The sequence below is a fragment of the Photorhabdus heterorhabditis genome (assembly GCF_018448905.1).
Classification (GTDB): Bacteria; Pseudomonadota; Gammaproteobacteria; order Enterobacterales; family Enterobacteriaceae; genus Photorhabdus; species Photorhabdus heterorhabditis.
The window spans coordinates 1-57,671 of sequence record NZ_RCWA01000012.1 but is presented as its reverse complement, the minus strand read 5'-3'; the positions used below and the strand labels follow the sequence as shown (position 1 = coordinate 57,671).

General features: G+C 42.2%; 54 protein-coding genes, 1 tRNA gene and 2 pseudogenes. 30 read left to right on the top strand and 27 right to left on the bottom strand.

Annotated features, from left to right (window positions below):
• Positions 1 to 9 precede the first annotated feature (9 nt).
• A complete protein-coding gene (locus EAE89_RS09845; RefSeq protein ID WP_054481395.1) occupies positions 10 to 630 on the bottom strand; it encodes a DUF3156 family protein in 621 nt (206 codons plus the stop codon).
• Positions 605 to 2,098 (bottom strand): APC family permease, encoded by a 1,494-nt coding sequence (locus EAE89_RS09840; protein WP_214085735.1) that lies wholly within the window; start codon positions 2,096 to 2,098, stop codon positions 605 to 607. The genes EAE89_RS09845 and EAE89_RS09840 overlap by 26 nt, the downstream gene beginning before the upstream one ends.
• A gap of 577 nt (positions 2,099 to 2,675) precedes the next feature.
• On the opposite strand from EAE89_RS09840, the gene EAE89_RS09835 reads away from it, so the two are divergent.
• Entirely contained in the window at positions 2,676 to 3,335 is a 660-nt protein-coding gene (locus tag EAE89_RS09835) for a response regulator transcription factor (protein WP_054478867.1), read from the top strand.
• Between the two features lie 102 nt (positions 3,336 to 3,437).
• Here EAE89_RS09835 and EAE89_RS09830 read toward each other — a convergent pair.
• Positions 3,438 to 4,007 (bottom strand): annotated as a pseudogene (locus EAE89_RS09830) (AraC family transcriptional regulator); the annotation flags it as partial.
• Between the two features lie 10 nt (positions 4,008 to 4,017).
• Between EAE89_RS09830 and EAE89_RS09825 the strand changes: the two are divergent.
• Positions 4,018 to 4,179, top strand: coding sequence for a hypothetical protein (locus EAE89_RS09825; RefSeq protein WP_214085733.1), 162 nt, complete (start codon positions 4,018 to 4,020; stop codon positions 4,177 to 4,179).
• Between the two features lie 150 nt (positions 4,180 to 4,329).
• Positions 4,330 to 5,427 carry a Fic family protein gene (locus EAE89_RS09820; RefSeq protein WP_214085732.1) on the top strand — a complete coding sequence of 366 codons (1,098 nt, stop codon included), beginning with the start codon at positions 4,330 to 4,332 and terminating at the stop codon, positions 5,425 to 5,427.
• Positions 5,428 to 5,541: 114 nt separating this feature from the next.
• On the opposite strand, the gene EAE89_RS09815 is transcribed toward EAE89_RS09820, so the two are convergent.
• The 4 genes from EAE89_RS09815 to EAE89_RS09800 all read right to left on the bottom strand — a co-directional run bounded on the left by EAE89_RS09815 (position 5,542) and on the right by EAE89_RS09800 (position 9,665).
• The gene (locus EAE89_RS09815; RefSeq protein ID WP_214085731.1) at positions 5,542 to 7,035 is read right to left on the bottom strand and encodes an aldehyde dehydrogenase family protein; all 1,494 of its coding nucleotides are present in this window, start codon (positions 7,033 to 7,035) and stop codon (positions 5,542 to 5,544) included.
• Between the two features lie 28 nt (positions 7,036 to 7,063).
• Positions 7,064 to 7,432 carry a cupin domain-containing protein gene (locus tag EAE89_RS09810; protein ID WP_149616700.1) on the bottom strand — a complete coding sequence of 123 codons (369 nt, stop codon included), beginning with the start codon at positions 7,430 to 7,432 and terminating at the stop codon, positions 7,064 to 7,066.
• 64 nt (positions 7,433 to 7,496) lie between these two features.
• Entirely contained in the window at positions 7,497 to 8,801 is a 1,305-nt protein-coding gene (locus tag EAE89_RS09805; RefSeq protein ID WP_054478859.1) for an NAD(P)/FAD-dependent oxidoreductase, read from the bottom strand.
• A 108-nt stretch (positions 8,802 to 8,909) separates the two neighbouring features.
• On the bottom strand, positions 8,910 to 9,665 hold the full coding sequence (locus EAE89_RS09800; RefSeq protein ID WP_054478857.1) for a response regulator transcription factor: 756 nt from the start codon (positions 9,663 to 9,665) through the stop codon (positions 8,910 to 8,912).
• A gap of 397 nt (positions 9,666 to 10,062) precedes the next feature.
• On the opposite strand from EAE89_RS09800, the gene uriH reads away from it, so the two are divergent.
• Positions 10,063 to 11,013 carry a uridine-preferring nucleoside hydrolase UriH gene (uriH, locus tag EAE89_RS09795; protein WP_054478854.1) on the top strand — a complete coding sequence of 317 codons (951 nt, stop codon included), beginning with the start codon at positions 10,063 to 10,065 and terminating at the stop codon, positions 11,011 to 11,013.
• Between the two features lie 38 nt (positions 11,014 to 11,051).
• Here the strand turns inward: uriH and EAE89_RS09790 are convergent, their stop codons facing one another.
• Positions 11,052 to 12,041: a glycosyltransferase gene (locus tag EAE89_RS09790; RefSeq protein WP_214085730.1), complete on the bottom strand. Its 990-nt coding sequence runs from the start codon at positions 12,039 to 12,041 to the stop codon at positions 11,052 to 11,054.
• Positions 12,042 to 12,590: 549 nt separating this feature from the next.
• Between EAE89_RS09790 and EAE89_RS09785 the strand changes: the two genes are divergently transcribed.
• Complete coding sequence (locus EAE89_RS09785; RefSeq protein ID WP_054478849.1) at positions 12,591 to 13,784, top strand: aspartyl protease family protein; 1,194 nt, start codon at positions 12,591 to 12,593, stop codon at positions 13,782 to 13,784.
• A 93-nt stretch (positions 13,785 to 13,877) separates the two neighbouring features.
• Here the strand turns inward: EAE89_RS09785 and EAE89_RS09780 are convergent, their stop codons facing one another.
• The 5 genes from EAE89_RS09780 to EAE89_RS09760 form a co-directional block, all read right to left on the bottom strand.
• Positions 13,878 to 14,363: a hypothetical protein gene (locus EAE89_RS09780; protein ID WP_244866331.1), complete on the bottom strand. Its 486-nt coding sequence runs from the start codon at positions 14,361 to 14,363 to the stop codon at positions 13,878 to 13,880.
• Positions 14,360 to 14,644: a hypothetical protein gene (locus EAE89_RS09775; protein WP_214085747.1), complete on the bottom strand. Its 285-nt coding sequence runs from the start codon at positions 14,642 to 14,644 to the stop codon at positions 14,360 to 14,362. The genes EAE89_RS09780 and EAE89_RS09775 overlap by 4 nt, the downstream gene beginning before the upstream one ends.
• Positions 14,645 to 14,679: 35 nt before the next feature.
• The gene (locus EAE89_RS09770) at positions 14,680 to 15,705 is read right to left on the bottom strand and encodes a cupin domain-containing protein (protein WP_054478844.1); all 1,026 of its coding nucleotides are present in this window, start codon (positions 15,703 to 15,705) and stop codon (positions 14,680 to 14,682) included.
• Between the two features lie 10 nt (positions 15,706 to 15,715).
• Entirely contained in the window at positions 15,716 to 15,949 is a 234-nt protein-coding gene (locus EAE89_RS09765; protein WP_054478843.1) for a hypothetical protein, read from the bottom strand.
• Positions 15,950 to 16,256: 307 nt separating this feature from the next.
• Entirely contained in the window at positions 16,257 to 16,493 is a 237-nt protein-coding gene (locus EAE89_RS09760) for a helix-turn-helix domain-containing protein (RefSeq protein WP_072161872.1), read from the bottom strand.
• Positions 16,494 to 16,640: 147 nt separating this feature from the next.
• Here EAE89_RS09760 and xreR2 point away from each other — a divergent pair, with 147 nt between their 5' ends.
• On the top strand, positions 16,641 to 16,850 hold the full coding sequence (gene xreR2, locus EAE89_RS09755; protein WP_054478839.1) for a cell morphology transcriptional regulator XreR2: 210 nt from the start codon (positions 16,641 to 16,643) through the stop codon (positions 16,848 to 16,850).
• 92 nt (positions 16,851 to 16,942) lie between these two features.
• Here the strand turns inward: xreR2 and xreR1 are convergent, their stop codons facing one another.
• The 5 genes from xreR1 to EAE89_RS09730 form a co-directional block, all read right to left on the bottom strand.
• On the bottom strand, positions 16,943 to 17,179 hold the full coding sequence (gene xreR1, locus EAE89_RS09750) for a cell morphology transcriptional regulator XreR1 (RefSeq protein ID WP_072161871.1): 237 nt from the start codon (positions 17,177 to 17,179) through the stop codon (positions 16,943 to 16,945).
• Positions 17,180 to 17,412: 233 nt separating this feature from the next.
• Entirely contained in the window at positions 17,413 to 17,919 is a 507-nt protein-coding gene (def, locus tag EAE89_RS09745; protein WP_054478836.1) for a peptide deformylase, read from the bottom strand.
• A gap of 375 nt (positions 17,920 to 18,294) precedes the next feature.
• Positions 18,295 to 18,513: a hypothetical protein gene (locus EAE89_RS09740; RefSeq protein WP_214085729.1), complete on the bottom strand. Its 219-nt coding sequence runs from the start codon at positions 18,511 to 18,513 to the stop codon at positions 18,295 to 18,297.
• A 310-nt stretch (positions 18,514 to 18,823) separates the two neighbouring features.
• Positions 18,824 to 19,993 carry a tyrosine-type recombinase/integrase gene (locus tag EAE89_RS09735; protein WP_214085728.1) on the bottom strand — a complete coding sequence of 390 codons (1,170 nt, stop codon included), beginning with the start codon at positions 19,991 to 19,993 and terminating at the stop codon, positions 18,824 to 18,826.
• A 164-nt stretch (positions 19,994 to 20,157) separates the two neighbouring features.
• Positions 20,158 to 20,242: transfer RNA gene (locus EAE89_RS09730), tRNA-Leu, on the bottom strand.
• A gap of 495 nt (positions 20,243 to 20,737) precedes the next feature.
• On the opposite strand from EAE89_RS09730, the gene ampH reads away from it, so the two are divergent.
• Positions 20,738 to 21,955: a D-alanyl-D-alanine-carboxypeptidase/endopeptidase AmpH gene (gene ampH / locus EAE89_RS09725; protein WP_214085727.1), complete on the top strand. Its 1,218-nt coding sequence runs from the start codon at positions 20,738 to 20,740 to the stop codon at positions 21,953 to 21,955.
• Positions 21,956 to 22,065: 110 nt separating this feature from the next.
• On the opposite strand, the gene lptG is transcribed toward ampH, so the two are convergent.
• Together lptG and lptF are read right to left on the bottom strand one after the other, a co-directional pair.
• The gene (gene lptG, locus EAE89_RS09720; RefSeq protein ID WP_054478830.1) at positions 22,066 to 23,142 is read right to left on the bottom strand and encodes an LPS export ABC transporter permease LptG; all 1,077 of its coding nucleotides are present in this window, start codon (positions 23,140 to 23,142) and stop codon (positions 22,066 to 22,068) included.
• The gene (gene lptF / locus EAE89_RS09715) at positions 23,142 to 24,242 is read right to left on the bottom strand and encodes an LPS export ABC transporter permease LptF (RefSeq protein ID WP_054478829.1); all 1,101 of its coding nucleotides are present in this window, start codon (positions 24,240 to 24,242) and stop codon (positions 23,142 to 23,144) included. The genes lptG and lptF overlap by 1 nt, the downstream gene beginning before the upstream one ends.
• A gap of 285 nt (positions 24,243 to 24,527) precedes the next feature.
• Here lptF and pepA point away from each other — a divergent pair, with 285 nt between their 5' ends.
• The 9 genes from pepA to EAE89_RS09670 all read left to right on the top strand — a co-directional run bounded on the left by pepA (position 24,528) and on the right by EAE89_RS09670 (position 37,039).
• Positions 24,528 to 26,048, top strand: a complete 1,521-nt coding sequence (gene pepA / locus EAE89_RS09710) for a leucyl aminopeptidase (RefSeq protein WP_214085726.1) — start codon at positions 24,528 to 24,530, stop codon at positions 26,046 to 26,048.
• A gap of 56 nt (positions 26,049 to 26,104) precedes the next feature.
• A complete protein-coding gene (locus tag EAE89_RS09705) occupies positions 26,105 to 26,554 on the top strand; it encodes a DNA polymerase III subunit chi (protein ID WP_054478824.1) in 450 nt (149 codons plus the stop codon).
• A 13-nt stretch (positions 26,555 to 26,567) separates the two neighbouring features.
• A complete protein-coding gene (locus tag EAE89_RS09700) occupies positions 26,568 to 29,465 on the top strand; it encodes a valine--tRNA ligase (RefSeq protein WP_054478822.1) in 2,898 nt (965 codons plus the stop codon).
• Positions 29,466 to 30,060: 595 nt separating this feature from the next.
• Positions 30,061 to 30,834 carry an amino acid ABC transporter substrate-binding protein gene (locus EAE89_RS09695; protein WP_054478819.1) on the top strand — a complete coding sequence of 258 codons (774 nt, stop codon included), beginning with the start codon at positions 30,061 to 30,063 and terminating at the stop codon, positions 30,832 to 30,834.
• A 395-nt stretch (positions 30,835 to 31,229) separates the two neighbouring features.
• Positions 31,230 to 31,931, top strand: a complete 702-nt coding sequence (locus tag EAE89_RS09690) for an amino acid ABC transporter permease (RefSeq protein ID WP_054478817.1) — start codon at positions 31,230 to 31,232, stop codon at positions 31,929 to 31,931.
• The gene (locus EAE89_RS09685; RefSeq protein ID WP_054478815.1) at positions 31,909 to 32,673 is read left to right on the top strand and encodes an amino acid ABC transporter ATP-binding protein; all 765 of its coding nucleotides are present in this window, start codon (positions 31,909 to 31,911) and stop codon (positions 32,671 to 32,673) included. The genes EAE89_RS09690 and EAE89_RS09685 overlap by 23 nt, the downstream gene beginning before the upstream one ends.
• 91 nt (positions 32,674 to 32,764) lie before the next feature.
• The gene (locus tag EAE89_RS09680) at positions 32,765 to 33,538 is read left to right on the top strand and encodes an amino acid ABC transporter substrate-binding protein (RefSeq protein ID WP_149616710.1); all 774 of its coding nucleotides are present in this window, start codon (positions 32,765 to 32,767) and stop codon (positions 33,536 to 33,538) included.
• 935 nt (positions 33,539 to 34,473) lie between these two features.
• Entirely contained in the window at positions 34,474 to 36,288 is a 1,815-nt protein-coding gene (locus tag EAE89_RS09675) for an NAD(P)-binding domain-containing protein (protein ID WP_054478811.1), read from the top strand.
• Positions 36,289 to 36,397: 109 nt separating this feature from the next.
• Positions 36,398 to 37,039 (top strand): LysE family translocator, encoded by a 642-nt coding sequence (locus EAE89_RS09670; RefSeq protein ID WP_054478809.1) that lies wholly within the window; start codon positions 36,398 to 36,400, stop codon positions 37,037 to 37,039.
• A gap of 145 nt (positions 37,040 to 37,184) precedes the next feature.
• On the opposite strand, the gene rraB is transcribed toward EAE89_RS09670, so the two are convergent.
• A complete protein-coding gene (rraB, locus tag EAE89_RS09665) occupies positions 37,185 to 37,607 on the bottom strand; it encodes a ribonuclease E inhibitor RraB (protein ID WP_054478807.1) in 423 nt (140 codons plus the stop codon).
• Positions 37,608 to 37,770: 163 nt separating this feature from the next.
• Here rraB and argF point away from each other — a divergent pair, with 163 nt between their 5' ends.
• From argF to nrdG, 6 genes are all read left to right on the top strand, one after another.
• Positions 37,771 to 38,787 carry an ornithine carbamoyltransferase gene (gene argF / locus EAE89_RS09660; RefSeq protein WP_054478806.1) on the top strand — a complete coding sequence of 339 codons (1,017 nt, stop codon included), beginning with the start codon at positions 37,771 to 37,773 and terminating at the stop codon, positions 38,785 to 38,787.
• A 312-nt stretch (positions 38,788 to 39,099) separates the two neighbouring features.
• A complete protein-coding gene (pyrB, locus tag EAE89_RS09650) occupies positions 39,100 to 40,023 on the top strand; it encodes an aspartate carbamoyltransferase (protein WP_054478804.1) in 924 nt (307 codons plus the stop codon).
• A gap of 141 nt (positions 40,024 to 40,164) precedes the next feature.
• Positions 40,165 to 40,629 (top strand): aspartate carbamoyltransferase regulatory subunit, encoded by a 465-nt coding sequence (pyrI, locus tag EAE89_RS09645; RefSeq protein WP_054478868.1) that lies wholly within the window; start codon positions 40,165 to 40,167, stop codon positions 40,627 to 40,629.
• Positions 40,630 to 40,721: 92 nt separating this feature from the next.
• Positions 40,722 to 41,108 carry a 2-iminobutanoate/2-iminopropanoate deaminase gene (gene ridA / locus EAE89_RS09640; protein ID WP_054478802.1) on the top strand — a complete coding sequence of 129 codons (387 nt, stop codon included), beginning with the start codon at positions 40,722 to 40,724 and terminating at the stop codon, positions 41,106 to 41,108.
• A 250-nt stretch (positions 41,109 to 41,358) separates the two neighbouring features.
• Entirely contained in the window at positions 41,359 to 43,497 is a 2,139-nt protein-coding gene (gene nrdD / locus EAE89_RS09635; RefSeq protein ID WP_054478800.1) for an anaerobic ribonucleoside-triphosphate reductase, read from the top strand.
• A gap of 18 nt (positions 43,498 to 43,515) precedes the next feature.
• Positions 43,516 to 43,980 carry an anaerobic ribonucleoside-triphosphate reductase-activating protein gene (nrdG, locus tag EAE89_RS09630; RefSeq protein ID WP_054478798.1) on the top strand — a complete coding sequence of 155 codons (465 nt, stop codon included), beginning with the start codon at positions 43,516 to 43,518 and terminating at the stop codon, positions 43,978 to 43,980.
• Between the two features lie 2 nt (positions 43,981 to 43,982).
• Here nrdG and EAE89_RS09625 read toward each other — a convergent pair whose 3' ends face one another.
• Together EAE89_RS09625 and bhsA are read right to left on the bottom strand one after the other, a co-directional pair.
• Positions 43,983 to 44,414: a YhbP family protein gene (locus EAE89_RS09625; protein WP_054478796.1), complete on the bottom strand. Its 432-nt coding sequence runs from the start codon at positions 44,412 to 44,414 to the stop codon at positions 43,983 to 43,985.
• Positions 44,415 to 44,537: 123 nt separating this feature from the next.
• A complete protein-coding gene (gene bhsA, locus EAE89_RS09620; RefSeq protein WP_214085725.1) occupies positions 44,538 to 44,789 on the bottom strand; it encodes a multiple stress resistance protein BhsA in 252 nt (83 codons plus the stop codon).
• Positions 44,790 to 45,065: 276 nt separating this feature from the next.
• Between bhsA and EAE89_RS09615 the strand changes: the two genes are divergently transcribed.
• On the top strand, positions 45,066 to 45,377 hold the full coding sequence (locus tag EAE89_RS09615) for a GIY-YIG nuclease family protein (protein ID WP_054478792.1): 312 nt from the start codon (positions 45,066 to 45,068) through the stop codon (positions 45,375 to 45,377).
• Here the strand turns inward: EAE89_RS09615 and EAE89_RS09610 are convergent.
• Together EAE89_RS09610 and ubiT are read right to left on the bottom strand one after the other, a co-directional pair.
• Entirely contained in the window at positions 45,350 to 45,853 is a 504-nt protein-coding gene (locus EAE89_RS09610) for a GNAT family N-acetyltransferase (RefSeq protein ID WP_054478790.1), read from the bottom strand. The genes EAE89_RS09615 and EAE89_RS09610 overlap by 28 nt on opposite strands.
• A complete protein-coding gene (gene ubiT, locus EAE89_RS09605) occupies positions 45,847 to 46,200 on the bottom strand; it encodes a ubiquinone anaerobic biosynthesis accessory factor UbiT (protein WP_149616713.1) in 354 nt (117 codons plus the stop codon). The genes EAE89_RS09610 and ubiT overlap by 7 nt, the downstream gene beginning before the upstream one ends.
• A gap of 621 nt (positions 46,201 to 46,821) precedes the next feature.
• On the opposite strand from ubiT, the gene EAE89_RS09600 reads away from it, so the two are divergent.
• The 7 genes from EAE89_RS09600 (at position 46,822) to EAE89_RS09570 (ending at position 56,993) form a co-directional block, all read left to right on the top strand.
• A complete protein-coding gene (locus tag EAE89_RS09600) occupies positions 46,822 to 47,766 on the top strand; it encodes a prenyltransferase (protein ID WP_054478786.1) in 945 nt (314 codons plus the stop codon).
• 20 nt (positions 47,767 to 47,786) lie between these two features.
• Positions 47,787 to 50,315: a phosphotransferase gene (locus EAE89_RS09595; RefSeq protein WP_054478784.1), complete on the top strand. Its 2,529-nt coding sequence runs from the start codon at positions 47,787 to 47,789 to the stop codon at positions 50,313 to 50,315.
• A 162-nt stretch (positions 50,316 to 50,477) separates the two neighbouring features.
• On the top strand, positions 50,478 to 53,222 hold the full coding sequence (locus EAE89_RS09590; protein ID WP_244866329.1) for a phosphoenolpyruvate synthase: 2,745 nt from the start codon (positions 50,478 to 50,480) through the stop codon (positions 53,220 to 53,222).
• Complete coding sequence (locus tag EAE89_RS09585; RefSeq protein ID WP_214085723.1) at positions 53,215 to 54,270, top strand: hypothetical protein; 1,056 nt, start codon at positions 53,215 to 53,217, stop codon at positions 54,268 to 54,270. The genes EAE89_RS09590 and EAE89_RS09585 overlap by 8 nt, the downstream gene beginning before the upstream one ends.
• Positions 54,267 to 55,841, top strand: coding sequence for a fatty acid CoA ligase family protein (locus EAE89_RS09580; RefSeq protein WP_054478777.1), 1,575 nt, complete (start codon positions 54,267 to 54,269; stop codon positions 55,839 to 55,841). Before EAE89_RS09585 ends, EAE89_RS09580 begins: the two co-directional genes overlap by 4 nt.
• Positions 55,838 to 56,461, top strand: coding sequence for a CDP-alcohol phosphatidyltransferase family protein (locus EAE89_RS09575; protein ID WP_214085722.1), 624 nt, complete (start codon positions 55,838 to 55,840; stop codon positions 56,459 to 56,461). Before EAE89_RS09580 ends, EAE89_RS09575 begins: the two co-directional genes overlap by 4 nt.
• A gap of 55 nt (positions 56,462 to 56,516) precedes the next feature.
• Entirely contained in the window at positions 56,517 to 56,993 is a 477-nt protein-coding gene (locus EAE89_RS09570; RefSeq protein WP_235525455.1) for a CDP-archaeol synthase, read from the top strand.
• Between the two features lie 108 nt (positions 56,994 to 57,101).
• Here the strand turns inward: EAE89_RS09570 and EAE89_RS09565 are convergent, their stop codons facing one another.
• The gene (locus tag EAE89_RS09565; RefSeq protein ID WP_214085721.1) at positions 57,102 to 57,389 is read right to left on the bottom strand and encodes a helix-turn-helix domain-containing protein; all 288 of its coding nucleotides are present in this window, start codon (positions 57,387 to 57,389) and stop codon (positions 57,102 to 57,104) included.
• A 164-nt stretch (positions 57,390 to 57,553) separates the two neighbouring features.
• Positions 57,554 to 57,671 (bottom strand): annotated as a pseudogene (locus tag EAE89_RS09560) (RNA-guided endonuclease InsQ/TnpB family protein); the annotation flags it as partial.

Below are 57,671 nucleotides of genomic sequence, written 5' to 3'. Positions count from 1 at the left end.
AAACAAGAATTATGCATATCTTACTGTTTTTTCATCTAATTTCCCTATTAACTGGCTAAACATCAGCAAGGTACTGAGTAATAGATAACGCTGCCTAGTTGTCAAACGCAAATAACGACGACTAGCGGGTAACCGACTAACAACCTCAGAAGCAGCAAAATGCTCCACCTCGAACTGCCATTGCCCCTGATAAATATTCAATGTGAGATGCCGAAAATCCAGCTCTGCTAACGTTTCACCAATCAATGGATACTGATTGAGTAAATCAATAATCTGCTGTCCAAACTCTGCACCATGACAACAGTAATAATTCACTGTCTTTCGCCGAAGTATTCCTTTTACTTTGGCTTTAATAACTATTTTTTCCTTGAATGAAGTGATTCCCTGCAAACGAAAACAACAACTGACAATATAAGCCAGAAACAGTGCTTTCGGCTTTTCATAAACTTCAACCAGAGGTCCATCAGGTAACGTAATTTGCAAACTTTCTGTTGATAAACGCTCACAACAGTAAGGTGACAAATTCTGTTGCAGCCAGTTTAGAGTCATACCGACCTGATAGCCAGAAGGGTGGCGGGGTTTACTGAATCGCCGCCAAATAGCATCAATGAAGGGAACGAAGTGACTCACGTTGCACCTCCGACAATTCACCCTGAGTAAAAGTATGCGAAAGTACCTGCTCAACGGGCACTGGTTTAAACGGATTCACCCGTTGTACACAGAGCGTCCAAAACAGAGCATAACTGGCTGTCAGGCCCAACATAATGGCGAAGGGAATATACACGTCACTGGGATTCATTCCCGGAGGTGTGATATGAATAATCGCCAAGATAATACCCACACTAGAGATAATCTGAGGCAATGGGAAAAAGGGTGATTTATAGGCACGATGTAAATCAGGTCTGCGGATACGCAGTAATATCACGGAACATGTCACCAACAAATAAGCCACACACCAAGCACATACTGCTGCCAGAACCAAAGGCATAATCCGATTCAAATCGCCCTGAATAATAAAGGCATGTAAACAGGGGATCATTACCGCAACCAAAATCCCAAATATTGGCGTTTTAAAACGTGGATGCAGATAAGCAAAAATACGCGGCAATGCACCATCCAATGCCATACCGTAAAAAATGCGTGGCACAGCCGCCATCAGGGTATTAATCGTTGCAGCCCCTGCCAGTAATAACCCGGTACCAATCCAATACTTACCAAAATCGCCCATTACCTGACCCGCAAACGCAGGGATTGCCATTGGCGTTTCCAGCAAACGAACATTATTTTCTACATCAACCAGTACATTCTCTACCTGATGACTGATCGATGCCCCGTATAACCCCATACAGAGAGCCACGCCACACAAGCCTGTCATCATTGCTCGCGGGAGCACTTTGGCAGAATTTTTAATTTCTGGCGCCATAGGCGTGACCAGCTCACAGCCAACAAACATAAACATCGCCATACCCACCAAGCTCAGTACCGCTAGTGGATCGCTCAGATTAAGCCCCTCACCGAACCAACTCTCCAGTGGCACAGTAAACGGCATCAATAATCCGCAAATACTGAAAATAACCAAAGTACTCCACATACAGAATGTCAGCACAATTTCGACTTTACTGAACGCTTCAATACCCAACGCATTCAGTAACCCGAAAGTAATAACCAGTCCAACGCCCACCATCCATGACGCGTTATTACTTTCCATCACCGTATTAAGGCTATCAAAATTCACTAATGCCATAATGCCAGACAGAATTGTTTCTGCCGTACCCGCAAAAATATGAACAATTAAATAAGCTGAAAGCGCGCCGGTAATCGCCCAAAACCGCCCCATTCCACAAGAAATATAATCATAGACAGAACCCGATGTCGGTAAAATGGCTGCCGCTTCGGAAAAAGTCGTCACTTGAGCTTGCATCATGATAAAGCTAATTATCATAGCCAATACGAAAGTATCACCACCAATACCAAAACCACTTGTTACAGTCAGAATAACCGGGCTTGCCATAATTACCCCAACGGAACTTGCCAGTGTAGTAGGAAACCCCACCACGCCCTTTTCAATATGCGAAGCCAGCCGCGTTGACATACTCATCATTTTCCCTCTTATTCCGGCCATAAAAATAACGTTAATAACTATTTATTTGTGAATTTTTTGTAAATTTCATTAGGGATAAATACACTATAGAAAGCGAAGCGGAATATCGACCATCGTCCTAAAGGACGATATCCAAAGGGAGATTAATGACGCAAAAAATATCGCGAAAAATACCAGAAGGTAGAGATAAAAAACATAATCACTTAAATATCAAACAATAAAAAAACAATAATTCATTAACACATGAAAAAATCACTTCAGAAATGTACCAATATAGTGTTGTTAATCAGTAACTATCACCTTATAAAATTTTATTTATTGTAATCTATGTCACGTTATTAAGATGTTTATTTTGTGTTAATTCCACAGTTTAATTACCCTTTTATTAATCATCCATTTCAACTTATCCAATTATACCTGTTATCTTTCAAGTTGCCTCTTTGTTGGCTGCACTCACCCGGTCACAGAGTTCTCTATGACATAGTTATCTATGCTCCCGGGGATTCGCTCCCTTGCCGTCGCGATGCATCTTGAAATCTATTGGGTATAGATACTATTCTAAGAGAGAACATTCTTGTCTACCTTACCTTCAACCAACCGTGAAAATACTTTAATTTACAGTTGCCTGAACACTATTGCTCATTTAGTTCCTATCTCAGCTGCAGCATTCTATCTGGTGAACGATAAGTCACGCCCTGAGAACTACATTCTGTATGGTATTTCAGGCGAAACACACAAGAATTATCTGGCACATTTTCAGCATTTAGATCCACTCAAACCGGCCAATTATCAACAAAATGATATTAATATGGTTGGCATGGATCAAAATACACTGACCAAGCATAATAAATACTACTATGAATTTATGCTGCCAAATAACATACAAGATATTGCAGAAATATTTATCCGCCAACACAACCGAATTATCGCTGGAGTTTCTTTATTACGAGATATTCCATTTACACCGAAAGATTTTAATCGGCTCAGTACTATCCTACCATTAATTGAATTAGCTACTAGAGATTTACTTCCTGAAACACCAACGATTCTGACAGCTAAAGAACAGGAAATTATTAATTTGGTAAGAGCAGGTGCTAGTAACAAACGGATTGCACAAGCACTTAATATCTCCCTGTCTACCGTAAAAACCCATTTGCGCAATATCTTTGTCAAAACTAAAGTGACTAATCGCACCGAACTGGTTTCCAACGGATTTATTACCCGGCACTTGTAATTGGTAAATGTTATAAATTACCTGTAACAATAAGATGGCTTTGCATGCCTAATCAAAGTAGTTATTCAAATAAAAATCAAATGAGGGGAAGCGCCACAGTACCGGATCATGCGGAGCAATACCGTAGGTTTGACTGGTAGCAACAGGCGACAATCCTGTAGTTTTGCGCCATTCGATAAAACGTGCAGCCGTCGCATTGACCTGCTCAGATTGACCATGATGGGACAATATAGCAACGCGTGTTTCTGGAAAATTAACAATTTTTACATTCATAGTTTGTGTCCTTGTACGTTTTTGTTCAGGAATACGTTGGTGCCAACATGCCCAATCCGGTTGTTTGCGAAACTGGCTAGGTGTTAGACCAAACGACTGTTTGAAAGCACGGCTGAACGATTCTGGGTTTTGAAAACCTGCGTCCAACGCAATATCAATAATTTTTTCTAACGGATTGAATGCTAAGCGGTAGGAAGCTCGCTTTAATCTCATTAATTGGATATAGCGTCCTACAGGTATACCGCAGTAGTCACCAAACTGTCGGTGAAAGTGATAACGCGAAAAATTCGCAACATCACTCAGTCGTTCCAGTGTAAGCGGTTCGTCTAAATGGCGCTCAATATAACCAAATACCTGATCGAACCGTTTCACATAGGCGTCAATTTTATCATCGTGCATTGCATCCTCCATGCAACTCACTATGCCTGAGCAGGAAAGACATTTCCTGACTAATCTTGCTGACTTTTGTGTTAAACAAGCACAGAAAATACTGCCTCAACAAAATGAAGCTGTGCCCAGAAAGCTTGTCCTACGCCAACTGATTCATGAACCTGAAAATCGTTTCCAGTGAACTGCTCACTCAAAGCAAAAATTGCCGTAAATCGTCTCCCTGTACCAATAAAGATACAAGGCGAAAGCCCAAAATGAGTCAAATAAAATTACTATTCGACTCATATGTTGAGTAGAATACAAGGCTTATTTGACTCAAAAGGAAAAACTTATGTGGATATGGGAACAACCGAATTGGCCGAAATTCCATTGGAATGCCGACATTATTGCGCCATTACTGCGAGACGTGCATTTTAACCAAGGATTGTTATTAGGCAAATCTGACTTTGAAGACGCCAGGCAGGCAACGCTTGATAGCCTTCTATCCAGCATACTCTATTCAAGCGAAATTGAAGGAGAAAGATTAAATGCGGCTTCGATACGTTCGTCATTGGCAAACAGATTAGGCATTACGGAAGAAAAACCTTATCCAGCAATAGAGAAGAGTGATGGCATTACAGAAGTCGCCCTCGATGTGATAGAAAATAGTGATTCTGCTCTAACCCTTGAACGTATCCTCAGATGGCACCAGTTGATATTCCCTGAAGGCTATACCATGTTCAATCCGATACAGGGAGGTAAATTACGCAAAGGGATAATAGAAGTAGTATCCGGTCGTTTGGATAAGCCAACTGTCCACCTTGAAGCACCGCCGCCAGAGAAAATGGTCACTGAAATGACTCAATTCATAGAATGGTTTAATCAATCCCGAACAGATAACCATCTTGACCCCATCATCAGAGCGGCAATCGTTCATTTATGGTTTGTGACAATTCACCCCTTAGAAGACGGGAACGGACGCATTACCCGATTTTTGACAGACCTTGCACTTGCTCAAGCGGAAAACCGCTCAATCCGTTTCTACGCAATGTCGGTAAGTATTTGTAATCATCGTAAGGCATATTACGAAATCCTTGAAAGCACTCAGCGAGGCGGCTTGAATATTACTGTCTGGTTGGTTTGGTTTCTGAAAATATTGAATGAGACCTTAGCAAACAAGCTAAAAGAAATTAATCAGGTTGTGCAAAAAGCTAAATTCTGGCGACGGATAGATCAGACCCAACTTACCGAAGAGCAAGCGAAGGTGCTAAACCGTATGCTGGACAGCAATTTTGAACAGGGCATTAGCAGCAGCCAATACCAAAAGGTAACAAAGGTAAGTCGCGCCACTGCAACTAGGCACTTGGCACACTTAGTTGAACTAGGTTGTTTGGAAAGCACCGAAGCTGGCGGTCGTAGCACTCGTTACGTTATCAATCACAAAGGCTGAATCTTAGTAAATGTAAGGAAAGGAGACATATCAAAAGCAATAAACAAGGATTAATGAGAAATCAGGAGTACCCCTTTTACCGCTCAGGGGCCATCCTTTAATTCAGATACAAAATCAATAACGAACCATCACTGATTTCAATTCAGTATAGTGCTCAATAAAAGCGCTACCGAATTCACGGCCAATACCTGACGATTTCATGCCACCAAATGGTAATGCAGGATCGAGGAAGGTATGCATATTGATCCAAACCGTCCCCGCTTCGATACGCGGGATCATACGCATAGCCTTGCTCAGATCATTGGTCCACAAACTCGCAGCCAAACCAAATGGGGTGCTGTTCATCAACTCAATCAACTCTTCCTCATCGTTATAGCTGAGGAAAGTTCCTACCGGGCCAAATGTCTCTTCCTTCATCAATGAATCGTCAGCGCTGTTAGCACGAATAACCGTTGGTGCCACAAAGAAACCCGGACCTGCCAGAGCATGCCCCCCATACACAATCTCACTGCCTTCCTGACGAGCTTGCTCAAACAGGGACAAAATCTTGTTATAGTGCTCTTTATTAGCCAAAGGCCCCATTTCTGTTGATTCATCCAGCGGCGAGCCAATTTTCATTGCTGCAAGTCTTTCAGACAACAATTTCAACACTTCATCCATATGACTGGCAGGAATGTAAAAACGTTCAGCCGCAGCACAAATCTGCCCCTGATTAAGATAACCGGCTTCCAGAACACCATCGACTATCTTTTCAACAGACATATCCGCCAAAAACGCCGCGCCGTTCTTACCACCCAGCTCCAGCGTAGCGCGAGTTAATCCCTGTTCCATGGCTGACTTACCGACAGCAATGCCTGTTGGCACAGACCCGGTGAATGTCACTTTGGCACACAATGGATGGCCTATCAGTGCTGGACCAAGTACCGAGCCAGAGCCATTAATCACATTAATGACACCATCAGGAATACCCGCTTCTTTGGCTAATTCAGCCACTCTGAGCATCGTCAGCGGAGTGTATTCACTGGGTTTCAGTACAATGGTACAGCCGCAAGTCAGTGCAGCTGCCACTTTCCAGATGGCAATCATGATGGAGAAATTCCACGGAATAATCCCTACCACCACACCAATCGGCTCACGCCGGGTAAATGCCGTGTATTGTTCACCCTTAAAAGAAGGTAAAGAAACATTCAGGGTTTCACCACTGATCTTACTTGACCATCCGGCAAAATAACGCAGGAATTGAGCAGACGAATCAATTTCCAGCATACGAGATAATTGGATCGTTTTACCGGAACAGAGACTTTCTAGCTGCGCCAATTCTTCCCGATGTGCCAGTAACAGATCTGCCAAGCGATTCAGGCAATAACCGCGCTCCATAGGTGAAGTCTGCGCCCATACACCATGAAAGGCAGTATGTGCCGCTTGCATAGCAGCATTCACTTCTGTTTCACCGCCTTGATTCACGGTTGCAACGACTTCATCAACCGCAGGGTTCACCACAGAAAACGTTTGATTCTCCTGACCACGTACTGACTGACCATTAATATAATGGCCATGATTGCGTTGCAGAAAGGTAGTAACTTGTTGTAACAGGGTGATATCACTCATCATTTACCTCTGGTCAGACGGATGCTTTTTAACCTTCAATACAAGCCAGATAATGCTTCACAAAACGGTCAGTGGTCACTTCCCACAACACTTCAGTTCCCTTCGCAGCAAACCAGGAATCCCCCGGATGATATTCGACGGTTTCACCGCTCTTCACATCAGTCAGTTTCACCGAGCCTTCCGAAACGGTTGCGTGCTCATCAAACGGATACACCATACTGAACTTGCCACGAGTACAGGCGAAAATACCACAGGTCAGGTTATCCGTTGGCTCACCAAATACCATTGCAACACTTGCCTGTGGATCGCCTTCCACCACGGTAGAACCCAAATTGCTTACGCTACCAATGTTCAATAGTTCAGGCAGTGGTTTGTTCAATAAAAGTGATTTAATCATGATGTTCTCGTTTCAAATAAAATAATTTATAAATTTCTCAATGAATAACATTGATATCAATAAGTTAACGGCGACCTTTCCAGTACCCTGACGTTTGATGCCAAATCTTGCCAGCAGATACCATGAAATGTCGCAATTTATCTTTGCCGAAAATATTCACATGAGGAATTGAACTCATCAGGTCATAACGCTCAGATCCTTCGGCCATCCCTTCGGCCAGTACCTTACAAACGATATGGCTCGGCGTTACCCCAAAACCGGAATACCCCTGAACATAGAACACATTATTGTACTGCGGCAAAGAGCCAATCTGTGGGAACAAGTTTGCGCTACAACACAACGGTCCTCCCCATGCCAGTTCAACCTTCACATCTTGCAGATAAGGGAAAGCTTTCAGCATCAAATGGCGGTTCCAGGCTTTCAAATCAGATGGGATATGTTCAATGTAAGGAGTTGCACTACCGAACAAGAGACGGTTTTCCTTCGTCACACGGAAATAATCAATCACCGGACGAATATCACTGTATGCACCGCGAATCGGACTGATTTTCTCAATCAAATCATCCGGCAATTTTTCCGTCATTAACTGGAAGGCATAAGTGTTAACCACCTTTTTATAAATATACGGTTCAAGGCCACTATTCATAAAGGCGTTACAAGCCCACAGCATTTTACTCGCACGAACCGATCCCATCGCGGTACGAACTGTTACTCTGGGACCATATTCAATATTCAGTACTTGACTGTTCTCAAAGATTTTTACACCAAAATCTGTCGCGGCTTTTGCCTCACCTAACAATAAGTTCAGGGAATGAACATGCCCAGCTCCCATATGCTTCAGCGCACAAGTATAAGCATCAGAGCCGATCACCTTTTTGACATCAGAGCCAGTGTAAAGCTCAATATCTTCATCAGGAGAAACCGCCTTAAAATCTTTCAGCCAACTACGTAACGTTTTTTCCTGCCTATTATTCATGCCAAGATAGCTATAACCACGGCAGAGATCAGCATCAATATTGTATTTATCAATACGATCACGAATAATGCCTGCACCCAGATTGCTGATCTTAAAGATCGTTTCCAACCCTCTATCACCAACATAGCGCTTGATCACTTCCAGATCGTGACCGATACCCGCCATAACCTGGCCACCATTACGACCTGTACTCCCATAACCAAGATAACGACTTTCCAAGATCGCAATATTAGTGATACCTTTTTCTGCCAGTTCCAGCGCAGTATTGATACCGGAAAATCCACCGCCAATAATGACGACATCTACATCTAGATCTTCTCTTAATGTCGGAAAGCGAAGATCATATTTTTTGGTCGCAGCGTAATAAGTTAATGAATCAACATCATTGTTCATATGACACCCCAATTAGCATCTGACATAATCACCGGATTATCTGTAGCGCGTAGCCATATCACCATGTCCCTTTAGGGACATTCGCAACACAGTATTAACATTTGTGACTTAGGCAAAATAACGGGAAGGTGACGTCATGAATAGGCTAAAAAGCTCTGCTTGTGATCTAATTTGCAGTTTTTGATAAATATTTTTCCGATGATTTTTCACAGTTCCCGTGCTGATAAAAAGTTTCTCAGCAATCTGTGGGGAACCTTTACCTTGCAATATTAATTCCACAACTTCACATTCTCTCGGCGTCAAGGCATAACGAATCTGAGTATCCAGACAAACCATTTCAGCAACAGGGGTTTGCAGCATCATTTCACCATGTAATCGCGCTACACTGCGGATAATTTCTAGCGCTGTTCGCAGGTTTTTCTGATGCTGTTTTTGTATTAAAAATAGCCGATCTTCATTACCAAAAAATAGGCCAAGTTGTCTTTGAGGAGAGAGCTTCAACAAAACGCCTGCTTCATCCTGCCAGCCAGTCTTACTATAAAAATTAAGATAGTAATCAGTATGATAGAATCCCACTGGCGCGAGTTCTCGCAGGGTAAACAGATCCGTTTCGGCACCATCTGTCAGGGCTTGATAGAAAGGATCTTGCAGATAAGCCCCCTGTTGATAAAGCTGGTTTACCACATCACTATTTTTCTTCTCAGCTTTAGTCAAGCAACGTGGAGGAACGCCTTGCTCGAAGGCATAGATAATAGCGTTATCAAAGGCAATAAATTGTTCCAGCCAGGTAAGTAAATTGGGATAAAATTTACTGGTTGCCACCGATTCAATCACTGCTGATAATCTATCCACATGAATATCCATTCCAGCCCTCGCAATTATTAAGAGATAAACAATATACCCAATAGGCTTCAAGATGCCTCGCGACGGCAAGGGAGCGAATCCCCGGGAGCATAGATAACTATGTCATAGAGAACTATGTGACCGGGTGAGTGCAGCCAACAAAGAGGCAACTTGAAAGATAACAGGTATAAATCCGAAGCAGATACTGTCCGCCTATTCCATAGCGAAACTATAAGAATCACACTCAAACTGGATATACAACTCAATTGTTGTTTATATGTTAATAAAATCACAATTATCAGACATTTTATTAAACATTTATGAGAGAGCTAACCCAAATTTAAGATTTCGTCACGGAATAGATGTTTTAACTGAATTATGCTGATTTTTCGTATGGTTTTCTCTGCAAGGAGCGAAAATGACCACTAAAAAGATTATTCTTGATTGCGATCCGGGACATGACGACGCCATTGCTATTTTACTGGCGCATGGCAATCCTGACATTGAACTATTAGCAATCACAACGGTTGTCGGTAATCAGACACTGGATAAAGTCACGCGTAATACACTGGCGATAGCCCACATTGCCGGTATTACTGGGGTCCCCATTGCCGCTGGCTGTCACCGCCCATTGGTACGCGACATTCAAACTGCACCGGATATTCACGGTGACTCCGGTCTAGATGGTCCAAAACTCCCGAAACATTCTCGGACTCTCGATCCTCGCCATGCGATAGATCTGATCATCGATACCATCATGTCCCATCCTCCAAAAACAGTGACACTGGTTCCTACCGGGGCCCTGACTAATATTGCCCTCGCTGTCCGCAAAGCACCGCAGATCGTCGAACGGGTAAAAGAAGTTGTATTAATGGGGGGCGGGTATCACACCGGTAACCGAAGTGCAGTTGCAGAATTCAACATCAAAATTGATCCAGAAGCAGCGCACATTGTTTTCAATGAGAAATGGCCTCTCACCATGGTTGGATTGGATCTGACACATCAAGCGCAGGCCACGCCAGAAGTTACAGAAGCAATTTCGCGTATTAATAACAAAACCTCTCGGTTTGTCATGGAAATGCTGGATTTTTACGGCAAGAACTATCAAAAAAGGCGTGGCTTTAATTCCCCTCCAGTACATGATCCTTGCGCTGTCGCCTATGTAATCGACCCTACAGTAATGACCACGCAGAAAGTGCCGGTCAATATTGAGCTGAATGGCACCTTGACCGTCGGTATGACAGTAGCGGATTTCCGTTATCCACCACCAGAAGATTGCCACACCCAAGTTGCAGTAAAACTTGATCATCAGAGATTCTGGCAACTGATCATAAATGCATTGAAAAACATTGACGATACCTGCGACTAAAGCGAAAAATTAAATCGTAATTAAGGCCGTTATTTATCCTAAACGGCTTTCAACGCTGCCCTAAGCCGCGGATATCGGCGTGCCAAACGCCAATGTAATCTAAACCCGCGAGCATTTTTCCAGATCATTGACCAAATACCGCGCTCAAACAATTCATGAACGATTTGCTGCTTTATAACAGAAGACTCTATCTCATTAATGGTATGCAAAATTCCCAGCCCTTCTTTAGCAATCTGCCAATGACACGCTGGCGCCAGCTTGACTTGCTGTGGATAACGCTGATTAATATTATTCAGCATCTCCAAGATTTTCATATAGTGATGTGCAGTTCTTACCTTAATACGATCATCTGCGGGAGTATGAGATACCGAAGAAGAATGAATCAGGTAGTCATAAAAAGATTCATCAATATATTGCACACGGTTTGCCGTCAATAATAGTTCTGTTGTCCATGGAATATCCTGATGATGTAACCCTGGCTCAAACTGATAATTATGCTTTGCCAGAAAAGCCCGTTTATAAATATTCAACCAAGTTACATGCAGGAATTTGCGTGAATTCAGTGCTTGTTGTAACCATTCTGGCCCACTCAGCACCGCAGTAGAAGAAAGACGATCAGAAGGAAAAATCTTTCGGGCTGGCCGACCATCATCATAAACGTAATGACCGTTGCAAGTGGCAATATCCAGATCATTGGTCTGGGCGATCCCCAACAATCGGTTATACATGCCCGGACAAATGACATCATCGATATCAGGGAAAGCCACATAATCCCCTCTAGCTTTCGCTAAACCGGTGTTGCGGGCGATAGAAACCCCTTGATTCTTTTGCGTGATAATTACTGCTTTTGGGAATTTTATGACATATTTCGCCAACATCTGGTGACTATTATCCGTTGAACCATCATCAACCAAAATTAATTCAAAATCAGTCAGCTTTTGTCGAGATAAATTAGCAAAAAACTGTGGTAAAAATCGCTCTCCATTATAAACGGATACGACAATGCTAAGTTTCAGTGACATAGACATAAAATCAATATATTCCTTTAACACAAAGGTGTTATTTTCTTATATTAAAATCACCCTGATATTTGCCAGGAAAATAATTCCCACATATAAATAACCCAATAACTATTTATTAACATCACCTTACGACGACTAAAATAGTAATAATTTATCATGGATTTTATTTTAAATAGTTATATTTAATCTGCACTATATAACCAAAGATACTGATTAATTTATCTTTTATATGCTACATCTATTTCAATTAATTATCAAACCAATGTAACTATTAATTATTTCTATCGTTCAATTTTATCGATAGCTATCATTTTCGTTATACCATAGCGTAAACCCACAGTACCGTTGTCATAAACATGACTGACAAAACTTCATGTCAATCAATACAATTGTGTGATTGTTTAACTTTGGTTTTATTCAAACGTGGATAATAGTACTCTAAATACAACTAGCCTGTACTGGTGACACATACTATTCTGCGTAGTACCGCCACGCTATTTATTTCGAGTGCATCATGTATTGGGTATCCACACAACAAAAAAGGAATCTAATCTTATGAAAAAACAGGGAAAAATAACTTGCCGAGTACTTACCTCTGCAAGTCTGCTGACACTGATAGCAGGTTGTAGTCATATGGAAAAAAACCTTATTACCGAAGAAAACAAGCCGGTACTCTCTACCAAACTGAATATCCATCAACCTACAGCACTCATTATTCCTGTCACTATCTCCGGGAAAAAATATCAATTCTGGTTAGATACTGGTGCCAGTTACACCATCATTGATAATAAGCTAGCCAAAACACTGACACAAATCACGCCAGAATCAAAAATACCGGTTACATTCCATCGTATGTTGTCCGATGGAATGATGACTACCAGCGGAACATTACACAAAGCTGACTTAACATTATGGCAACCCCTGGCTATTACTATCGGTAATTATACCGTGCCTGGCTCCGATCCCTGGATTGGTCTTGATATGAGTCTCTTCAGTCAGTCCATTGGTCAAAAGATAGATGGCATTCTTGGAATTGGTACTTTCCGTCAGTTAAGCTGGGAGATCAATAACCTGAATCATACTCTGACAGTATGGAGACATGCCCCTTCAGTACTAAATTATCAACAATGTGAACCTTACAGTGACAGTTACAATAGATCCCCTGCAATCCAAGTTTCCAATGTCATTTTTAATATAGATACCGGAGCCAGTCATAGCTATGCTTCTCAGGAATTTATTGAATATCTGAAAAAAGAGCATAAGGATAAGATTTCCGAAGGAATTAACGTAAAATATGCATCCGCCAGCGGGATTGATAGTAGTAAAGAGTACCTGATTGACGGCTTTTATTTACAACAACTGCCGGTGGGTCGTCTGCGAGTCAGTGAAAATAAACAGGATCTATATAGCCTCGGGCTGAATTTCTTCTCACGTTTTGATGACTATCTGTTTATTCCAAATAAAATGTTGCTCTGTTTTAACGCTAAAAATTTTACTCGTTATGATAATAAACTATTTCGAACTATTATGGTTCGCTATTTTAATAATAAAATAGAAGTCTTTTATAACGAACCAAAAGATATTGAGAAATTTGGCTTGAAAAATGGTGATATTGTGCTAGAGGTTAATGGTCAGAAAATCCTTCCTAAAGATATAACCTATGTTCGCAATCAGTTGTCAGAAACCCCTATGGGTAAACTGACAATAAAAATTGAACGTAATGGCGCACAGCAAATCATCAATATCTAATAACATTATTCAGAGGGAGAAACTCATTCTCCCTCCAGGATCATGACAAATTTTACCAATTTAACTTTAATCCTATTTTCTTTAATGCTTCATTCAATCCTTAATATCAATAAAACATTCAATTTTGTCATCTGGTAGGTTCTTATTTTGTTTATAAGCAAGATATGTTTTAGGTAAATTTTTTTCTTTCAGCTTCTGCCATATTTCCAGTGCCTGTTTTTTCCCTTTACCTTTATTTTCCGGATCAGCAATAAAATCGCTAATAAAATTATTCAAACGAGCAGAGGGGATCTGTGGAAGCCTCCCTTCCTGCTGTCTCAAAGAAGCCAAATGCTCGACTAAATCGCCATAGGTAATTTTATTATCATTAGCAATTTTCATCTTACGCCAATGATTTAACCAATACCATTGCCCTGATTTATCCGGTAATGGCCCATATCGACGGCCCACCTGTTCTAACAAGAAATTTTTCGTTTGTTTATCACTGACGTAATTAATTACCAAACTTTTCAGGGTGAGTAAATCCCGACCAGCACGATCCCTTTTGTTAGGAATAGCAATATACCCAATAGATTTCAAATTGCAGCGCGGCGGCGAGTGAACGCATCCCCAGGAGCATAGATAACTATGTGACTGGGGTAAGTGAACGCAGCCAACAAAGCAGCAACTTGAAGGATGAAGGGTATAGGCAAATCGCCAGAGTAACCAAACAGATGTGACCTAATATGCAGCTCAAGCTCATGCTTTTTTAAATTATCTGAGGCAATTCCCAAAGACTTAGCAAACTGTCGGAGTTCAACTACGTAAAAATAACCATTCTCGAACGCTTCCTCACTCATGCCTTTATGTAATTTACTCACAGTGACATTTCCTTAATCGTTCCAGCCAATCACGGTTAACCCATATTCTCGATCTCATTAAGGGTTAACACCGCTATTCGTTCTAACAACAAGATCATCATTTCCCATGCTTGAGCACAAAGCTGCTGTAATGCCAAACTCTCCTCATGAGAAATATGTTGATAAAGCTCACTACCTAATGCCGAATGACCGTGGTCTAAAGTAGAATGTGCTGCTATATATTCACCTGGATCACTAACCTGTGAGTTGGCTAGCAGATGGAACATATCCGCGCATTTCTCCAGAACTAAATGGACAATAATCAACTTCTCTAAATTATCTAACTGAAACATTTTCAATACGAACCAATTACCATAGGAATCAATCTGTGCATCCCAACCACGTTTAGGTGGTAATAATTCATCATGACCTAATTCATCCTTGAAATGTTCCAGGAATAAAGGATGATACCGACCGTCAACAACCATAGACTGACGCGCATACATAATATATTGGAAAATTTCTGACCATTGTCGTAACCAGCCCTTAAATATATTTAAATTACGCTCATCCTTCATTCGCCCATCCTTGAACATCTGGAAAAACAGTGTCTGTTCCGCTTTCACACAACACTGCTCATTAAAGTTTAATAATGCTTGCTGCGGTATTTCTGATGCAGAGAAATTAATATTAGCGTGCTTTTCACTAAATAGCCCGTCAGCGTCATATTGAATCGATAATGCATCCAACCCTTCCCCTTTATCACAGCGAAATCCATGTTGGTTACCTGCCGGGATACATATTACATCTCCTTTCTCTACTAAAGCGATCGTGTCGCCAATAAGCGTTGCTTTACCTGAAGTGATGATCACCATGCTGGCAACATTGTGCTGGTGTGGTTTATGCACCTCACCCGGAGCTAGCTCTGCGAAACTGATACTTAATGGCTGCTGATTTTTTACAAAATTCTGATATTGAGGAAGCTGAGCCAATGGCTGTACCGCCCCAATCATATGCTCCACACCATCTTTAAATACCGAGTTAATTATTGGAATAGTCGCACGCTTTATAATATTGATCATCTTTTTATCCTCAGAGAGTGATTTCATAGCTGGAACAACGGACTAGCAAAGAAGGCATAGGTTTGGATAACACCGTTTTTGCACCAGGCTCAATGAAAAACATCGGCCCGTGACGGTAAATAAATTGAATACTCGATTGCCAACGCTCAGGTTGAGTCAATTGTTGTACCAATTTCTCAGCAATATCAGCAGAACCATAGGGTTGTGCTGTTACATTTGAGATCACCGGAATGCGGAGTAGCAAACTTAACCCCCATCAAATAATCATGGAATATTTCCGTAATCCCCGCCATCAGTAGCATATAAAATAGGTCAGATACCACCAAAGAACACAATATCAGAAGGGTAATTTTTACTTCTATGTAATATTAATAACCGATTACTTGAACGACTTGCCTATGTTTCTCTAAAATCATCCAATACTTAATTTGTAATCACGATTAGAATTAGCTTAATTTCTATAATGACATTGCCACAGAAAACCTCAAAATAGAGGTATTGAAGCATTCGCTCAAAAGGGAGAATAAAAAATTCTTGAAAGATAATGAGTTTTAATTTTTTGATTCTGTACTGAAATCAAACAGATCTGTCAGCTCAATCTGCAAACCACTTGCAATAATGTTAATGATTTCAAGCGTCGGATTTCTGATCCCCCGCTCAATACCACTGATATACGTACGATCAATTCCACATTTATCGGCAAAAGCTTCCTGAGACATCCCAGATGATTGTCTAAGATGCCTAACTCTTTGTCCAAGAAGGGATTTTATAGCATTTGGCTTTTTCATCTAATAAGTATCGAATTATGTTACTTATCAGACCACGGACTATGAGTCACTTTTTACTGTAAGTTATGTTATTATATGTGACTTATAGTCTACTATGTAACGATTTATCTTTTCATATCAAAGTTATCCGTAACGTGGAGAAATAAGATGAAAAATCAGGACTGGCACCCAGCAGACATTATCGCCGCACTGAAAAAACAGGGAACATCGTTAGCAGCAGTTTCAAGAAAAGCAGGGTTAGCATCATCGACCCTTGCCAATACCCTGCAACGCCGTTGGCCTAAAGGTCAACAACTTATCGCTGACGCTTTAGATCGCGATCCTGCCGAGATATGGCCTTCGAGATACATAAGATAAGTGGCTATATATTATTGAAACAGCGCATCGCCAAGATGGGCTGTTTCAATTTTATGCGATTCGGCAAGAAAGTGATTACGTTAGCAGGAGAATCAAATCTTCTGGAGGGAGCTAAAATCGAACAAATCTTTCAGTTCGATTTGCAAGCCACTTGCAATCACATTGATAACTTCAAGCGTGGGATTCCTGACTCCACGTTCAATACCGCTGATATAAGTACGATCGAGCCCACATTTATCAGCAAAAGCTTCCTGAGACATACCAGATGCCACTCTGATATATCTAACTCTTTGTCCAAAAAGGGATTTTATAGTATTAGGCTTTTTCATTTGATAAGTATCGAACTATGTTACTTATCAAACCACGGACTATAAGTCACGTTTTCCTGTAAATCAGGTCACTAATTTGATTTATCGACAACAACATTAATAAATACTCATCCAGAAAGGGGGTTCTTCTGAAACGAGCCAATCTATCAAGGGGTTTCATCGCAATACCGGAACTCATCCACACGATATTGACGTTTCAGTTTTCCCCCTTGATGACTGTGGTTTAAAGCTGATTAAGATGCTTTGTTATTTTTATACTTTTTAATTTTTTTAAGCGCCATTTGCCTTTTCAGTGGTGACAAATAATCAATAAAGATTTTGCCATGCAGGTGATCAATTTCATGTTGCATCACAATAGCCAGGAAATCTTCACTTTCCACCGTTATTGCCTCACCATGCCGGTTTAACGCTTCAACTTTCACCTTTTCGAATCGCTCTACATCTGCATAATATCCTGGGACAGATAAACACCCTTCTTGTCCGATAACACTGCGTTCTTTTTCAACGATTTTGGGATTGACCAGAATCAAAGGTTCATCCCGCGTCGCTGAAATGTCAATGATCACAACCGCTTCTTTTCGTCCAACTTGTGGTGCGGCCAAACCGATCCCATTATCAGTGCTATACATGGTTTCAAGCATGTCATCAATAAGGCCCTGGATAGCCTCAACATTTACAACCTCGACACATTTTTGTCTCAGTCTTTCATTCGGAATAGTCAATATTTCTAATGTTGCCATGACAAATGATTCTCTCTATTCAGGCAGTTTGTCGTCGCTTTTTGTTGGTTTTGAACCACACTATAGCGCTACGGTCCAAACTGCTTTATTTTTAAATTTATACCCGTTATCTTTCAAGTTGCCTCTTTGTTGGCTGCACTCACTCACCCCGATCACAGAGTTATCTATGCTCCCGGGGATTCGCTCCCTTGCCGTCGCGATCCATCTTGAAATCCATTGGGTATATATAGTTAATTAGTTTTCCGTACCAAATTCAGCAGTCACTATACCTTCTGCGATATGTTTTCCATGATAGAAATTAATCGATATCATATCATCCAGTACACCTTTAAAACTGCTAAATAGCACTAACGGCATATTACTCGAATAAAAATCCTAGCTGTATTCTATTGTTAGCACTAATTTATCATCAAATAATGTCGCAGTGAAAACAGTATCGAAACGGCAATATGGACTGATAAGTTCAAGCGTCTTGCGATATTCCTCGTCTCTATTCCCCCGACGAAAAGAGAAAATATTCTGAATCAAAGGAGAATAATAATCATGTCTTGGTATCCCCAATTTCTGGATCAATGCCGAGATTGATACAACCACTCCATATCACAAAAATAACTATTTTTGAAGCTATTTTAATAATATCAACGTGGGGGCAATAAAAATCCATACATTGTGGGGGACAAAATGGGGGAAGAGTAGGTATTTTCCTTCTGTCGGTATAGTGCTATTTAATTCATTCATAATGTATGTTTAACACCATCCTATTTATTAATATCCAATAGAGTACTCACATTATTCTGTAATTAGAAAATCATCTTATCTTTATTTAAAGAAAAATAAAGTGGGTAATGAATGGGGGAGTTTTATTTAAATGGGGGAATAATAAAACAATAGTGTTTTTTTAACTTTAGCTATTTACAGATAGAGTCCATGAAAGGATATAAGCAGCTCGGACACCATTACGCTCTGTGTGGCTCATTTGTCTTTCAACTGCATCTTTTGACCATAGCCCTGATTCAACTAAAGCGCTACAAGCCATCGCTCTGAAACCATGCCCACAAACTTCCGTTTTAGTGTCATAACCTATCGTCCTTAAAGCAGCATTTATTGTGTTCTCACTCATTGGCTTATTTGGATTATGATCGCCCGGAAAGATTAACTCATTATCTCCAGATAATTTTTTTATCTGTTTCAGTAATTCAAGAGCTTGGTGGGATAAAGGTACAAGATGTACCGTTCGCATCTTCGAACCTCTATGAGAATGTTTAACACCATCAATAGGCTCTCTTTCTGCTGGAATTGTCCACAGTGCTTTATCCAGATCAACTTCTCTCCAGCGTGCAAAGCGGAGTTCACTGGAACGAATAAATATATATAGAGTCAGTCGGACAGCTAAAATAGTTAAGTAGCGTCCTTTATAGTGCTCAAGACGAGTCAGAAAATCGGGTAATCTTTCAAGAGGAAGAGCAGGACGATGAGTTGATTTACGTGTCGCCAACGCACCTTTGAGATCTTGAGCAGGGTTGCGAGCGATCAAGCCATTTTGTACCGCATAGCGCATAATAGCAGTAATCCTTTGTTGTTGTCTGGAAGCGAGTTCCAATCGACCACTGCTTTCTATCTCTTTGAGAGGTGCCAACAGATCTTTGGCTTCTAAAGTTGCAATACTTTTATTCCCAATCGCAGGGAAAACATTACGTCGGAGATCCCCTAATACTCGTTCTGAATGCGTTGTTGACCAACGCTTATTACTACTGTGCCAATCTCTAGCCACTTTTTCAAAAGTTAAGGTTTCGGCAATCGCTTCTTGTTTTTCTACTTCTCTTTTTTTACTGGGATTGATGCCATTGCGGATCATTATCTTAATACTATCGCGTTGCTCTCTAGCTTTCCCCAGTGTTACTTGAGGATATGCACCTAAAGCAATCCGGCTTTCTTTACCCATAAACCGATATTTCAGATACCAGCGTTTTGAGCCACTGGGTTTAATAAGCAGATACAAACCTTGTACATCAGTAAGTTTATATTCTTTTTCACGGGGCTTTGCCGCACGAGCTTCCATGTCTGTTAAAGGCATAATTTGGGGGTCAACTCATTATCGAAAAGAACTGCCCCCCAATTTGACCCCCAAATATCATGGATGTCAACGGATACAAATGGACGATTATAGACTCAAAAACTAAGTAATTTGTTGTTTTTCAGGTAGTTACGTAAGTTTATGGACGTCTTTGGAAGGTCAAATGGTGCCGAAGGCCGGACTCGAACCGGCACACCCGAAGGCGGTTGATTTTGAATCAACTGCGTCTACCGATTTCGCCACTTCGGCACTGAAGTAGTATGCGGATAACGGAGGCCATTATACTTGTCAGCGATCTGTTAGCAACTGTTATCCTTCTGATTTCGTTTAAATGTCGAAAAAAAGAGCGTATTGCATATGTTCAATGCAAAACTGCGCTTGATTTATAAGCACAAAGCCCCTCGCGAACACATAAACACGCTCAATAACATTTTTTCTAGCCAAAATAAATTCCCGACTAAGCACTAAAGCAACGATAAATACCCAAAAATAATTTTACAACCATAACAGGCTGAAACATCTGACGCAGATAGACAACCTATAATCACCTTATATAATCTCAGGATGATAATTCACTGCGAGGTAAATGATTATGACGATTATTAGCTGGATTGGTGCCGGTATTTTTTTAGGCATTGTCATTGGTGCGTTGATGGCATTGTTTAAAAAGAATAAGTAGCAGTTTTTGGTCTTTCTATCCTGTTCCTGTATTCACTGGAAGTATGTTTGATTGGTTAATTCAAAATGAATAAACTGCTTTTTAAGATCTTCCCTGTTTCTGCCATGGTGCTGGCTCTCGCGGCCTGCTCTTCTTCCGATAAAATATATTCGATAAAGTTTCTGCAACCAAAGAAACAGCCGCTAAAATGGGAAGTGTTTGAAGGCAATTCGAGAACTGAAAAGCTAGCTTCACAATTGGTCGATCAGTATGCACGGGATATTTTCAACGGTAGCAATGCGCAAGGTATGGCAATGGTGGTAGTTGATAATAATCAGGTGGTTTACCGTAGCTTCGGGGAAACCCGTCCGGGAAGTGGTATCCGCCCTAAGCCTGATTCCGTTATCCGTATCGCCTCACTGACTAAGCTGATGACCAGTGAGATTATGATCAAACTGGAAGAGGATAAGGTTTTACGCTCCACCGATCCATTACAAGACTATAGTTATTACGGTGTGAAAGTGCCTCAATATAGTTCCCTTCAACCTATCCGGTTGTTCCACCTAGCAAGCCATACCAGTGGGTTACCTCGTGAACAACCGGGAGGGAAATGGGGACGTCCTGTTTTTGTCTGGCCTACACAAGCCAACCGCTGGACCTGGTTGCAAACAGCCCAATTAGATATACCTCCAGGCACAACAGCTTCTTATTCCAATCTGGCTTACGATTTATTGGCAGATGCACTCTCTAAAGCCGCAGGTAAGCCATATACCCGCTTGTTATACGATAAGATCACCGGCCCTTATTTTATGAAAGACACGACACTGACACCAAGCCGTTCTCAGTGTGCCCGTTTGATGGAAAGTTATAAGCCTAGTCCATGTGTCAATACTGTTGCAGCAGCCGGTAGTGGTGGCGTTTATTCAACACCAAAAGATATGCAACGCTGGATGCAGCAGTTTCTATCATCAAACAGTCAGTTACGTAAACAGACCGCCAGCCGCGAACAAGGTGTTTATTTTAAGCGTTCCGATCTGGCTGCAATCAAAGGAATGGATGTTGCCGGTCAAGCGGATGGTCTTGGTCTTGGTTGGGTTTATATGAGTACCCGTGGTGATACTCCAAATATTTATCAGAAAACCGGTGGAGGCGGTGGATTCAATACGTATATAGCAATGATCCCCGAACAAAATATCGGAGTATTTGTCGTGATTACCCGCAAACAACACAGTAAGTTTAGCAGCGTCACAACAGGAGTTAATCAACTAGTCGCTGCATTGTCGAGGAATCATAATCAAGCTTGATGTTGACGTTTTATAAATTAGAGATACCAGGGATGGAGTTTCGTGTTCATAAAACCCATCCCACAGTTCCTCCAAATCGGGTCCCATTACTGGACCATGATTGCTAAAAGCTACTGTCTCTTAAGGAGTAAATAAACACTTAGAGCAAGGAACAATAGGCTTGGTAACAATGCGGCCAGAACTGCTGGCATACTGTAAACCAAGCTCAATGGGCCAAAGATCTCATTGAGTAAGTAAAATAAGAAGCCGAAAGTGATACCTGTTATTATCCTAACTCCCATCGGTACGGTACGCAGAGGCCCGAAGATGAAAGAGAGAGCCATCAACATCATTACCGCAACTGAAAGTGGTGCAAAGATCTTTTTCCACATATTCAGTTGATAACGTCCTGATTCCTGCTCACTTTGTTTAAGATAACTGATGTATTGATACAAGCCACTGATAGAAAGTGCTTCAGGATCAAGAGCAACAACACTCAATTGCTCTGGCGTCAAGCGGGTTTTCCAGTCAGCAGAAATGTGCTGCGACCCAGTGATTTTTTTACTGTCTGTCAGATCAGATTCTTCCACCTGAGAAAGCTTCCACAGATCGTTCTCCTCATCATAAACAGCACTGTCTGCATATTTCACAGAGAGTAGTTTTTTATCATCATTAAAATGATAGATATTAACGCCTTTAATCTCTGTGTCGCTCATTACCCGCTGGATGTAGATAAAATCGGCCCCATCTTTCGCCCACATACCTTTGGTTGTTGAAACCAGAGAGCCACCAAACATTTTCTGAGCCCGGTAATTACGTGCCATCTGTTCACCTTGTGGCGCTACCCATTCACCGATAATCATCGTCAAGATCACCAACGGAATAGCCGTTTTCATGACTGAGCCAGCAACTTGCATACGGGTAAAACCAGAAGCCTGCATAACCACCAACTCACTACGAGTTGCCAATGTGCCAAGTCCCAATAATGCACCAAGTAAAGCCGCCATCGGGAAGAATATCTGAATATCTTTCGGCACACTTAGCAAAGCATAAAGGCCAGCGGAAATAGTGGTGTATTCCCCTTGCCCCACTTTTCTCAACTGATCAACAAACTTAATAATGCCGGAGAGTGATACCAGCATAAACAATGTCATCAGAATAGTCTGAAGAATAGTCCGCCCGATATAACGATCTAATACACCAAACATCAGGCTACTCCTCTTCCTTTGAGACGGGACCAAATCCTGCGCATCGGCACGGTGTCCCAGATATTGAGAACCAACGCCAGCATCAGATAAGCGCCATTAACTACCCACATCCAGATCAACGGGTCCAACTTACCTTTACTCCCGTTAGAGCGCAGGGAACTTTGCAGTAAGAAGAAAATCAGATAAAGCAGCATCGCAGGTAACATACTTAGCACCCGCCCTTGACGTGGATTTACTACACTTAACGGTACAACCATCATGGCCATAATCAGTACCGAAAGTACCAGAGTCAGACGCCAATGGAACTCAGCGCGAGAGTCCTTATCATTATCCCGCCATAACTGAGTAATGGATTTTTGTTCAACTTTATCGCCATCTACGGCTGAAACCTGATGCCCAACAACCGCCTGATAATTATTGAACTCAGTGATCCTGAAATCACGCAGCATTGCAGTGCCTTCGTAACGCATACCATGATTAAGGATAACCTCCTGCCTACCATCAGGCCGCTCCACCATATGGCCACCATCAGAGATAACAACTGAAGGGCGCTGGTTATCCACCGGACGAAGCTGGGCCAGGAATACGTTTTTAAACTTATCACCGTGTACGCTACCAATATAGAGCACCAAGTTACCGTTATCAGAAGGTTTGAATTTCCCTTCTATTATCGCCGCCAGACTTGGATTAGCCTTCGCGTCAGCCAATACCTGCTCCTGGTATTTTGAGGACCAAGGAATCATCCAAATAACATTCACTGCGGCCAACGCGGAAGTCAACAACGCCAGAATAAGCGCCGAAACCACCAACACACGCTTACCCAAACCACACGCATGCATAACAGTAATTTCACTTTCAGTATAAAGCTTGCTGAAAGTCATCAACACCCCAAGAAAAAGACTCAAGGGTAAAATAAGCTGCGCCATTTCAGGCACACCTAATCCTAATAAGGATATAACTAAATTTGCTGGGATGTTCCCTTCCACTGCTGCTCCCAAAATCTCTACTAATCTTTGGCAAAAAAAGATCAATAAGAGGACAAAGAGTATCGCAACTTGGCTTTTCAGGGTTTCCCGTATCAGATATCTAATGATGATCACGCTTATTACGCCTGTGAAAACTTGTCTTTTTGCAGGAAAATCGCTAACTTCATTGTATATATACCATTTATTATGTGCATCAGTTTGGCTTCCTCACTGCTAAAATGATATCGAAGCATTCCATAATTTAGGTTCCCAGTCAGAATATACTTATAGTTAGCTAAACATTAAGAAATAGTACGTTTAGCTTAACATAAATAGTTAACTTTCTATGGGGTAGATTAATACGGAACGTTATATTCTAGCGATAGCATCCGTCTTTGTCTTTAAGATTCAGGAGAACGCATGGAGTTTAGTGTAAAAAGCGGTAGCCCGGAAAAACAACGCAGTGCGTGTATCATTGTTGGCGTTTTCGAACCTCGCCGTTTATCCCCTATTGCCGAACAGCTCGATAAAATAAGTGATGGTTATATCAGCGCCTTGTTGCGCCGTGGTGAATTGGAAGGCAAAGTTGGTCAATCACTGCTGTTGCATCATGTTCCCAATGTGTTATCTGAACGTATTCTGCTCATAGGCTGCGGCAAAGAGCGCGAGCTGAATGAACGTCAGTATAAACAAATTATCCAAAAAACTATCAATACCCTTAATGAAACTGGTTCAATGGAAGCAGTCTGTTTTTTAACAGAATTACATGTTAAAGGCCGTAATAATTACTGGAAAGTACGCCAAGCGGTAGAAACAGCAAAAGAGTCTCTTTATGTTTTCGACCAGCTTAAAAGCAATAAAAATGAGCTACGCCGCCCACTGCGTAAAATGGTGTTTAATGTTCCAACCCGTCGGGAACTGACCAGCGGTGAACGGGCAATCCAACACGGTCTTGCCATTGCTATCGGTATCAAAGCAGCTAAAGATCTTGGCAATATGCCACCAAACATCTGTAACGCAGCTTATCTAGCTTCCCAAGCCCGTCAGCTCGCAGACTCTGCTAATAGCCACATTACAACAAAAGTAATTGGTGAAGAGCAGATGAAAGAGTTGGGAATGAGCGCTTATCTGGCGGTTGGTCAGGGTTCTCAGAATGAATCCCTGATGTCAGTCATGGAATATAAAGGCAGCCTTGATAAAAATGCTAAACCGATCATCTTGGTTGGCAAGGGCCTGACTTTTGATTCTGGTGGTATTTCAATCAAATCTGCTGGTGGGATGGATGAGATGAAATACGATATGTGTGGCGCAGCAACCGTTTATGGCGTGATGCGTGTGGTTGCTGAGCTACAATTACCACTCAATGTCATCGGTGTCATGGCTGGCTGTGAGAATATGCCAGGAGGTCGTGCTTACCGGCCTGGGGATATTTTAACCACCCTATCTGGTCAAACGGTCGAAGTGCTCAATACTGATGCAGAAGGTCGTCTGGTTCTGTGTGATGCGTTAACTTACGTTGAACGTTTTGATCCAGAATTGGTCATTGATGTCGCCACATTGACCGGTGCTTGCGTAACAGCTCTTGGTAATCATTACAGTGGGTTACTATCTAACCATAACCCACTGGCCCATGAGCTACTAAATGCTTCTGAACAATCCGGTGATCGCGCATGGCGTCTGCCAATGGCCGACGAATTTTTCGAGCAAATCGATTCTAATTTTGCCGATCTGGCGAATACCGGTGGTAGTGCGGGTGGTGCTATTACTGCTGCCTGCTTCCTGTCCCGCTTCGCAACAAAATATCATTGGGCACATCTGGATATCGCTGGTACTGCATGGCGTTCAGGTAAAGCGAAAGGCGCAACAGGCCGTCCGGTTGCACTATTGTCGCAATTCCTGTTAAATCGTGCAGGAAGTGCCGGTATCAATAACGACGATTGATTTATACCTCGCTAATTAAAGGGCATTAACAATGCCCTTTCCCCGTAAGAGACATTATGAAAAGCGCCACGTTTTATTTACTGGAACAACCATCACTCCAGGCAGATTTACAAGCTCACGAATGGCTAGCATGTCAATTTGCGGCTGACCAATGGCGAGCCGGAAAACGTGTGCTAATTGCTTGTGAAGATCAGCAACAGGCAGAAAAGTTAGATGAAGCCCTATGGCAACGGGAACCCCATCAGTTCGTCCCGCATAATCTTGCCGGTGAAGGGCCGAGATATGGTGCACCAGTTGAGTTATGTTGGCCTCAGAAACGGGGAAATTCTCCCCGTGATATATTGATAAATCTGCTGCCGCAATTCGCAGACTTTGCCACTGCTTTCCATGAAGTGATAGACTTCGTTCCTATAGACGAGAATTTGAAACAGTTGGCGCGTGAACGATATAAATTATATCGCAGCGTCGGCTTTAATTTGACCATGGCAACGCCGCCAACATACTAAGTATCAAGATAAAATGGAAAAAACACCCGCTAGCCAAACGCAATCCGAGCCATCTCTCGATAAAACTTACAATCCTAAAGAAATTGAGCAACCTCTTTACACCCATTGGGAGAAAAGTGGTTATTTCAAGCCTAACGGCGACACCAGCCGTGAGAGCTTTTGTATTGTTATTCCGCCGCCAAATGTAACCGGTAGCCTGCATATGGGCCATGCATTCCAGCAAACCATTATGGACACCATGATCCGTTATCAGCGGATGCAAGGTAAGAATACTTTGTGGCAGTCCGGTACTGACCATGCAGGTATTGCTACTCAAATGGTGGTTGAGCGTAAGATTGCGGCAGAAGAAGGCAAAACACGTCACGATTATGGCCGCAACGCTTTTATCGATAAAATCTGGCAATGGAAAGCAGAATCCGGCGGTACGATTACCAATCAGATGCGTCGTCTGGGTAACTCCGTTGACTGGGAACGTGAGCGTTTTACCATGGATGAAGGTCTATCCAACGCTGTAAAAGAAGCTTTTGTCCGTTTGTATCAAGAAAACCTGATTTACCGTGGCAAACGTCTGGTTAACTGGGACCCGAAATTACACACTGCTATTTCTGATCTGGAAGTCGAGAACCGTGAAGTAAAAGGTTCTATGTGGCACTTGCGTTATCCACTGGCTGACGGCGCAAAAACCACAGAAGGTAAAGATTATCTAATCGTTGCAACTACCCGGCCTGAAACCATGTTAGGCGATACCGGTGTAGCAGTTAACCCAGAAGATCCGCGCTATAAGGATTTAATCGGCAAAGAGATCATTCTGCCACTGGTTAATCGCCGTATTCCCATTATCAGTGATGAACACGCAGATATGGAAAAAGGCACCGGTTGCGTGAAAATCACGCCTGCTCATGACTTCAACGACTATGAAGTGGGTAAACGTCATGCCCTGCCGATGATCAATATCATGACAATTGATGGCAATATCCGTAATGAAGCAGAAGTTTTCGATACCAATGGCGAAGTTTCTGATATTTACAGTTCTGATATTCCAGCTGAATACCGGGGTATGGAGCGTTTTGCTGCCCGTAAAACAATGGTTGCTGAATTTGAAAAATTGGGTCTGCTGGTTGAAATCAAAGCTCATGATCTGACTGTTCCTTACGGCGATCGGGGCGGCGTAGTTATCGAGCCAATGCTGACTGATCAGTGGTATGTCCGTACTGCACCTCTGGCAAAAGTGGCGATCGAAGCCGTTGAGAATGGCGATATCCAGTTTGTACCTAAGCAGTATGAGAATATGTACTACTCCTGGATGCGCGATATCCAAGATTGGTGTATCTCCCGTCAATTATGGTGGGGTCACCGCATCCCGGCGTGGTATGACGCGGAAGGTAATGTCTATGTAGGTCGCAGCGAAGAAGAAGTTCGCCGTGAAAATAATCTGAGCGCAGATATCATCCTCAACCAAGATGAAGATGTACTGGATACTTGGTTCTCTTCCGGTTTGTGGACTTTCTCTACCCTTGGCTGGCCAGAACAAACCGAAGCACTAAAAACCTTCCATCCAACGGATGTGTTGGTGAGCGGCTTTGACATTATCTTTTTCTGGATTGCGCGCATGATCATGATGACCATGCATTTCATCAAAGATGAAAATGGCAAGCCTCAGGTTCCATTTAAGACTGTCTACATGACCGGACTTATCCGGGATGAAGAAGGTCAGAAGATGTCCAAATCTAAAGGGAATGTCATTGATCCACTGGATATGGTTGACGGTATTGCCTTGGAAGATCTGCTGGAAAAACGCACTGGCAATATGATGCAACCACAGCTGGCGGAAAAAATCCGCAAGCGCACAGAAAAACAATTCCCGGCAGGTATTGAAGCGCACGGTACAGATGCCCTGCGCTTTACACTGGCAGCACTGGCCTCGACTGGTCGTGATATCAACTGGGATATGAAACGTCTGCAAGGCTACCGTAACTTCTGTAACAAACTATGGAACGCCAGCCGTTTTGTACTGATGAATACAGAAGGCCAGGACTGTGGACAAAATGGTGGCGAAATGGTGCTGTCATTAGCTGATCGCTGGATTCTGGCTGAATTTAACCAGACAGTGAAAGCTTATCGTGAAGCACTGGATACATATCGTTTCGATATGGCTGCCAATATTCTTTATGAGTTCACCTGGAACCAATTCTGTGACTGGTATCTGGAGCTGTCTAAACCGGCGATCAACAAAGGTTCAGAAGCAGAAATTCGTGGTGCTCGTCACACTCTGATTGAAGTTCTGGAAGGATTATTGCGTCTGGCCCATCCTATTATTCCATTTATCACCGAAACCATCTGGCAGAGGGTGAAAGTAGTTAAAGGGATTGAAGCCGATACCATTATGTTACAACCGTTCCCAGAATTTGATCAGGAAAAAGTTGATGAACTGGCGCTGAACGATCTGGAATGGATTAAAGGAGCGATTATTGCAGTACGTAATATCCGTGCTGAAATGAATATTGCGCCTGGCAAACCACTGGAAGTTCTGTTGCGTAATGCTGACGCTGACGCACAACGCCGTGTAGCAGAAAATCTGAATTTTATTCAAGCAATGGGCCGCCTCTCTTCGGTTACTCTTCTGTCTGTGGGTGAAGAAGCGCCGGTTTCTGTGACCAAGTTAATTGATGGCGCAGAAGTGTTAATCCCAATGGCTGGCTTAGTCGATAAAGAAGCCGAGCTGAACCGTTTGGATAAAGAGATTGAAAAGCTGGATAAAGAGATCGGCAGCATCGAAGGTAAACTATCGAATGAAGGCTTCGTCAGCCGTGCACCTGAAACCGTTGTAGCCAAAGAACGTGAGCGTCTGGCAAACTGCAATACATCAAAAGAGAAGTTACTGGCTCAAAAAGAAACTATTGTCGCGTTGTAATATTCTCAAAAATTAAATTTCCACCCAGGCCACTACAATTCATTGTCAGTGGCTTTTTAATTTAAAAACTGAACGATAAAATTTATAAGAAAGCATACATTCACCCCATTCTGTATAAACACATAAAACATATTGAAAACAAAAACCTATTTTCTTTAAAAACATATCTAATAAATATTTATTTTATTAATCCCTCATATTTACATATCTAAAATCACAATATGATATAATTTTATTTTATATATAAATCATTATATTTCGCATATTATGTTGAGAATACAATCATACAAATATATTATTGCAAATAAAAAGTTAAACTCTATATTAATCTTAATAATCTATACCCAATGGATTTCAAGATGCATCACGACGGCAAGGGAGCGAATCCCTGGGAGCATAGATAACTAGGTGACCGGGGTGAGTGAGTGCAGCCAACAAAGAGGCAACCTGAAAGATAACGGGTATATTCCAGTAAGTATTATTAGGATGACCATAAGCAATGAACAGAGACAGTTCTCAGAAACCTAAGCATACAGGTAATACATGAGTCCCAAATAAATTGCTTCACTAATTTCTAATAACCCGGAGAAATGAAATGAAAATACTTCTTACTCTCTTATTGGCAAGTACTACTCAATTCGGTCTTGTACATTTAGCCAATGCAGAATCAACGCTTGATAAGATTAAATCAACTGGTGTATTCAGAATTGCAACCGAAGGGGCTTACTCACCATTCACCTATCACGATGCTTCAGACGTTTTGACAGGCTTCGATGTTGATATCGGTCGTGAAATTGCACGGCGTTTAAATGTAGAACCGGCATTTATCGAAGGAAAATGGGATGGACTTATTGCCGGACTGGATGCTGGACGTTCTGATGCTGTAATTAATCAAATTGCAATTACACCTGAACGCAAGAAAAAATATGATTTTTCCATTCCATATATCACATCTCAAGCCATACTTATCACCCATAAAGATAACAACAGCATAAAAACATTTAGCGACTTACGAGGCAAAACCTCAGCACATACTCTGACCAACAACTTCGCCCAAATTGCAAGACATAACGGCGCGGAAATCATCGGCACGAATGGATTTAGCCAAGAAATCGAATTGGTTAGTACCCGCAGAGCCGATGCCACAATCAACGATAACCTACCTTATCTGGATTATAAGAGGCACAAACCAAATGCACCGGTGAAAATTGTAGCTTCTGATCCCAACGCAATTCAGACAGCCATTTTGCTCCGCAAAGGAGAGCCAGATCTGAAAACAGCTATCGATCAAGCAATAACTGATATCAAAGCCGATGGCACCTACCAGCGCATCTGGGTTCAGTACTTTGGCACCAATACTCGTGAATAAGTGAAACATCTCTTACTCAAATGTCCCCGTTCCTTCAAAATCGGATACAAATTCTGACCTGGGGACTTTATCGTTAATCCCGTTTAATCGCACAATCAGCGAATATTTTAACCAAAAATAAAATATATTAATTTATGCAAATTCATTGATATATACCCAATAGATTTCAAGATGCATCGCAACGGTAAGAGAGCGTATCCCCGGGAGCATAGATAACTCTGTGACCGGGGTGAGTGAGTGCAGCCAACAAAGAGGCAACTTGAAAGATAACAGGTATATCAAAAATCCAATATGATATAACTTTATTTTATATATATAAACGACCAGCTTGCCATATGATATTTTCAAAATTACATATAAATATATTCTTATATTACACACAATAGGGAAAATATATGGAACCATCCTGGTTCAATTTAGTACTCGATTCTTTTTGGCCTATGCTCTATGCAGGCTTTACTTTCACTATTCCACTCACTCTTATTACCTTTACTCTTGGTATTATACTGGGCTTTATCGTTGCACTAATCCGGCTTTACGGGCCGAAACCCTTTGTTGCCATTGCCAAATTCTACGTATGGCTGATCCGTGGTACGCCGTTGCTTGTACAACTGTTTCTTATTTTTTATGCTCTACCTAGTGTTGGTATTACACTAGGTGCATTTACTTCAGCCGTTATCGGTTTCACCCTGAATATCGGTGCCTATACATCTGAGGTAATCCGCGCTACTTTATTATCTGTACCAAAAGGACAGTGGGAAGCTGCTTACTCCATCGGTATGAGCTGGACACAAGCGTTACGCCGGATCATTCTGCCTCAGGCCGCGAGAATCGCCATTCCACCGCTCTCAAACACATTTATTTCACTGGTGAAAGATACTTCGCTGGCCTCAGTAATCACAGTACCGGAGCTGTTCCTTGCTGCACAACGTATTGCTGCGGTGACTTATCAACCTCTCATTCTTTACACCGAAGCTGCAATAATTTATCTGATAATCAGTTCAGTATTATCATCATTACAAGCCCGTCTGGAAAAGAAGTTTTCGCAAAAGAGCGATACAAAGGAATTAGAAAATGATACAGCTCAACGGCATTGAGAAAAGTTTTAACGGGCAAAAGATCCTGAAAAATATCGATCTTACTATTGAGGAAGGCAGCCTTACCGCATTAATCGGCCCATCAGGAAGCGGCAAAAGCACGCTGTTACGCTGTATCAACTTATTAGAAATTCCTCAGGCAGGGAAGCTCCAAATTGGCAATGAAAGCATGACCTTCATTGGTAAAGAGCGAATTGCTCACAAGGACGTACAACGGATTCGCCAGCAAACCGGTATGGTGTTTCAAAACTTTCAGCTTTTCCCTCACCTCACCGTCATTGAAAACATTATGGAAGGGCTGATCTGGGTTCAGAAATGGTCACATGAACAAGCAAAAAAGCGAGCGCTTGAACTGCTGGAAAAGGTTGGCATGTCACACAAAGCTGATGCCTTACCTGCCACACTATCCGGTGGTCAACAACAGCGTGTCGCGATTGCCAGGGCGCTGGCACCTTCTCCCAAAGTGTTATTGTGCGACGAGCCAACTTCCGCGCTCGATCCAGAATTATCTCTGGAAGTTGTAGCTGTATTGAAACAATTAGCCAAAGAAGGAACCACGATGTTAATGGCTACACACGATCTACGTCTGGCTGCAAACCTAGCTTACAACGTCATATTCTTAGAATCTGGAGAAATTGTCGAATCGGGAACGTCGAAAACTATTTTTACTCGTGCCCTTAAACAACGTACCGTCGAATTTGTTTCGACCTTAACGAATACCTTACCGGATTGGGAGATATAACCCACCGTTAACAACACCTTGTCATCATTGATCCTTACAACAACCAATGATGATCAGATAAATAAATTTTTTGGTCGCCTGGAGAAACAAAATGAAAGTGTTCCTTACCGCATTATTAGCTGGTGTCATTCAATTCAGCATCGTACATTCTGCCAGTGCAGAATCTAGCCTTGATAAGATTCAATCAACGGGTGTGCTCAAAATCGCTACCGAAGGAACCTATCCACCATTTACCTATCACGACGCTTCAGGAACTTTAACCGGTTTTGATGTTGAGATTGGTCGCGAAATCGCCCATCGTCTAAATGTCAAAGCCGAGTTCACTGAAGGAAAATGGGATGGCCTGATTGCCGGACTGGATGCCAAACGCTACGACGCCGTACTCAACCAAGTCGCTATTACACCAGAGCGTAAGAAGAAATATGACTTTTCCACTCCGTATATTATCTCCAAAGCCGTACTTATCACCCGCAAAAACAATGGCAGTATCAAGACATTTAGTGACCTGAAAGGTAAAACATCAAGCCATAGCTTAACCAGCAACTATGCACAGTTAGCAAAACGTTTTGGTGCGGAAATCGTCCCTACCGAAGGATTTAATCAGGCAATCGATCTGGTTGCTACAGGTAGGGCTGATGCAACCATCAATGATAATCTGTCCTATCTGGATTTTAAAAAACACAAACCTAATGCACCGGTAAAAGTTGTCGCATCTGAACCCAATGGTGATCAAGTCGGTATTCTCATCCGTAAAGGCGAACCAGAATTACAAACCGCTATCGATAAAGCGTTAACCGACATTAAAGCTGATGGCACTTACCTGCAAATTTCTACTAAATATTTCGGTACCGACGTTTCCAAATAAGAAAGTGACCCTCTTTTCTTTCAAGAGATGGTTTCTCTTAATACCTGGAAGTAGCGAAAGTCTGACACAGAATTCTGAACACATTCAGCCATGCAACGGAAGCGTTCAGAATTCTGCACTTCTATTTATTAAATTACGCTGAATTTCACCACTGATAATATTTCATTTGATCCTTACTTAAAATCTATTCCTTTTGGAAAGTATTGTCTGATGAAACTATTGATATTCTCATTTATCCTTCTTTCCCATCGATGATAGAATTTTAGGCTATAATTTCAATCTGGTTTCTCACCTCATTCAAGGTCACAAAAACATTATCAGCTAAAACAGTCCAGTATCTGAATTAACCACCTGAATTATGTGTAAAAAATTATCATTTCCAGACTGGATTAAAATAATCTTCCCCAGAACAATACCATTAATATTTACTTTAAAATATTAAAACCGGCATCTTCAAGTTGAATGGGTATAAATAATAACGAAAACCTTATCAAAAACACTTCCTCAATTAATCATTGGCGGCTTATTACAATTTATTATCATTCCATTATTATGGATGGAAAATAATATATAACATTGCTGAATCAACTAATCATAACTTTATATTTGAAATTCGCATCGATATTTGAGAGTATCCTTCGCGCATGCATTATGGATGAAAAAATTTAATTAATAGGCGTAAGTTTCATCCATAAATATTATCTTTAATAAATAGTACTTGGGAGCTAATAATATATTTCAGGAGCAAAAATTTTTGGTTCCTAAAGAAGGGTAGTTGCTCTACCTCCCTTCTGATATCACTCAAAATAAATTATGGAATAGTTTAAAATTAAGCGGAGATAAATGTGAAACCCTTATCTCAATTTCATCGTTATAAGAGGTAAATATAATGCGAGTTCATTATTTTAATATTATTACTAGAGGAGATAAGTATAATGCGAAACCATTATCCTAATATTATTATTGGTGGCGGTCCTGCTGGGCTAAATATGGCCCTTGAATTTAGTAAACGCGGTATTGAATATCTCTTACTTGAAGCAAACGAGACTGTTGGTGGTCAGTGGGATAGATTTCCTGTATGTGGAGAGTTGATCTCGCTCAACAAAAAATATGTTCCCGGAGACAATCATACCTATCGGATGCGTTATGACTGGCACACTCTCAGCACTATTAACGCGGAAGATGTGGTGAATGATCCAAAACTTCAATTTACAGAATGGACATCAGCACATTGGCCATCAGCAAGAATTTATAAAGAATATCTAAAATACGTAGCCGATAAAATGGGGCTCGTAAAGTGTATACGCACCAATATGCGCGTTCGGCGTATAATGAAAGAGAATGAACATTTTATTATCGAGATTTCTGATTCTCTGTCCATCTCAGCAGATCGAATATTTTGTGCTACCGGCGTATCAAAGCCAATTATGCCAGATATTAAAGGGCTTAATGCTGAAACCTGTACCCTTTACGAGAACTTCGATCCAAATACCGCTGCTGAGCGCTATAAAAATAAAATCGTGATGGTACTTGGACGAGGTAACTCTGCTTTCGAAATTGCACACCACCTTATCGATATCACAGCTGAAACGCGGGTTGTCACGAGATCATTACCTCTGTTCGCCCGGCAGACTCACAACGTGCATGATTTGCGTGCTCAAGTCTCAGATGTTTTCGATTTGATGCAACTCAAGTCCAACAACAATATTGTCAGTGACCGCATTGTTGAAATTCGGCGAATCGCTAGTGGGAAGCATAAAGGACAATTATTGGTCAGCTACGAGACACCTTGCCCGCATTGGTCTCCGCCAAGATGGATGAAACGCACAGGCATCGTTGACGATGTGATTGTATGCTGTGGATTCAACTATACCTTATCAGATATTTTCGACATGAATACTGTTCGACCAGATGTTGACGAAAAAGGCAAATACTGTTTGCTCACATCAAGTTGGGAGTCAGTGAACGTACCAGGGCTCTATTTTATTGGTACCTCTATGCGAGTCAATGATCCAGATGCAGCCTCCGGTTTTGTACATGGTTTCCGATGTAATATTCAAGCGCTTGGAAATATCATTGCTGAGAAATATCACGGCATAGCTCTCAAGCCAATATTTGAATGCAGAGTACCTCTTGATAACCCTTCTGACGCGCTGGTATCTCTCTCCAAGTTTCTCGTAGACCTTGTCAGTACAAGCATGCCACTATTTGAGCTTTTCAGCTATTTCGGAAACGTAGTCACATTTGAAGAATGTCATGATGAAGGTGTTATACACGCGCACGTATGGCCTTCGTTTTCGCGAGAATATAACAACGAGCGTTGGGGAGATAAACAAAATCGCCTTGAGATAGTATTTGAGTATGGATTCTATCGGTATGGCAATGGCGAACTCCCGACACATTACTTTACGTTACCAGCCGATCATTTCGACACTTCCCAAAGTGCTTATATCCACCCTGTGTTTCATGTTTTCCGCGAAGGTGTAGAAGTGAACGCCTTCCATATGCAAGAGAGTCTTATTGGCCGTTGGGACCTTGATGACTATGTAGATGCCGAAACCAATGTTGATCAGTACAGGAACGTCGCTTTCAATGCTTGCGCCTGTGCACTTGACATTGAAGAGCGCAGAAGCATGTTGCCAGTGCTTGATGAGTTTGTCGAGAAGTGCTATCCCCTCATGAGCGAGGAGGAGATTGCAGAAGCGCTGCGGATTCAACCAACCCTGGCATTGCTTGCCAAGCAGTCATGATTGTATTGTACTAGATGTGTACAACGAAATTTAACTAACACGGCAGGGACAGGATAGCGATTTTTATCTAAAAATTCATGTCCCTGCGCCAGATAGCGAAGGTTACCTTATGTTCACAAATTTTACGACACTTCAAGGTCTGTTAGGACTCATGCTGACTAGCTCAATACTAATCGCTGTTCCTGGCCCAAGTATCATGTTTATTGTGGGACAGGCGGTGTCAGTAGGACGGACCAACGCATTACGTGGTGTGATTGGAAATGCAATCGGAACCTATTGCGTTGCTGTGATCCTTGCCTTGGGAATTGGCTCTTTGCTCATACAATCCAGCACTGCTTTGATGGTCATTCGTTTGCTGGGTGCTATTGCCTTACTAGTCATCGGTGTTCAATATCTTTTTTTTTCAAGGCCGCTGCGAGTTGGCGAGAATGTTAGCTCCAAGAAAAATAAACAAACATTGGCGCTAGGAATAATCGTTGGTGCAACGAATCCGAAGGCATTGATTATGTTTGGTACGATAGTTCCAAGCTTTTTAACCGAAGGAATAGACAGCCCTATTTTATCCCTGCTCAGTTTTTCATTGATACCGATTGGCTTAGGCTTGGTGATAGATACAGCATGGGTCGCTGCCGCTCATGCGGTGAGCTCGCGCGCATCTTTTACTGAAAAAAGAATGAGGCTAGTGAACATACTAGGTGGAGGGATGATAATCATAATGGCTGTTTTCTTAGTCATGGGAGCTCTACTTTGAAAAATCAGCAGATATTAACGTTCAATTGAAATATAAATTCCTATAAAAAGGAAATAAGAATTAACCACGCTTTAAATTAATAAAGGGCAACTTACAGACTGGAAACCTGTAAGCTAGACCCTCTATTACTTCTTACCTCAATACCTTAATGAAGCCTATCTCCTCCTTGCTCCGGTAGATCGTCTTCATCATCTTCATCATCATCTTGTGCGTCAGGATCTTCAAAGTAAGTACCCCAACCATCATAATTGACACCGATTTTTTCGGCCAGATTCATCAGTTGTTCAACCTGGGTATCGATCAGTTCTGCACTTAACCCACATTCACTAATAACATCACAACACATAAGAATAGTGCCATCCTCAACCTCCAATTCTTCTGCATCAGTTACTTCATAACCTAGCTTAAAGGCTTCGACAGCAGCTTTTTCCAACAGATTAAAATCTTCTGCAGAAAAGTGGTGTTCAATGGCATAAAGCGCATCTGGGTCACTACCATCTTCCAATAATTCTTCAATAATAAGGCGCGTTTCTTCACGTTGTTCTTCTAAGTCTTTTTGATTTGCCATACCCAATATCCTCAATCAGTTGGCCGTCCCAACTTTCATTCTCCCACACCACAGTCAGCCTAACCACTGTTTACATCAAAGAAATCTAACACGGAGTTGAAATTGAATTTTTATAGATATAAATTGAATACAAATGCAAAAATAAATGCAGAGGTACTCAACAATGAATCCGTTCTATCAACGTAATTTACTAAGGTTACTTGATTTTTCTTCAGCAGAAATCCCCGCTTTTCTGAAGCTGGCAGCTGAATTAAAATCGACTAAAAAATCCGGCACAGAAAAAGCTCTGCTAACAGGTAAAAATATTGTGCTAATCTTCGAAAAGAATTCCACCCGCACGCGCTGTTCATTTGAAGTAGCTGCTTATGACCAAGGGGCAAATATCACTTATCTTGGCTCTAGTGGTAATCAAATTGGTCATAAAGAATCAATTAAAGATACCGCCCGTATACTTGGTCGCATATATGACGGTATTCAATATCGTGGCTATGCTCAGAAAGTAGTTGAAACGCTGGCAGAACACGCTGGCATCCCCGTATGGAACGGCCTGACGAATGAATTTCATCCTACCCAGTTACTGGCAGATCTACTCACTATCCAAGAGCATCAACCTGAGAAACCGCTGTCAGAAATCAAATTCGCCTATTTAGGTGATGCCCGTAATAATATGGGCAATAGCATGCTAGAAGCTGCAGCACTGACAGGTATGGATGTTCGACTGGTCGCTCCTGAAGAGTACTGGCCAGATGCAACACTAGTTGCTGAATGCCAAAAACTGGCTGAAAAAACCGGCGGTAAAATTACTCTAACTGAAAATATCGCGGAAGGTGTTAAAGATGCTGATTTTCTTTACACCGATGTCTGGGTTTCGATGGGAGAGCCAAAAGAAGTTTGGCAACAACGAATTAGCCTACTGAAACCTTATCAGGTCAATATGGATATGGTGAAAATGACAGGTAATCCGCAGGTAAAATTCCTGCACTGCTTGCCTGCATTCCATGATGAAGAAACGACGTTAGGTAAGCAACTGGCAGACAAATTTGATATGTATGGCGGACTGGAAGTCACCAATGAAGTTTTTGAATCAGAACACAGTATTGTATTTGATCAGGCAGAAAATCGCCTACATACCATTAAAGCGGTAATGGTAGCAACACTAGCAAAGGATTTAAAAATCTGATTACTTAAGGTATCTGTAGGATTATGTCTATAAAGACGTGATGCTGCCAATACCATTTTTCTTCCTGCGATACTTGCTGTAAGATTTTTCACGAGTATAATGCGCCGCAATTTGCCGGGAGAAATCATGAAAAACAGCGCTTATTTTCGTCAAGCTAAAGTGCGAGTGCAACTGCCTAAAGGCAGCCAGCAACCATTGTTTTTCCCGCCGCTAAACCGATCATTTAATGCCCCTCATTGAGGGGCTTTTTTTTGCCCGGCAATCAATTGATAATCGCTACACCCGGATGTCAGCATTAGAGGAGAGTGAAAAATGGCTAATCCGTTATATCGCAAACATATCATCTCAATAAATGATCTGAGCCGCGAAGATCTGGAATTGGTATTGCAGACTGCTGCCGCACTAAAAGCCAGACCACAGCCTGAATTACTGAAACACAAGGTTATCGCCAGTTGTTTCTTTGAAGCCTCTACTCGTACTCGCCTCTCTTTTGAAACAGCAATTCACCGTCTTGGTGCTTCAGTTGTTGGTTTTTCAGATAGTAGTAACACTTCCCTAGGCAAGAAAGGAGAAACACTGGCAGATACCATTTCCGTTATCAGCCAGTATGTTGACGCTATCGTGATGCGCCATCCACAAGAAGGTGCACCACGTTTGGCTTCTGAATTTTCCAGTAATACTCCAATCATCAATGCCGGTGATGGCGCTAATCAGCACCCGACTCAAACCTTACTGGACTTGTTCACTATTCAAGAAACCCAGAAACGGCTGGACAGTCTGAATATCGCCATGGTTGGTGACCTAAAATATGGCCGCACCGTCCATTCGCTGTCACAAGCGCTGGCAAAATTTAATGGCAACCATTTCTATTTTATCGCCCCAGAAGCACTGGCAATGCCAAACCATATTCTTCATATGCTGAATGAAAAAGGTTCTACTTATAGCTTGCATACTAATATTGAAGAAGTCTTGCCAGAGCTGGATATTCTTTACATGACTCGTGTACAAAAAGAACGCCTTGATCCATCCGAATATGCCAATGTAAAAGCACAATTTATTCTACGTGCCACTGATCTGACGGGAGCGAAAGAAAACCTTAAAGTTCTACATCCATTGCCACGTATTGATGAAATTACTGTCGATGTAGATAAAACTCCCCATGCTTATTATTTCCAACAAGCAGAAAATGGCATTTATGCTCGTCAGGCACTATTATCTTTAGTTTTAAATGAATGATTAAAAAAGAAAATACTTTTTAATCCGCGAACATAACTGGTTATTACTTTCTTTCTAACATGGAATGCGTGTCGATTCTTAACCATTACCTGGAGGGTGAATACAGACAAATTGTCACCAAAATGTATTCATAAAAACACTATGACCCAAGATCATAAATTACAAGTCGAAGCCATTAAATGTGGTACAGTGATTGACCATATCCCAGCTCAGGTAGGCTTCAAATTACTTTCTCTGTTTAAACTGACTGAAACTGATCAACGTATCACCATCGGCCTGAACCTGCCTTCCAATCAATTAGGTAAAAAAGATCTCATCAAAATCGAAAATACATTCCTTACAGAGCAACAAGCTAACCAGCTGGCTATGTATGCACCGAACGCAACGGTGAACTGTATTGAAAACTATGAAGTCGTCAAGAAACTGCCAATTAACTTGCCTGAACGCATTGATTGCGTGCTAGTCTGCCCGAATAGCAACTGTATTAGCCACAATGAGCCTGTAGAAAGTAGTTTTCGGGTCAAAGTCACATCCGAAGACGTGGTGCTAACCTGCAAATACTGTGAGAAAGAGTTCGACCGCAACGTGGTAATACTCAACGATTAAACGATCTATGCCAGTTGCTGAGGCAGATACGGGAACTATAATAGTACCTTTGGTAAAACATTTATTCAGTTATCACATTAACAGGAGAACCTATGTCATACGAGATTAATACCAATAAAGCCCCTGCTGCAATTGGTCCATATGTTCAGGGTGTTGATCTAGGCAGCATGATAATCACTTCCGGGCAGATCCCGGTAAATCCAGAAACAGGTGATGTAGCAGAAGATATTGCTGCTCAAGCTCGTCAATCACTGGAAAACGTTAAAGCTATCGTTGAGAAAGCAGGTTTGACTGTAGGTGACATTGTTAAAACAACCGTTTTCGTTAAGGACTTAAATGACTTCGGCACTGTTAACTCTACCTATGAAGCATTCTTCAAAGAACATAATGCCTCTTTTCCAGCACGTTCCTGTGTTGAAGTAGCCCGTCTACCAAAAGACGTTAAAATCGAAATTGAAGCTATCGCGATTCGTAGATAATCTCCCAGTTCCACTGTTGTAAACCTTTAGTTAGTCGCTAGCTAAAGGTTTTTGCTTTTCTCTACCCTCCAAATATAGCTGACTCTTCCTTGTCTTAGATCAAATCAAGTCGTTATTATTTTGCTTCAATTTACTATATGTTGTGTTTAAATATAAAGCACGATCTACATATAGAGTTATTCATATTTAAGTTAAATACCCGAACGGGTATTGTCGATACCTATGGATAACATTTTCAAGGAGCCATATTGTGAAAACTGTTGTGATAAAACGAGATGGTCATCAAGCACCATTTGATGAAGCCCGTATCAGAGATGCCATAAAACGGGCCGCTTCTGCTGCTGGCGTCACAGATGATAAATATTGTGCTCAAGTTGCATCCGCAGTAACGCAATTAATGGCTAATTACAAACAAGTTGATATATGGGATATTCAAAACGCAGTAGAAAATCAATTAATGGCGGGCAACTATAAGCACCTAGCTCGTCTCTATATTGAATATCGTCATGACAGGGACATTGCCCGAGAGTTACATAGCCGTCTTAATCAGGAAATCCGTGGCTTAGTTGAGCAAAGTAATATTTCCCTGCTCAACGAGAATGCCAATAAAGATAGTAAAGTTATCCCCACTCAACGCGATCTGTTGGCAGGAATTGTTGCCAAACATTATGCCAAACAACATATTCTGCCTCGTAATGTGGTATTAGCTCACGAAAGAGGTGAACTCCACTATCACGATCTCGATTATTCACCCTTTTTCCCGATGTTTAACTGTATGTTGATCGACCTGAACGGCATGCTGACCAACGGGTTCAAAATGGGTAACGCTGAAATAGAACCGCCAAAATCCATTTCAACCGCAACAGCGGTAACGGCTCAGATTATTGCTCAGGTTGCCAGCCATATTTATGGTGGTACCACAATTAACCGTATAGATGAAGTGTTAGCACCATTTGTTAAAGCGAGCTATGACAAACACTTAGCCATCGCTACAGAATGGGATATTGCCGATAAAAAATCCTACGCTGAAACACAAACCCAAAAAGAGTGTTACAACGCTTTTCAGTCACTGGAATACGAAGTTAATACTCTGCATACCACCAACGGACAAACACCTTTTGTCACTTTTGGCTTTGGTCTTGGTACTTCAAAAGAATCCCGCCTAATCCAAGAATCTATTCTACGTAACCGCATTGCTGGTTTAGGTAAGAACCACAAAACAGCAATATTCCCCAAACTAGTATTTGCTATCCGCGACGGTCTGAATCATAAGTCTGGTGATCCTAATTACGATATCAAACAACTGGCCCTGAAATGCGCGAGTAAGCGGATGTATCCTGATATTCTTAACTACGATCAGGTTGTTAAAATCACGGGCTCCTTTAAAACCCCAATGGGCTGCCGCAGTTTCCTCAATGTTTACCAAGAAAATGGGAAGCAAATTCATGAAGGACGCAATAACCTAGGAGTTATCAGCCTAAACCTGCCCCGTATTGCCATCGAAGCCAGAGGAGATGAAAAACATTTCTGGCAATTACTAGATGAACGTCTGATTCTGGCGAAGCAAGCATTGATGACTCGTATTGCCCGTCTGGAAGGGGTCAAAGCACGAGTTGCTCCAATCCTTTATATGGAAGGTGCCTGCGGAGTTCGCTTGAAAGCAGATGATAATATTGCTGAAATCTTTAAGCATGGCAGAGCTTCTATCTCTTTGGGCTATATTGGCATTCATGAAACCATTAATGCATTGTATGGCGATCAGGTTCATCTATTTGATGATCAACAATTACGTGCAAAGGCTATCTCAATTATTAACCATCTGCGAAAAGCAACTGATCAATGGAAGAAAGAAACCGGTTATGGTTTCAGCCTATACAGTACACCAAGTGAAAATCTATGTGACCGTTTCTGCCGCCTTGATACCGCTGAATTTGGTGTTATCAAAGGCGTGACAGACAAAGGCTATTACACCAACAGTTTTCATTTAGATGTTGAAAAGAAGGTCAATCCTTACGATAAACTGGATTTTGAAGCACCTTACCCACCACTGGCAAATGGCGGTTTTATCTGTTATGGCGAATATCCTAACCTACAACATAATTTAAAAGCACTGGAAGATGTCTGGGATTACAGCTATTTATGTGTCCCTTATTATGGAACCAATACACCCATTGACGAATGCTATGACTGCGGATTTACCGGTGAATTCTCCTGTACCAGCAAAGGGTTTACCTGCCCTCGTTGTGGCAATCATGAACCTTCAAGAGTATCAGTAACCCGCCGCGTCTGCGGTTATTTGGGGAGTCCTGACGCTCGTCCATTCAACGCAGGTAAACAGGAAGAAGTAAAACGCAGGGTAAAACATCTGACAAATGGGCGGTTAGGCTAATTAAAACAGGCTAAGAAAGTGAATTATCACCAATATTACTCCGTTGATGTAGTTAACGGTCCCGGAACTCGTTGTACGCTATTCGTCGCGGGATGCGAACATCAATGTCCCGGTTGTTATAACAAAAGCACCTGGCGAGTGAATTCTGGTCACCCATTTACACAGGAAATAGAAGACCGTATTATCGCCGATTTACAGGATAGCCGTATTAAACGACAAGGGTTATCTCTGTCTGGCGGCGATCCTCTGCATAGACATAACATACCAGCAATCCTGAAATTGGTAAGACGGGTCAAGGCAGAATGTCCTGAAAAGGACATCTGGATCTGGACTGGCTATCGGTTAGATGACCTTAATGAAGCTCAACAGGAAATTGTCAGCTATATTAATGTGCTCGTGGACGGAAAATTTGTACAAGCACTTTATGATCCCGGTTTACTGTGGCGTGGCAGTTACAACCAGATTATTCATAAATTAAGATAATTTCATCGTTGCCAGCAGATTTTCTTACCAAATCCCAGCGTATTATCAGTCATCTTTATTTCACTAAGATTCAGCTGCCAGACAGGTGTTTTAGCAGCAATGGCCACTGGAAAGCGGCGACAATAACGTGCTCTGGCCGCTTTATCTTTTTCACCTTCAAGACGAATGACCTCCCCTTTGAACTGAATACCTTTTATCTGTGCAATATTACGAATCTGTCCTGCAACAGTACCTGCAACCTGTGGATTTATTTGCATCATTTCACCATGCCGAGTATGGGATTCAGTCATAAACAAAAAGGCTATCTTATCCGCATCAAAAACATAGAAACAACTCGCACACCAAATATCGTCATCGGCGGCGGTACAAAGCGTAAGGACATGCTGTCTTGCGAGGTATTGACGAATAAGATGAAAGTTTTCAGTGGTATTCACACTCCCTCCAATGGAAGGATTTTATCTGCCCGGATACCCAGAACCACGCCCGGATAAACATCATCCTGCGGCGTGTTCTGATATCTCCTGACAAAATCAGGGTTCAGTATGCTCTACTATAAATTAGTTATAGATTTCAGCAACACCTGACAATTGGTTCTTACCACTAGCAGAGATAATACGGAAAGAAGATGCGCCAGCTTTGTCAGCTTTTTTGGACAACTCGGCACTCAGGCTTTCCAGGGTATCAGCTCCCGTGACAGAAACCACACCAACTTTAGGAGATGAAGAAGATTGGACCTCAGTTGCCGCCATACTACCAAAAGAGATAGCACTTAAAGTTAAAACAGCAGCAATATATTTTACATTTTTCATAACATGATCCTTGATCAATTTTTAAGGGGACAGATCACTCTCTGTGACGTGGATCATATTATGCTCTAACTGACAGAATAAAAATTAGCAATTACTGCTATTCTATTTCAAATTTTTTGAATGATTAATGCTATATCCAGGAAATTGATATGTAACAAGTTTTAATAAATCTATTATATTATAATAACTTAAGATAAATTATTCCGAAAAATAATATAGAAAGACCACTTGAGCAAAATACAAATATCAGAAATAAAAAATTAAGAAAAAAATTATATGGCTAAAAATCAATGGATTCTTTATTTGCTGAAAACGAAAACAGGAACGCTGTACACAGGAATAACGACAGATATCAACCGCCGTTTTGCACAGCATGAAAATGGTAAAGGAGCAAAAGCACTCAGAGGTAAAGGCCCATTGCAACTGGTTTTCAGCAGTAATGCTGGCGACAAATCCAATGCTTCACGACTGGAATATCAGGTAAAACAGTTGAGTAAACAACAAAAAGAGAGGCTGGTTATTTGCCAGCCCATCTGTATAGCAGAATATTTAGCATCAATTCAGAAACGGTCAAAAGGCGGAGAGTAAGTAACCAGTCCAGTATGGTCAGCCAAAAAACTATCAGCTAATTCATATATCTGAAAATAGGGTTCATATGTTGGCCACTGACAATGCAACTGATGCTCACAGGCAAGCGTAAAACCAAATCGACGGTAATAACGTGGATCACCTAAAACAACGACTGCTCTATAGCCAAATTCATTCAAGCTATCCAGACTTTCATATATCAGTCTTTCTCCAATCCCCTGCCGACGGTATTCTTCAGAAACCGCCAACGGCGCCAAACCGACCCACTGGTGATCCTCGCCATTAATATCTACCGGACTAAATGCCACGTAACCGATTACCTGGCCTACGTCATCCGTGGCAACCATGCCCAATGTCAGTAATCCATCTTCTCTCAGTTGCTGTACCAATTCCGCTTCCACTGTGGTATCAAATGATTTCCGTAGTAACCGATCTATCCCGGCGGCGTCTACCGGAATTTCTACTCTAATCAACATGATAATCGCGCATGATCGTATTGATATACGCCCTCCAGCACATTGATTTTAATAAACTCATCTAATTGCAACAAACCCGCACGGAGAACAGCAAATATGGGATTTAACACTATTACATCTACTAGATTTTTAACATACAACCCCAATCCAGCTTCTCCTGCAATACACAAATGATGATGCAGGAAGGAAAGGATATCAGAGGCTTCTTTACGGGTAGCTATCAGAATCAGATCATTGGCTTTGTCGCTAAGACCAATATCTTTCTGCTCATGCCGACTGAGAACCAAATGATTATCATGGGCAGTAATAAACCAACGCAGATTGAGATCGCGGATTTTTCCTAACACAACTCAGACTCCTTACTCGATAAAGTAATGTAGCTATTCTGCCAAAATACATCGGTATTCCTCCGATCCTACATCAAGAATCCAACGCAGAACTAGCTGTAAATTTTACTTTTAGCTATTAGGGTAACATCTGCTTATAAACTGCTCTAAATCAAAACATCCCTTCTTTAATTCAATTAAAATACTTAACCATTATTACTCTATTCCGGTATTTTATATCAGGAGGCTTTGCCCCACAGAAGACCTATATGAGAATACAATCGTTGCAGATAACAGGGCAGATACTCTCTATATCATTCTAAAGTAGGAGATCAAGGCCCGTTATTCTTTCAATCTGAAGAGAAAATAAAAATACAGACAAACATACAGTTACGAAAGAAATTGTAAACATAAGTTGCATGTTAAGATCTAAATTTACACATCTTGATTATAGCGGATTGCAAATTTTTAGCTTAACGTATGACGTCAGTCCATACGTATTTCTTACGGTTATTCCCAGGAATAATGTTAAAAACACGCATGGATTTCATTAAGTATTGCTTCTGGATTTACTATCCTTGGGCTGTAATTTGTCACAAACGTATATTAGTTCGATCTTTATACAATAAATAGGAATGGTGTATGGAAGGCCAAGATATTTATTCAAGATTCATTGGTAAGAGGATAAAGCTATGGATGGATGAGCGCTTCCCGCTACAGAACGCGCCACTTTTCTTTATATTTTATATCATCAGCTATTCCGTAGCTTTTTACTCGATAGGGGAAAAGCCGGTTTTATCATGGGAGATCCTGCTTGGTTGCTTAATGTCCTTTTCTTATTTTTTACTATTACGGATATTCGATGAGCATAAAGATTATCAGCTGGATTGTGAACACCACCCACAGCGGATATTACAGCGCGGCATTATTACGCTGAAAAATCTACGAGTACTCGGTATCTGCTGCATTACCCTGCAATTGGGTGGGAGTTTATTTTTAGATCAGGGAGTTGGTTCAGTCACTTTTGCCTGGCTATTAGTCTTTATCTGGACCTGTCTTATGGGGAAAGAATTCTTTATCAGTGAATGGTTAAACCAGCACCTCACTTGGTATGCCATTTCCCATATGTTGGTCATGCCACTCATTATCTGGTGGCTGGTTAATATCGCTAGTCCCAACCTCACACTCACTTTCCCAATATGGGTTTTGATGGGGTTATGCTTTTTCTCTGGATTTAGTTTTGAAATTACACGCAAGTGTAAAGGCCCAGATGAAGAACGTCCGGAAATACCAACCTATTCATCTATTTTCGGCAGAAAAGGGGCGATCGCTATTATCGCAGCATTACTCACCATAATGTTAGTGTTACAGATTTGGCTAATTAATATCACCACTGACGGCATAGTGTTATGGGCATTAATTATCTTGGTAGTTTGTTATGCATTGTGTCTATGGCAATTGGGTAAATTTCTCTGCCACCCCACTATTCAAAATCGCAAACGCGATGAAGCTGTCGTGGGAATGTTTATGGTTCTGGGTTATTCAGTTTGCGCTGCCAGTATTTTAATAAAGCTTGGGTTTGCTTAGGTATCGAAGGAAATATAGTTATGTTGCAAAAAAATATCCAATCATATGAGAGTCATGTCTCAGATAATACTACTACTCACATAGAGAGCGGTGCACTGAGTTCAATTCCAGAATTATCACGTGACATATTCAGCAATAAACACCAAGAGGTATCTGCCGTTCATACAACAGCAGCCCAGGTAAAATTATTACCCCGCCGCCATCTTTATACATATACCGAGGAAGCCCGGCAAAAACGCTTGGATTATTTGGCAAAACATACCGGACATACGCTGGAACACGTGGCAAATACCCATCTGGACGCGACGAAACTAACAAAAACGATTGAAGGATTTATTGGTTCAATAGAAATCCCTGTAGGGATTGCTGGCCCTTTATTGATAAAGGGACAATACGCTCAAGGGGTATATTACGCACCGATTGCCACCACAGAAGCCGCCCTAATTGCGTCAATATCCCGTGGTTCCTCAGCCATTATGCAATCAGGGGGTACGACTGCCCGTGTGCTTGGTCAACGCATGATACGAGCTCCCCGTTTTGAATTTTATAGCGTCTCACATAGCATTATGTTCAGTGATTGGATCAACGAACATATCAGCGAACTACGGCATGAAATTGGACGTCACTCCAAGCATGCGCAATTAACGGAAATAAAACCACACATCATTGGACGCAGTGTCCATTTGCAGTTTATCTACAATACAGCCGCCGCTGCGGGTCAGAATATGACCACCATCTGTACCTGGTATGCATGCCAATGGATACAAGAGCAGCTAGCAAAAATGGCTTTTATACCACTGCGCCACTTTATGATAGACGGTAATACTTCCAGCGATAAAAAGGTAGCTTATCAATCCTTTATTGAAGGACGTGGAACACGTGTCGTGGCAGAGGTTTATCTAAATGCTGAATCCTGTCAGCAAATCCTGCGAGTCACTCCTCAACAACTTGTCACCGCTTATCATCATGTCTGCGAAGGAGCTACGGCTTCAGGGATGGTTGGTATAAATATTAATGCAGCAAATGTTATCGCCGGGATGTTTACAGCCTTAGGCCAAGATATCGCCTGCGTACATGAATCATCGGTAGCGCATTTGCACATGACATTAACTGCCGATAACCGCGTCTATTGCAGTATCACACTGCCATCACTGATCGTAGGCACAGTCGGCGGAGGTACCTATTTACCACACCAACGCGAATGCCTGAATATGTTGGGCTGCACCGATGAAAACGGCACCACTTGCCTGGCTGAGATCATTGCTAGTTATTGCCTGGCTCTTGATATTTCAACACTGTCAGCCATTGCTGCGGATGAGTTTGCGCAATCGCATGAAAAACTCAGCCGTAACCATCCAGCTCCCACCGTTGGCATTATTCCGCGTACCCCGCAAGAGCTTGATCTGTCATTCTTCCAACAAGCAAATTTTAACCCTGTGTTACAAGGGGCTAACCTGACCACCATCAAACCCAAATTTTCTGGTGATGATGGACATAGCATGCTAACCCAGCTGAGTTCAAACTATGCAGAACGTTTAATTGGTCTATTTCCCTTTGCTATGACCACATCCGCACAGCTCACTCTACCTATAATGCTGAAGCTAAAACCGTTGGGGAATGAGGTGGTTAACATGATACTGGATATCGCCAAACACTGTTCCCCTGAGCTGTTTGCTGTTTTTCAGAATTTTGCACATCAGCTTGAATTTAACCAGAGCCATACCCGCGAGCTAGCTATTATGAACCAGCAAAATCCACAGCTCATGCGTTATATGCCGGTCATCTATGGTGTGATTGAAAACGAGACAACTGGAACCTATGCCCTAATTGAAGAATTGCTTCACGATATGGTGTTAATGAACAATATTAATCTGGAAATGCCCTGGGAACAGCACCACCTTGAAGCCGCTATCCAAGGGATTACCGATATTCACGCCATCTGGTTAGGGCAAGAAGAAGAGCTAATGTGGAAATTCCCACAACTGCAAATTTCGAATGCTGATACGGTTTCACAAATGAGTCCCCTATGGAAAAAACTAGGCAATTTTGTTCACCAAACATTCCCGGAGCTATTAACCGCCGAGGAACATCAAGATTTCCAGCACTGGGTAGATAACTCAGCCATCTGGTGGCAAGAAATCGAACAGATGCCTCGGACATTGATCCATGGTGACTTCAATCCACGTAATATTGCCTTCCGGCAGCAGGAAGAGGGGTTACGTTTATGCGCTTGGGATTGGGAATTGTCTACTTTGCATCTACCACAACGCGACCTCGTTGAACTGTTAGCCTTTAGCTTAGACCACCAGCAAAGTGATGCAAACAGTGTGGCCTATTATATTGAACTACACCGAATTGAACTCGAGCAAAAATCGGGGATTGCTCTCGATCCAATAAATTGGTATCGCGGTTATGAACTAGCGCTACGTGATTTCTGTATGAGAAGAATCCCGTTTTATATGATGGCACATAATGTTGTTGGCTATCCATTTATGGAGCGCACGATGAAAACTATCCACTGGCTTATTTCATTAACACGAAATCAATAGTAAATCGAATTAAGTTATTTAATTCACTCTTCCTCTAATAACAAGGGTGCAGCAATAGCTTGTAATACATTCGAGTCTTATTGATCTATTAACCCACAAATATTATGTGCAAATAAGACCATGATATACATAAGTGTACTATTGCTGCATTGGTGGAATAACATGAAATATCTCTATACTCAAGATAGTGCTATTAAATTATCGGAGCATTCCTTAGGCGGCAAAGCGGCTAATTTATTATGGCTAACGCAAAATAGTTTTCCTGTACCTGGTTATTGGGTCATCAGCAGCGAGGTACTAAACAACTTATTAGCTAACGATACATTTGCGATCACCATTGTGGAACAGTTAGCCTCCGTGCCACATGATATCAGCCAGGAAAAACTCGACGCCATTGCTGCCCCTTTGCGCCAATGGTTACAATCACTCCCTCTGCCTGCGGAATTAGAAGCAGAGCTGGCTCTGTTGTCAGAGAATCACCCAGATACATTTTTTGCTGTTCGCTCATCCGCTATTGGTGAGGACGCTGCCAATGCTTCTTTTGCCGGGCAGATGGATAGTTACCTATTTCAGCGTGGCAAATCCGCACTTGCCGACAGCTTACGTGCTGTGATGGCTTCAGCCTTTAATACCCGTGCATTGCAATATCGCCTGCACAAACGACTGCCGATGGGTAATATCCGTAGCGCTGTTATTATTCAGAACATGGTTGCCGGTGAAGTTTCTGGAGTCATGTTTACCGCGCACCCAGTTACCGGCAGTAGACAACATTACTTAATCTCATCCGCTTGGGGTACTGGGGAAGGTGTAGTTTCTGGTGAATGCGATACCGATGAGTTTTCAGTTCATCTCACCATGCCTGAGATCGAACGCCATATCACGCAAAAAGGGACAGCAAGTGTCTTCGATACCGCCAACGGCAGCGGTACAGTGACAGTACCCGTTGAAGAGGAAAAACAGCGGGCACCAACCTTATCCGATGATGAAATATATGCATTGCGAGATATTGGAAAAAAAATCGCAGCGGCACGCGGTTGTCCGCAAGATATTGAGTGGACGGTGCAAAATCATCAAATCTTTATTCTACAGACCCGGCCAATAACCAGACTACCCCGTCAGGATGATAAGAACGAACACCGTACTATCTTCGATAACTCTAATATTCAAGAATCTTATTGTGGAATAACCACGCCACTGACTTTCTCTTTTGCCCGTGCTGGTTATGCCACTGTTTATGAGCAGACAATACGTGCATTGGGCTGCTCAGATAAACAAGTTAATCAGCATCGTTCCATGTTGGAAAATATGCTCGGCTTAATTAAAGGCCGGATCTATTACAACATCAACAACTGGTATAAAGGGCTATTATTACTCCCCTCTTTCCAAACTAATAAGAAAGATATGGAAAGAATGATGGGGATGGAAGATCCTGTCGATTTCATTGAAGATAAAGAGCTTTCATTGGGCGATAAAATAAAAAAACTTCCCCAAATGGGATGGGCATTGCTACGACTACTATACGCTTTCAGAACGATGGATCGGCGAGTAGAGTTGTTTTTAGCACAATTTAAACAACATGCCGCAGCCATAAAACGAACAGAGTTACATACCTGCAACAGCGGCCAACTAATCGAGAAATTGAAATATCTCGATGAGCACCTGCTACGGCGCTGGACAACGCCAATTCTGAATGATTTCTACGTAATGATGTTTAATGGCCGAGTACACCGGGGACTGGCGGCGGCTGGCATTGAGAATCCAACGGCATTATTAGGTGATCTCCTCTCAGGGGACGAAGATATTGAAAGTACCCAACCAACCAAAGTGCTGTTAAAGATGTGCCAATATGCGCGCCAGCGCCCTGAATTATGCACCCTGCTAACGAACGGTGACGCACGTACTCTGTTAACCCAAGCACGCCAGCTCGATGAACCATTCTACCAACAGTGCATTGATTATATTGAAAAATATGGCGATCGTACTATGGGCGAACTAAAGCTGGAAACTATTACACTAAAACAAGATCCCAGTTTTCTGTTTCTGATACTAAAAAACTACCTTGCTATCGATACCCTCACACCAGAGACGTTATCCAGCCGGGAAAGAAAATTACGTACTCAGGCAGAAAACACCGCATTTCAGCAAATACGCGAGCAACTTGGCTCCAAACGTATGGCCGCCTTCAAAAAGAATTTGCAGAAATTGCGCCAGGCAATACGCCACCGGGAAAATATGCGCTTCACCCGAACCCGTATGTTTGGGCTATATCGGGATATTTTCATACAGCTTGGTCAGACATACGCATTGGAAGGAATCCTTGCCGAGTCACGTGATATTTTCTATCTGACGTTAGAGGAAATCTACAGCAGCTACGAAGGAACGGCGGTACAAACTCAGCTTAAGCCTTTAGTTGCCATACGCAAACAGGAGTATGCTGGTTACGAAACAGAGGATGAACCAGCCCATCACTTCTTCATTAGAGGCTCGCTGTATCAGCAGCAAGATTACAGCTACCCCTATAAGGAACAACAAGCCCCAACCGATAGCGGAATGCTACAGGGCATCGGTTGTTATCCAGGGCTAGTTGAAACAACTATTCGCTTAATTAAAAACCCGCAGGATGAAATGTCGCTGGCAGGGCAGATCCTTTGTACCGTTCGTACCGATCCCGGCTGGGCACCATTATTCCCTACAGCGGGCGGGTTATTAATTGAACGTGGTTCCACACTCTCTCATTCTGCCGTTGTAGCCCGCGAACTGGGTATTCCCGCAATTGTTGGCATTCCAGCGGTCACCCAAATTTTAAAAGATGGCGATTGGGTACGCATGGACGGTGCAACCGGGAGTATTATCCGCTTGCACAACACCACTACAGAAGAATTACCTTCAAGGAGCGAACATGTCTGATATCTTCATGGGCGAGTGGTCCCCGGCCAACCCACTGCCTGAAAGTTTTCTCGATCTTCCGGCAGCCATCTACCGTGACTGGCCGCTCTGGCCTGGCGAAGACCGGGAGAAGGTACAACAACAATTCAGTCTGGAGAATCCCTGGTTTAATCACAGCAAAGCCTGGATTGGCTGTATTCCGGGGAAAACTCGTCTTGCCGGTTTTTTAGTGCCCCATGCCGTTGATGGTCAATCCGCCGCATTTTTCGGTTTTTGGGAAACCGATAATGATATGGCAAGCAACACCATGCTGTTTAGCGCCCTGGAACAATGGGCCAAGAAAAATGGCGCACACAATCTCTACGGGCCGATTAACTTTTCGACCTTCGGGCATTACCGCGTCCGGCTTGATCATTTTGATGTCCCCCCCTTTGAGAATGAACCTTATAATCCGCCTTATTATTCCCCTTTATTAGAAAAGTTGGGGTTTAATACTCGTTACCGCTATACCTCGCTATTCGATGACACCCAAGCAATAGCAAACAACTTTCGGCAAGATTATCTACGCGCACAAAAATTCCCTGATCCCCAGGCAACATTATTACCGTTAACACCAGAATTATGGATGCAAGAACAGGTTAAATTATATTCCTTCATCGACTCAGTCTTCGGCGAGAATTTCGCTTACACCACACCGTCATGGACAACATTTCAACATTATTGCGGTAAGGAATTTATTAAACCTTTTTGTCTCTACCCTGCGTCATTTCTGGCTAAAACCGTCAGCGGCGAGATTACTGGGTTAATTCTTAGCTTATCCGTGAGCCAAAAAGGTCAGCCCGCTATAGGCTTGTTGAAAACTGTAGCAGTTGCGCCGCAATATCGGGGGAGTCGGCTATATCATTCGCTGTATCACTCATATCAGCAGAGCGCCAGCCTCGTTCATCCCCGTTTAGGGGGCGCCCTGATGCGTGAAGATAATAAATCATTAAAGACCGCAGAACGGCTCTTCAATACACCCGCTTCCACCAGACATCAATATGCGCTTTATTACAGGAGGATCGCATGACAAATATTTGTCAGCCCATTGTCGATGCGGCCCAAAAACACCCTGAGCATTTAGCCCTGCAAGCACCACACGGCAGTAGTTTAAGTTTTCGGGAATTTTTTTCTCATGCATCCCACTTCCAGCATCTGTTAACCCAAGCCGGGTTCGTGGCCGGTGATCGCTTATTAGTGATTGTTCAGCCCGGATTAGTACTTTACCCATTGCTTATCGCCATTCTGGGATTGGGACTGGTTCCGGTTATGCTTGAGCGGGGTCTTTCCAAAAAACAACTCCGGGAGACGCTACGGCACAGTAAATTATCGGCGGTTATCACCCAACCTGCATTAGGAAAATTCTGGTTTCTGATCCCCGAACTGTGGCGACCGCGCCGTTTTGTGATTGGACAGCGTATCTGGGGCATGAAAGTACTGAAAGCGCCCAGCCAACATTTACCACTAAATCGTTTTATCTGCCGTAGCCTACCGCCGGATACGACGGGATTAATTACTTTTACCTCTGGTTCTACCGGTATACCTAAAGGGGCAAACCGTACTCACGATAGCCTGTTAGCACAACTTTACGCCATAAAGGCGCTTCTTCCCGAAGAAAAGAATGAGATTGACCTGCACAGTTTTCCCGTCATGGTACTGCATTCATTGTGCTGCGGTAATAGCAGTATTCTGCCTGATTTTGACTTTGCCCATCCTGCAACTGTTGATGCACAGAAGATCGTCGGGCAGTTGCAAAATGAGGGCGTCACCTGCCTCAGCGGTGCACCCGCTTATATGAGCAAACTCACTGATTACGCTAGAAATAACAGATTGTCATTCCCCAATGTACGAACTGTTATCGTAGGTGGTGCTCCTGCCAATAAGGAACTGCTCGAAAACTGTCTGACCGTCTTTCCACATGCGAAGCATTTAGTCGTCTATGGCTCCACCGAGGTCGAACCGATCAGTACGGTCGAAATGACAACGCAATTAAATCACTGGGCAACACATGATGGTTATCTGGTCGGGAAACCCGTCGTACAAGCCGAAATATGTATCAGAGAGATAACCGCTGATCCCCAGCAAATTACTCCGTTGGCTACCGGTGATATAGGTGAAATTCTGGTTGCCGGGCCTCATGTGCTCAAAGACTATATTGATAATCCTCAAGCAACAAAAGAAAACAAACTCCCGCGTAAACAGGGAGGGATCTGGCACTGTACCGGTGACGTTGGCTACATAGACGCCACAAGGCAACTCTGGTTGCTTGGACGGGTAAAAGACAAGGTGATATTAGATGATGGGCGTATTATCCATCCCTATATGGTAGAAAAAAGGATTAATGAACTGTCAAATATCGCACGGAGCGCATTTGTATTGCACCCTCTGGGTGGAGCCGCGCTGATATTGGAAAGTACCACCCTGCCGACAGGTTTATCCACCATTTTAGACGAACTGGATCTCACTCTGGTTACCCGGATTTATTATGCCAATCCTATTCCCGTTGACATTCGCCATAACAGCAAAATAAACCGCATTGCGCTGATAAATATGCTCAAGAAAGACCAATTATCCTCCTTTCCATACAAGGAAAAATTATGAACAGTAACCATTTCATCATCCAGCTAAACAGAGCAGACTATATCACTATTGGTGGAGCGCTATTTAGCGCTCTCTCCGTGGCAGCCGCATTACAGCATTGGCATTATCTGGCCATTGCGTTCTTATATCTTGCCATGCTTGGCGACGCACTCGATGGTATTCTGGCCAGAAACTTAGATATTGTCCGCCCTTTTGGCCGTTATCTTGATGGATTTATGGATCAACTTATTTACCTGATCTCACCATCCATCATCCTATACCTTTCCGGTTATCAATCCTGGTATTCACTGTTTATTATCTTAATGATAATCAGCGGTTGTCTGCGATTATCCGTATTTAATGAAGTCGGAAATATTCAGGATGAAGATCGACTCTCCTATCTTGGTATGCCCGTATTCTGGAGCTTATTTATTGTCAGCGGTTACACTTTGGTCAGTTTAGTCGTAATGTCATGGTTGGCACATCTCTTACTAACATTGGCGCTTATTGCATTCAGTATCGCCATGCTATGGGATCGCCCGTTTTATAAATTCAAACATCTCAGTACCATCGTCAGTACAACACTTGCAGGGTTTGTTTTATTTACCGGCCTTCATTTCTGGAGTCTTTATGCTCAATAGCTTTTATCATGGGTGGATTTTAATGATCCCCGTCATCCTTGGTGGCTGTTTACATATGGTGATTGTGACAAAAAACTATTTTGCCTACTGGGCTATTCCAATACATCAACGTTATTTCGGCCGTAACAAGACTTGGCGCGGTTTTATTGCTGTACCCATTATTACCGCGCTATTTTCGCTATTGTGGTTAGTTTTCGACACTGGAACACAAGACACAACGATTCCCCAGACTATTTCTTCCTGCTTATTTACCGGGTTTCTGGCGGGTCTCGGCTATGTTCTTTTCGAATTACCAAACTCCTGGCTAAAAAGAAGACTCGGCGCACCACCGGGGCAACATCCAGAGAAAAATAAGCGGCTATTTATTTTATTCGACCAACTTGATTCCGCTATTGGCGTCACAACAGCCTATTTTATTTATCTTAATCTTACTTATATCGATGCACTTTTCGTTTTCCTCTGTTTTTTAATCAGCGCCTTTATTGTTAAAAATATGCTGTTTTTACTTTCGCTGAAAAAAACGAGATTTTAGGTGGGAATACCCCAGAAAAATGGCTTCTTTAATTGGAAGCCATTTTAAGGCATACCAAATAAGTGTGCCTCTGCGTGTTATCACCAACAGAACACGCATTTTACAACATTATTTCGTAGTCAAAGATAATTCAACTCCGCATGCAGCAGCATAACGTTTAAGTGTGTGCCAGCTAGCTCTCGTTACATTCTTCTCAATCCGGGTAACTGCGGACGGGTTAATTCCCATCCGTTTAGCCACATCTACTTTTTTTAGACCTGCCTTTTCCCGCCACTCAGTGAGCTGTTCTAGCAACTCATATTCTTCTGTGGCCTCAGCATAGGCTTGCAGAGCTTCCGGTGTATTAAGAAGACGTTTTCTCACTTCCGAATGTAAGATAGGAGTTACTTTAGCCATGTGTCATATCCTCCAGTCGTTTCAGCGCTAACTCTATTTCAATTTCAGGTGGTGAAATATTTATAAAAATCTGGGATGTATGACATCAAAATCCAATGAAAAGGAAACCATAGACAAAGCGTAAGTGACTGCTCCCCGCCGTAAACGGCGAGTCCTCCCACTTCTCAGGCCGCAACCGTCTGTGTGACGGATTTACGCTGGCCTCCATGGGCAGAAACGACGAGTCCCGCCGCCTGTAATTCCTGTATGCCCTTGCGCCGGATGTTGAGCGCCGCATTGATA

Excerpts from the sequence above, each read along its gene's own strand:
- argF (WP_054478806.1), top strand. The coding sequence starts at position 37,771 with ATGAATCCGTTCTATCAACGTAATTTACTAAGGTTACTTGATTTTTCT.
- pyrB (WP_054478804.1), top strand. The coding sequence starts at position 39,100 with ATGGCTAATCCGTTATATCGCAAACATATCATCTCAATAAATGATCTG.
- ampH (WP_214085727.1), top strand. The coding sequence starts at position 20,738 with ATGAATAAACTGCTTTTTAAGATCTTCCCTGTTTCTGCCATGGTGCTG.
- lptG (WP_054478830.1), bottom strand. The coding sequence starts at position 23,142 with ATGTTTGGTGTATTAGATCGTTATATCGGGCGGACTATTCTTCAGACT.
- EAE89_RS09610 (WP_054478790.1), bottom strand. The coding sequence starts at position 45,853 with ATGTTGATTAGAGTAGAAATTCCGGTAGACGCCGCCGGGATAGATCGG.
- EAE89_RS09705 (WP_054478824.1), top strand. The coding sequence starts at position 26,105 with ATGAAAAGCGCCACGTTTTATTTACTGGAACAACCATCACTCCAGGCA.
- EAE89_RS09595 (WP_054478784.1), top strand. The coding sequence starts at position 47,787 with ATGTTGCAAAAAAATATCCAATCATATGAGAGTCATGTCTCAGATAAT.
- rraB (WP_054478807.1), bottom strand. The coding sequence starts at position 37,607 with ATGGCAAATCAAAAAGACTTAGAAGAACAACGTGAAGAAACGCGCCTT.
- xreR1 (WP_072161871.1), bottom strand. The coding sequence starts at position 17,179 with ATGAAAAAGCCTAATACTATAAAATCCCTTTTTGGACAAAGAGTTAGA.
- EAE89_RS09820 (WP_214085732.1), top strand. The coding sequence starts at position 4,330 with ATGTGGATATGGGAACAACCGAATTGGCCGAAATTCCATTGGAATGCC.
- EAE89_RS09670 (WP_054478809.1), top strand. The coding sequence starts at position 36,398 with ATGTTCACAAATTTTACGACACTTCAAGGTCTGTTAGGACTCATGCTG.
- EAE89_RS09815 (WP_214085731.1), bottom strand. The coding sequence starts at position 7,035 with ATGAGTGATATCACCCTGTTACAACAAGTTACTACCTTTCTGCAACGC.
- EAE89_RS09770 (WP_054478844.1), bottom strand. The coding sequence starts at position 15,705 with ATGATCAATATTATAAAGCGTGCGACTATTCCAATAATTAACTCGGTA.
- EAE89_RS09695 (WP_054478819.1), top strand. The coding sequence starts at position 30,061 with ATGAAAATACTTCTTACTCTCTTATTGGCAAGTACTACTCAATTCGGT.
- EAE89_RS09760 (WP_072161872.1), bottom strand. The coding sequence starts at position 16,493 with ATGAAAAAGCCAAATGCTATAAAATCCCTTCTTGGACAAAGAGTTAGG.
- xreR2 (WP_054478839.1), top strand. The coding sequence starts at position 16,641 with ATGAAAAATCAGGACTGGCACCCAGCAGACATTATCGCCGCACTGAAA.
- EAE89_RS09685 (WP_054478815.1), top strand. The coding sequence starts at position 31,909 with ATGATACAGCTCAACGGCATTGAGAAAAGTTTTAACGGGCAAAAGATC.
- EAE89_RS09565 (WP_214085721.1), bottom strand. The coding sequence starts at position 57,389 with ATGGCTAAAGTAACTCCTATCTTACATTCGGAAGTGAGAAAACGTCTT.
- EAE89_RS09690 (WP_054478817.1), top strand. The coding sequence starts at position 31,230 with ATGGAACCATCCTGGTTCAATTTAGTACTCGATTCTTTTTGGCCTATG.
- pepA (WP_214085726.1), top strand. The coding sequence starts at position 24,528 with ATGGAGTTTAGTGTAAAAAGCGGTAGCCCGGAAAAACAACGCAGTGCG.
- EAE89_RS09600 (WP_054478786.1), top strand. The coding sequence starts at position 46,822 with ATGGAAGGCCAAGATATTTATTCAAGATTCATTGGTAAGAGGATAAAG.
- def (WP_054478836.1), bottom strand. The coding sequence starts at position 17,919 with ATGGCAACATTAGAAATATTGACTATTCCGAATGAAAGACTGAGACAA.
- EAE89_RS09675 (WP_054478811.1), top strand. The coding sequence starts at position 34,474 with ATGCGAAACCATTATCCTAATATTATTATTGGTGGCGGTCCTGCTGGG.
- EAE89_RS09615 (WP_054478792.1), top strand. The coding sequence starts at position 45,066 with ATGGCTAAAAATCAATGGATTCTTTATTTGCTGAAAACGAAAACAGGA.
- ridA (WP_054478802.1), top strand. The coding sequence starts at position 40,722 with ATGTCATACGAGATTAATACCAATAAAGCCCCTGCTGCAATTGGTCCA.
- EAE89_RS09735 (WP_214085728.1), bottom strand. The coding sequence starts at position 19,993 with ATGCCTTTAACAGACATGGAAGCTCGTGCGGCAAAGCCCCGTGAAAAA.
- EAE89_RS09585 (WP_214085723.1), top strand. The coding sequence starts at position 53,215 with ATGTCTGATATCTTCATGGGCGAGTGGTCCCCGGCCAACCCACTGCCT.
- EAE89_RS09800 (WP_054478857.1), bottom strand. The coding sequence starts at position 9,665 with ATGGATATTCATGTGGATAGATTATCAGCAGTGATTGAATCGGTGGCA.
- EAE89_RS09590 (WP_244866329.1), top strand. The coding sequence starts at position 50,478 with ATGAAATATCTCTATACTCAAGATAGTGCTATTAAATTATCGGAGCAT.
- EAE89_RS09570 (WP_235525455.1), top strand. The coding sequence starts at position 56,517 with ATGGTGATTGTGACAAAAAACTATTTTGCCTACTGGGCTATTCCAATA.
- EAE89_RS09700 (WP_054478822.1), top strand. The coding sequence starts at position 26,568 with ATGGAAAAAACACCCGCTAGCCAAACGCAATCCGAGCCATCTCTCGAT.
- EAE89_RS09840 (WP_214085735.1), bottom strand. The coding sequence starts at position 2,098 with ATGAGTATGTCAACGCGGCTGGCTTCGCATATTGAAAAGGGCGTGGTG.
- EAE89_RS09790 (WP_214085730.1), bottom strand. The coding sequence starts at position 12,041 with ATGTCTATGTCACTGAAACTTAGCATTGTCGTATCCGTTTATAATGGA.
- EAE89_RS09785 (WP_054478849.1), top strand. The coding sequence starts at position 12,591 with ATGAAAAAACAGGGAAAAATAACTTGCCGAGTACTTACCTCTGCAAGT.
- EAE89_RS09680 (WP_149616710.1), top strand. The coding sequence starts at position 32,765 with ATGAAAGTGTTCCTTACCGCATTATTAGCTGGTGTCATTCAATTCAGC.
- pyrI (WP_054478868.1), top strand. The coding sequence starts at position 40,165 with ATGACCCAAGATCATAAATTACAAGTCGAAGCCATTAAATGTGGTACA.
- EAE89_RS09825 (WP_214085733.1), top strand. The coding sequence starts at position 4,018 with ATGCAACTCACTATGCCTGAGCAGGAAAGACATTTCCTGACTAATCTT.
- EAE89_RS09805 (WP_054478859.1), bottom strand. The coding sequence starts at position 8,801 with ATGAACAATGATGTTGATTCATTAACTTATTACGCTGCGACCAAAAAA.
- EAE89_RS09580 (WP_054478777.1), top strand. The coding sequence starts at position 54,267 with ATGACAAATATTTGTCAGCCCATTGTCGATGCGGCCCAAAAACACCCT.
- uriH (WP_054478854.1), top strand. The coding sequence starts at position 10,063 with ATGACCACTAAAAAGATTATTCTTGATTGCGATCCGGGACATGACGAC.
- EAE89_RS09810 (WP_149616700.1), bottom strand. The coding sequence starts at position 7,432 with ATGATTAAATCACTTTTATTGAACAAACCACTGCCTGAACTATTGAAC.
- EAE89_RS09575 (WP_214085722.1), top strand. The coding sequence starts at position 55,838 with ATGAACAGTAACCATTTCATCATCCAGCTAAACAGAGCAGACTATATC.
- bhsA (WP_214085725.1), bottom strand. The coding sequence starts at position 44,789 with ATGAAAAATGTAAAATATATTGCTGCTGTTTTAACTTTAAGTGCTATC.